Here is a 55,739-nt window from a genome sequence, read left to right as displayed (position 1 = left end):
GAGCGTCTTGCCGACGAGGTCGGCCGGCGTCGTGATGTTGGTCTCCTTCTTGCTCACGATCGCGAAGGGTGGCTTGTTCCAGAGCTGGTAGACCATGACCGGGGCTTCATCCGGGCGGGTCGCGGCATTCTGGATGATGGCGTTGATGTCGCCGAAGCCCGCATCATAGGTGCCCGACATGATGCGGGTCACGGTTGCCGCCGAACCTTCGCCCTGGTCGATGGTCACGTCGAGACCTTCAGCCTCGAAGTAGCCGGCCTCCTTGGCTAGCAGGAAGGCGGCGTCCGATCCTTGCGTCTTCCAGCCCAGCGTGAACTTGATGGCGGTGTCTGCAAGCGCCGCGCTGTTCAGGCAAAGGCCTAGAGCGACGGTGGAGAGAAATGTCTTCAGCATGTTGAGCTCCGATTGTTCGAGGGTCAGGCAGTGGTGGTGATATCGTTGCGGCGGTTCGCCCAGCCGGCGACACGCATTTCGACGAGAGAGAAGGCGGCGTAGAGAAGGACGCCGAGCACCGCGAGGATGAACAACCCCGCAAAGACCAGCGGCACGTCGAAATTGGAGGAGGCCGTCATCATCACGTTGCCGATGCCGCGGTTGGAGGCGACGGTCTCCGACAGGACGGAGCCGACGAAGGCAAAGGTCGCGGCAATTTTCAGCGAGGCGAAGAAGAAGGGCATGGTGCGCGGCAGACCGACATTCCACAGGATGTCCAGCTTGCTGGCGCCCATCGACTTCAGGACGTCCTCGAGTTCCGGTTCGGTGGTGGCAAGGCCCGTCGCGATGTTGACGACGATCGGGAAGAAGCACATCGCCAGCGCCGTCAGGATTGCAGGCACGGAACCGGATCCGAACCAGAGGACGAAGATCGGCACGACGGCGACCTTGGGGATCGAGGAAAAGCCGATCAGCAGGGGATAGGCGGTGTCATAGGCAATCCGCGAGGTGCCGATGCAGGCGCCGATCAGCAGGCCGACCGTGACGCCGAGCAGGAAGCCCACCATCGTCGTCCACAGTGTCTGCAGGATATGCGGCCACAGGACGTCGAAGCGGCCCACCAGCGTCGCCAGGATCTGCGAGGGGCGGGGCAGGACGAGATCGGAGACCTGTAGCGCGATGCAGAGAATTTCCCAGAGGCCGAAGAAGGCGAGGATCAGGAAGGCCGCCCAGAAGCGGCGGCGAATGGCGTAGGACATCTCAGGCCTCCTCGGTGGCGACGTCGGTGCGGGCATCGATGATCAGCTCCCGCAGGCGCTGGTTCAGCGCCGTGAAGTCCGGCTCGAAGGTCATCGGAACCGTACGGGGACGGGCAAAATCGACCGTGCTGTCGTCGATGATCCTGCCGGGGCGGGCACTCATCACGCAGATGCGCGATGCCAGGAAGCCGGCTTCCTTGAGGTCATGCGTCACCAGCAGGACGGTCGGCTTGCGCTTCATCCAGAGCGACTGCATCGTCGCCCAGAGTTCTTCGCGGGTGAACTGGTCGAGCGCGCCGAAGGGTTCGTCGAGCAGGAGAAGGCTCGGGTCATGCACGAGCGCACGGCAGAGGTTGGCGCGCTGCAGCATGCCGCCGGAGAGCTGCCAGGGGTAATGGTTGGCGAAGCGCTCCAGCCCGACGTCGGCCAGAAGGGCGTGCACCCGATCCCGATACTCGGTATTCTTCTTGGAACGGTACTGCGAGCGGAACGGGCGGACGATCTTCAGCGGCAGCATGACATTGCGTTCGATGGTCAGCCACGGCAGAAGGGTCGGGTTCTGGAAGGCCATGCCGATGCGCAGGGCCTTGGCACCGACCTCCTTGCCGCCGACGATCACCGCCCCGCGGCTCGGCTGCAGCAGGCCGCTGGCCAGCTTCAGGATCGTCGACTTGCCGCAGCCGGACGGGCCGACCAGCGCGAGGAACTCGCCCTCGGCAATCTTGAGACTTGTTTCCTGCAGCGCGGCGACCGCCTTTTCCCCGCGACCGAAGGATACGGCCGCCTGGGACAGTTCCACTGCCACGGGATGCCTGTCTCCCGTTTCTGAAAAATCGATCATGCACCTCACCTTGAGCTTTCGTTAGAACTGCATGCAACAGGCATGCCAAGTTCAAGTTGCTGCTGGACTCCCGCAACAACAGCACTTTCGTCGCCGTGGAATGTCCATGCATAAAGTGCATGCAATTTTTATGGGCACTCTGCATTCGGATGGAGCAGCGAGGCGAGTTGAAAAAGCCGCAGGGGTGGATTATCCAGAGCGGCATGAAGGGAACCAGCCATGGCATCTGAGAAGCGTCAGCCGCGGAGCGAGATCGATCGCGTCCAGGGCATCTGCCACGCCCTTCGCAAGGCCATCATCGAGCGCGCTTTGCTGCCGGGGGACCGACTGCCCGAGGATGCGCTGGGTGAGCGCTTCGGCGTCAGCCGGACGATCGCCAGGCATGCGCTGGGCCAGCTGGCGGCGGAAGGTCTGGTGGATCTGAGGCGCAACCGTATTGCCGTCGTGGTGACGCCGTCTTTCGAGGATGCGAGAGACATCTTCGACATCCGCGTCGACCTGGAGCGGCAGGTGGTGCGCCATCTGGCGGGGAAACTCACGGACGCGCAGGTCAAGCAGTTGAAGGCGATCGTCGAGGCGGAGCATGAAGCGCGCCACGGCGCGGAAGGCACGTCCATTCGGTTGGCCACGGAATTCCATGTCCGGCTGGCGGAAATGACCGGCAAGCCCATTCTCGTCCGCTATGTCACGGAGATCTGCTACCGCGCCGGACTATCGCTGTCGGCCTTTGCGCGTCCGCATTCTTCCGATTGTGCGGTCAGCGAGCATCTGGAACTGATCGAGGCCATCCAACAGGGTCCTGCGGAGCGGGCCTGTGCTCTGATGGACCAGCATCTCGAGGCCGTTGCGTCGCGCGCGCTGCTGCAGAGTGCGGGCGCAAGAAGCCGGGATCTGATGAATATCCTGGCCCCTTACGCCGATTGAGCTCGCTCAGGCGCCGGCGTTACTGCCGGGCGCAGGAGGGGTCGAGGATCCACTCGGCGCTATCGTTCCAGACGTCCGTCTCGACGATGAGGCCGTCGCGCACGACGAAGCGGTCCACATAGCGATTGTTGTCGAAGGCCCGGCCATCCGGCCATTCGCCGTAGAGGTATCCGAGGCTGTAGACGATCGTCTCGTTCTCGCCCGGCATCACATCGTAATGCACGATGCGCTTCTTCACCCATTTGTAGCGGGCGGCGTTGAAGCCCGTGGGGCCGCTCGGCGTATCGAACACCCGGTTGCCGGTGAACCTGCAGACAAAGGCCGCATCCACATATTGCGCTGCCCGCACGGGGTCGGGAGCCATGGAGGCGTCCAGGTAATCCTTGACGGCCTGAAGGTCTCGCTGGGCACGGTCGTTCATTTCATATCCCCGTCTGTTGCCAGGATCGGCAATTAATTGCATACAGTTACTCTATTCAATTTCCAGTCCGGCTTCAAGCATGAGTTCAGTTCCTCTCTTTGACATCCTCATCCGGAACGCCACCCTGCAGGGTGATCCGTCCCTGGTGGACATCGGCATCCGCGACGGACGCGTCGCCGAGATCCTTCCGGTCGCGCAGCGGCAGGAAACGAAGGCCCGTGTTGAAGAGGATGCCGGCGGCCGCCTGGTGCTGCCGGGCTTCGTGGATACCCATGTCCACCTCGACAAATCCTGCCTTCTCGCCTGCTGCCGGGGCGGCGGGGGAGGGCTGAAGGGCGCCGTTTCGGCGGTCTCGCGTCTGAAACAGGATTTTACCGAAGAAGACGTCTACCGCCGCGGGGCGCGGACCATCGAAATGGCCATCCTGCAGGGCACGATGCACATGCGCACGCATGTCGAGGTCGATCCCCGCGTCGGCCTGCGCAGCTTTGCGGCCATCCAGCGGCTGAAGCGCGATTATGCCTTCGCCATCGACCTTTCGATCTGCGTCTTTCCGCAGGAGGGCCTCCTCAACGATCCCGGCACCGAGGCGCTGCTGGAGCAGGCGCTGGACGGTGGCGCCGATCTTCTCGGCGGCTGCCCCTATACCGACAGCGACCCGTCGGCCCACATGGAGCGGATCTTCGCGATGGCGCAAAGCCACGACGTCGATCTCGACTTCCACCTGGATTTCGATCTCGATCCCAGCTGGACCCATATGGACGAGATCTGCCGCCTGGCGGAGGCGCAGGGCTGGCAGGGGCGCGTGGCGATCGGACATGTCACCAAGCTCGCCGCCATGGACGAGGATGCCTTCGAGCGGCATGTGACGCGGCTCGCCGCTGCCGGGGTCGCGGTCACGGCCCTGCCATCGACCGATCTCTATCTCAACGGGCGCGACAAGGGGTTCCGTGCCGTGCGCGGTGTAGCGCCCGTCCACCTCCTGGCGGAGCGGGGCGTCACGGCCTCCATCGCAACGAACAACGTGCTGAACCCGTTCACGCCCTACGGCGATTGCTCCCTGCTGCGCATGGCCAATCTCTACGCAAACCTCATGCACCTGGGCCCGGACGGTTTTTCCCAGTGCCTTCGCCTGATCACGCAGGACGCGGCCCGGCTGATGCGGATCGAAGACTATGGCATCGCGCCTGGCCATGCCGCCGATCTCATCGTTCTCGATGCGACCGACGAAGACGAGGCCTTCGGCAGCATCGCGCCCGCCCAGATGGGCTTCAAGAACGGCCGCAAGACGTTCGAGAGACAGGCGCGGATCCTGCGCTGACCCTGCGCGACAGGGTCAGGATTTCGGTGCGTTCAGAAGCCAGCGGGCCGTGTCGGAATCGGTGATCAGCGTGGTGGCCAGCTTGCCCCGCAGCGCTGCCCCCACGACGCGGCGTTTGTGGATTCCGCCCGAGGCGATGATGCGGGTCTTGATCCGGCGATAGCTCTCCAGATCAGGCGATATGACCTGCCTGTTGAGGGGGTGCTCGGTGGGGCTCCCGTTGTCATCCAGATAGTAGCCGAGCAGGTCGCCGACGGCGCCGGAACGGGCCAGATCGTCGATATTCACCGTCGCCGGAAGACCGTAGCGGATCTGCAGGGATTTTCCCGTCAGGTCGCCGACGCTCAGGTAGGAAAGGTCGACGGACGCTGCCGCCTGCAGCAGTTCGTCGAAAACGGACTGTGCGGCGATCTGGTCTCGGGAGGCGGCGCTGTCGGCATAGACGGGGGCCGCAAAATAGTGGCAGCGGGCGTTCAGCACTTCGGCAAAACTGCGCACGATATCGAACGTGTTGATCTCCACGCCCCGGGTCAGGCCTCCCATCATCGAGTAGACCTCCAGATCGGGCATGTGCTTGCGGGTCATCTGATGAACCGTCTCGCGCAGGGTGGTGCCCCAGCCGACGCCGATCGATTTCGGTCGCTGGACCTCCAGGAAACGATCCAGGAAGGCCGCTGCTGCCCGCCCCAGAACGGCGTGCAGCAGTTCCTGGTCGACCGGGGTGGAGACCACCACGGCCTCTTCGAGGTCGAAGGCCTCGCAGAGATCGCTTTCCAGCTGCACGTTCTCCGTCAGGGGCGACGTGAATGTCACCCGGACATGGCCGCAGGCCAGAGCCTCCGCCAGGAGCTCGTTGATCCTGCGTCGCGTCAGGTTCATCCGCACGGCAATCTGGGCCTGTGTGAGCCCTTCCACATGGTAGAGCCAGGCAGCCTTCACCATCAGATCCGTCGCAGCCATCTTCGCACCCTCCCAGATGTCACACTGACGTTACACTTGTAACCTATCCGTTTGTCAACGCTCCTTCTCACAAGAAAGAGCCGACAGCAATGACCTTCGCCCGGCGGCGAGCCGACCCAAGGCGGCAGTGCAGGTAGATGGAAGTGCAGGTACGTCCATGATTACAGGACCGACGATCCCCGAAGGCAAAGGCGCGCTGACAGCCAGTCCACCTCTGGCTGAGAGCATCGTGCAGGGGGCACCGCAGGTCGCGACTTGAACTCACCCCTCGCGGTCTTCGCGACGGGTGTCACCCAAAATTCACGCAGTCATTACGAAACCGACGTTTCGGAAGATCAGGGTACTCGCGCCCAGCTTCTGGCCGTCTATCTGAAAAGAGAGGATCACCATGTTGTCCATTACACGACGTAGCGCTCTCGGCTTGCTCGGAGCAAGCGCCGGCAGTCTTATCCTGCCGCGCATGGCGTTCAGCCAGAGCAAGCGCCCCTCCGTCACCATCGCCGTGCAGAAGATCACCAACAACAACACGCTCGACATCTGGAACGAGCAGTCGAACGTCGGTGAGCGCATCTTCTTCCCGAACTTCTGGGAAGGCCTGATCCAGCGCGACTGGATGGGCAATCAGGGTCCGGTTCCGGGTCTTGCGACCGAATGGAAGCGCATCGATGACAAGACGCTGGAGCTGAAGCTGCGCCAGGGCGTCAAGTTCCACAATGGCGACGAGCTGACCGCCGAAGATGTCGCATTCAGCTTCTCCAAGGAACGCGTCTTTGGAAACACGGAGCCATCCGGCGGCAAGACCATTTTTGAAGACGATCACAAGCCGACGACTGCCAAGGAACTGCCGGCCGCCGTGCCCGGCATCGGCCGCCGCCTGTGGCCTGCGCTGGCCGGTATCGAAGTCGTCGACAAATATACCGTGCGCCTGCACAACGCGACGCCTGATGTGACGCTGGAAGGTCGCCTCTATTCCGGCGGCAGCCAGATTGCCAACCGCAGGGCTTGGGACGAAGCCGCCACCTACAATGACTGGGCGCGCAAGCCGATCACCACCGGCCCCTACATGGTCGGCGACTACAAGCCGGATGTCTCGCTGACGCTGGTTGCCTTCGACGAGTATTGGGGCGGCCGCCCGCCGCTCGAGGAGATCCGCTTCGTGGAAGTTCCCGAAGTGGCTTCGCGCGTCAACGGCCTCCTCTCCGGCGAATACGACTTCGCCTGCGACCTGCCGCCGGACCAGATTGCCGCCATTCAGTCGACGCAGGGCTTCGAAGTCCAGAGCTCGACGATCTGGAACCATCGCGTCTCGGTCTTCAACACGCAGAACGAGATCCTCGCCAATCCGCTGGTCCGCCGCGCCATGACCCATTCGATCGACCGCAAGGCGATCGTCGACGCGCTCTGGGCCGGTCAGACCGTGATCCCGGCCGGCCTGCAGTTCGAATCCTTCAAGGAATCGGACATGTTCATCGAGGGCTGGGCGCCGCCGGAATTCAACCCCGAACTCGCTCGCGACCTGCTGAAGCAGGCAAACTACAAGGGCGACGCCATCCCTTACCGCCTGCTCAACAACTACTATACGAACCAGACGCCGAACGCGCAGATCATGGTCGAGATGTGGAAGCAGGTCGGTCTCAACGTCGAGATCGAAATGAAGGAAAACTGGGGTCAGATCCACGAGCCGGCGGGCGTCAAGGGCGTGCGCGACTGGTCTGCATCCAACACCATCAACGACCCGATCACGCCGCTCGTCGTGCAGTTCGGTCCGAACGGTGAAGTCCAGCAGAAGAAGGACTGGACCAATGCCGAGGTCAACGAGCTCTCCGTGGTCATGGAGACCTCGACCGACCGTGCGCTGCGCAAGAAGGCGATCGCCCGCATGCTGGAAATTTGCGAGCGCGAAGACCCCGTCTACCAGGTCCTGCACCAGAACGCCGTCTTCACTGGCATGAAGTCCTCCCTCAAGTGGAAGGCTGCTCCGGCCTTCGCCATGGACTTCCGCGCCACCAACTGGTCGAGCTGACCATAGCTCGGATGGGGCGGCACCCTTCACGGGTGCCGCCTTTCCTCGAACTGGGCGCTGGATGATCCGGCGCTGCAATGACGAAGGCGTCTGGAGCAATGAAATCCAATTTCGTGGAACTGCGCGACCTCAGGGTGGCGTTTGACGGAGTGCAGGTGTTGCACGGCATCCATCTCGATGTTGCACCTGGCGAGGCAGTCGGCCTGGTCGGTGAATCCGGCTGCGGCAAGTCCGTGACCTGGCTCGCCGCGCTCGGACTGTTGCCGGGCAAGGCCGAGGTCTCGGGATCCGTGCGCGTCTCTGGGCAGGAGATCTGCAATGCCGGTCGCGGTGCGCTCGAGGCGGTGCGGGGCGGCAAGATCGCCATGATCTTCCAAGATCCCTCCAGCTCCCTCAATCCCGTGCTGCGCATCGGTCGGCAGATTGCCGAGGCACTCTTCATCCATCGCGGCCTTAAGGGTGCGGCGGCCAGGACAGAGGCTCTTCGCCTGATGGACCTGGTCGGCATCCCCGATGCCCACCGCCGCTTCGATCATTTCCCGCATGAATTCTCCGGTGGCCAGTGCCAGCGTCTGATGATCGCCATGGCGCTGGCGGGCGAGCCGGACCTGCTGATTGCCGATGAGCCGACGACGGCGCTCGATGCGACGATCCAGGCGCAGATCCTCGATCTGCTCAATCGGCTGCGGGCGGAGACGGGGCTGGCGCTGGTCTTCATCAGCCATGACCTCGGGGCCGTATCGCAGGTCTGCGAGCGGGTCTGCGTGATGTACGCGGGACGCATCGTCGAGCAAGGCACCGTCTCGGAGCTCTTCTCCGAGCCGCGGCATCCCTATACGCGTGGCCTCTTTGACGCCATCCCGATGCTGGACGGGCCACGCAGCCGCATGGTCCCCATTCCGGGGACGGTTCCCAATCCACGCCACCTTCCGGCCGGCTGTTCCTTTTCTCCCCGGTGCGCGAATGCCGTGGAACTCTGCCGGCATGACATGCCGGCGCTTCACCATGACGGCGCCGACCGCGGCCTGGCCTGTCACCGGCCCGTCGGCACGGCTCCCGGCCGCCTGTCTCAGACCCGAATTCTGGAATCGATACAGTGACTGCTCCCATTCTTGAAGCAACCAATCTCGTCCGTGTCTATCCGGGCAGGCGCCGCCTGATCGGCAAGGCGGCACCGGTCCGCGCCGTGGCCGGCGTGACGCTGCGGGTGATGCCGGGCGAGGTGCTGGGCATCGTCGGTGAATCCGGTTCGGGAAAATCGACGCTCGGCCGCATGCTGCTGGGCATCGATCCGGCCGATGGCGGTGAGGTGCGTTTCGACGGAAACCCGATGCCAAGGTTCGGCACCGCCGAATGGCGGGCGCTGCGGGCGAAGATGCAGCTCGTCTATCAGGATCCGCTGGCGGCCCTCGACCGTCGCCTGACGATCGCCCGCCAGATCGGCGAACCGCTCGACATCCATCAGATCGTCCCCCGCGAACACCAGCAGGCACGGATCGATGAACTCATGGATGCCGTCGGTCTGCGCAAGGACCAGGGGGATCGCTATCCGCACGAGCTGTCCGGCGGGCAGCGCCAGCGGGTGGTGATCGCCCGGGCTCTGGCCTCCCGGCCGAAGCTCCTCGTCTGCGACGAGCCGGTATCGGCGCTCGACGTGTCGATCCAGGCGCAGGTGGTCAACATGCTGCGCGACCTTCAGGAGCGCAACAGGATCGCCATGGTGTTCATCAGCCATGACCTGAAGGTGGTGCGCAACATCGCCGACCGGGTGGCGGTGATGTACCTCGGGCGCATCGTCGAGGAGGCGTCGTCCGACGTCGTCTTCAAGGCCCCGCAGCACCCCTACACCAAGGCGCTCGTCTCCAGCGTCCCGGTTCCGGGCAAGACGCTCGAGGGGCGGATGATCCTGCAGGGCGAACCGCCGAACCCGGCAAATCCGCCCTCCGGCTGCGTCTTTCATCCGCGCTGCCCGTTTGCGTTCGATCTCTGCCGAACCGCGGTGCCGACGCTTCGTCACACCGGACCTGACAGAACTGCTGCCTGCCACCTGGTGCCGGGCGATGCAGAACCTGTCGCAGCCTGAGCGAGACCGTCATGTTCGTGTTTTTCCTCACCCGATTGTTGCGTGCCGCGGTGACCATTCTCGCCGTCGTGACCTTCGCCTTCGTCGTCCTGCGAATGTCGGGCGATCCGGCACAGGTCCTCCTCGGGCCCGATGTGCCGCAGGAGGCGGTCGACGCCTTCCGCAAGCGCTGGGGTCTCGATCAGCCGCTCTGGATCCAGTATTTCGCCTATATCCAGTCGATGCTCTCTGGTGATTTCGGGGTCTCGATGCGTGACAGGTCGCCAGCCATCGAACTGGTGATGCAACGCGTGCCGGCCACCCTGCAGCTTACCATTCCGGCCCTTATCCTGAAGCTCGTTATCGGCATACCGGCCGGCGTCTATGCCGCGCTGCACCGGCACAGCTTCGCCGACCGTGGCGTGATCCTGCTTGCCATCCTCGGCTTCACCATTCCCTCCTTCGTGATGGGGCTGCTGCTGGTGCTGATCTTCTCCGTAACGTTCGGCCTCCTGCCGTCCGGCGGGCAGGACACCTGGATGCATGGCATCCTGCCGACGATCACGATGAGCATCGGCGGGATCGGCATCCTGGCGCGCTTCTCGCGCAGCGCCATGATCGAGGTGCTGGGCCAGCCCTATGTCCGCACCGCCTCCGCCAAGGGAGTGACGTGGCCGGACGTCGTCTGGCGGCATGCGCTTCCCAATGCCTCCGTGCCGATCGTCACCATCGTCGGCTTCATGGTCGGCTCGCTGATCGCCGGTGCCGTCGTCGTGGAATCCATCTTCTCCTGGCCGGGGATCGGCCGCCTGCTGGTGGTCTCCGTGGGCAACCGCGATCTGGCGGTGGTGCAGTGCATCCTGCTGGTGATCGCCGTGACCATGGTGGTCTCCAACCTGATCGTCGACCTGCTCTACGGCTGGCTCGACCCGCGCCTTCGCGCGCAAACCGCGCATTGAGGAGAGCAACATGAGCTCGACACCGAGTGTTTCAACGCTGCCGCCGCGCCGCGGTTACTTCGCAGCCATCGCCACGCTTCGCCGGCATGTACCGCTGTCGGTCGGGCTTGGTCTCCTCTGGCTGCTGCTGATGGTGCTGATCGCGATCTTTGCGCCGCTGATCATGCCCTACAACATCACCGCCATGGACCTCAGCAGCCGGCTGGCGGCTCCGGGACATCCGTCCCATTGGCTGGGCACGGATGAACTCGGCCGCGATGTCCTGTCGCGACTGCTCCAGTCGATCCGGGTGTCGCTGGTGATTGCCTTCGGTGCGACCATCATCTCGGCGGTCTTCGGCACGACGCTCGGCTTTGCGGCTGCAAAATTTCGCGGTGCCGTCGAGCATCTGGTGCTGGTGCTCGCCGATTTCCAGGCGGCACTTCCCTTTCTCATCATGTCGCTCGCGGTGCTCGCCTTCTTCGGCTCCTCCATGCTGCTGCTCGTCTGCCTCATGGGTTTCTACGGCTGGGAGCGCTATGCCCGCATCGCCCGGGGACTTGCCATCTCGGCAAGCTCGCAGGGGTATGCGGCGGCGGTCGTCCAGCTCGGAGCGACACCGATGCGCGTCTACGTCCGGCACATCCTGCCGAATGTCGCCTCGACGCTGATCGTTTCCATGACGCTCACCTTCCCGGAAATCATCCTGATGGAAAGCGGCCTGTCCTTCCTCGGCCTTGGCGTTCAGCCGCCGGAATCGAGCCTTGGCAACATGGTCGGCTTCGGGCGCGAGTATCTGACCACGGCGCCCTGGATCATGCTCGCCCCCGCCTTCGTCATCATGGTCACCACCCTGTCCATCTCGCTTGCCGGGGACTGGCTCCGCGACAAGCTCGATCCGACCGTCCGCTGAACCTCTGTAATCAGGATTTGAGACATGACTTTGATCACCGGGCACCGCGGCGCCCGCAACCTCTGGCCCGAAAATTCACCCACCGGGTTCCGTAACGTCCTGGCGCTCGATGTCGACGCCGTCGAATTCGACGTCCATCTCACGGATGCGGGCGAACTGGTGGTCATCCACGACGCCACCCTCGACAGGACCGTTGAGGCCAGTGGCCCGGTGCGGGCGCTGACGCCGGAAGCCCGCGCATCGCACCGTCTGAAGGACAGCGAGGACATCATCCCGACCCTCGGCGAGGTGCTGGCGATCCTGGCTCCCGCGAAGACCAAGGCGCTGCATGTCGAGATCAAGTCCGGGCCGGACGGCAATCCCTATCCCGGCATCGTGGAAAAGGTGGCGGCCGAAGTGGCCCGCGTCGGCCTCGAGGATCGCAGCACTCTGACGTCCTTCGACGTATCGGTGCTGGAAGACTGCCGCCGGCATGCGCCGCAGATCGCCAGGCTCGTGTCCGTCAACGCCGCCTGGGCTGAGAAGCAGGGTGGGCTGAGGACCTTCCTCACGCAGGTCGACAGTCTCGTGGAAACCGTCGCCGTCCATCACGAGCTGATGGATGCGGAATGGGAGCTGATCACCGACATGCTGCCTCTGGACCGCCTCTGTGTCTGGACCCTCAACGACGAGACACTGATCGCAACATGGCTGGATCGGGGCATCGGACACCTGACCACCGACAGCCCGGATATTGCGCTCAGACTGCGGGCGCAACGATCCACGCACGACCTTCATTCCCAACACCTTGGAGACGCACAATGAGCAACATCATCGGAACAGGTTTCAACTGCAATTCCGTCGACGGAGAGCTGGAAAGCCTCGGAACCGACCTTCGCCGCCTCGCCGATCTCGGCCTCGACACGGTGGAGCTCGGCCTGACCAGCGTCGACCTGATCGCCGGCGGCCGCATCATCAAGGAGCGCGCCGAGCGGCTGGTGGCCCTGACCTCGCAGTTCGAACTGCGCTATACGGTACACGGCCTGGTCTCGTCCAACTTCATGGACCCGGCCACCTGCCGCTACCACATCGACGCGGCCAAGGCGCTCGTCGAACTCTGCGACCGGATCGGGTCCCGCATCCTCGTCCAGCACGGCGGCTGCCTGCGCGCCGACCAGATCTTCGACCGCGCTGCCGCAGACACCCGCGAGCGGGAAGCCCTGCTGGAACTCGCCGAATTCGCCCGGCCCTACGGCGTGCGGATCGCGCTGGAGAACATCTTCACCACCGAGCCCGGCCAGTACCGCCAGACGCCGGCCGAGGTTGCCGCAACGGTCAAGGCTCTGAACCACCCGAACGTCGTGGCGCTGATCGACTTCAGCCACGCCTATATCGAATCCACCTATCGCGGCCTCGATTTCCGCGACCAGCTGCGGGCCATGGCACCGGTCACCGGCCATCTGCACGCCCATGATTCCTTCGGCCGGCCGCAGGGCTTCTACAAGGGCTTCCACCCGCAGGAAAACACGGCGATGGGCATCGGCGACCTGCACATGCCGCTCGGCTGGGGCGACATCGACTGGGAAGACATCTTCGCCGAGCTGGAGTTCCTGCCGGAAACCGTGCTGATGATGGAAGTGGGCGCGCGCTACCGCAACGAGCAGCCGGAAAGCCTGGAGCGGGCCCGCAAGCTGATTGCGCTGAACAGCCACCGCACGGCCGTCGCGGCAGAATAGCGATCCGAAGACGACCTCAGGCGGTCGCTGCCGGTCCCGGATCGCAGCGACCGCCTGGGAAAAGCTCTAGTGACTGATCATCCAGGGGCGCGAGGACGGAAAGGTCTTGGCGCCGTCGGCACGGTAGATCGCCTTGGTCGGTTTGCCGTTGCAGCAGGAGCAGCCGGCGCCATGGCCGAGCGACTTCGAGGTCACCGGCTCGTGTGCCGACTTCTCGTTGGTGGCGCGGGCAATCCGCGTCGACGCCTCCATCGATGCGACGAAGGGCATCGACAGGAAGGCGCGGGGCGATGACTGGCCGCACTCCGGGCATTCGCAGGGCTCGCCGGACATGGTCATCGACCGCCTGTGGGTGAAGGGTCCGCAATCAGCGCATTTGTAATCGTAGTTGGGCATTTCGATCTCCGGCGTTTCGTTCAGCGCGGGGCGGAGGCATCCTCCGCCCCGCGGCGTGTCAAAGATCGGGTGCCAGCGGCACGTCGATCTTGCCGTCGAGGAAGATCTTCGGCCCGTCCGCGCCGGGCTTCATGTCGAATTCGAAGATGTCGAGCGGCAGCCAGAGGGTGGCGCAGGCGTTGGGAATGTCGACGACGCCGGAAATATGGCCCTGGACGGGGGCCGTGCCGAGGATGGCATAGGCCTGGGCGCGGGTGTAGCCGAACTTCGTCATGTATTCGATGGCGTTCAGGCAGGCCTGGCGGTAGGCGATGTGCACGTCGAGATAATGCTGCTTGCCGCCTTCGTCGACGGAGATGCCCTCGAAGATCAGGTAGTCGTCGTATTTCGGCGTGATCGGCGACGGCCGGAAGATCGGGTTCTTGATCCCGTATTTGGCCATGCCGTCCTTGATCAGCGTCACCTTGATGTGCAGCCAGCCCGCCATTTCGATGGCGCCGCAGAAGGTGATCTCGCCGTCGCCCTGGCTGAAATGCAGGTCGCCCATCGAGAGCCCGGCGCCATCGACGTAGACGGGGAAATAGATCTTCGAGCCGCGCGACAGGTCCTTGATGTCGCAGTTGCCGCCGTGCTCGCGCGGCGGCACGGTGCGTGCCCCCTCCGCTGCCGCCTTGTCGCGCGCCTCGCCTTTGAGGCTGCCCATGTGGGCGCTCGGTCCGCCGTCCGGCAGCGTCGCCAGGGCTGGCACGCGGCCCGGATCCGTGTCGAACAGCGCCTTCTCGCGCGTATTCCACATCTCCAGCATCTTGTGATCCGGCAGGCAGCCGATCAGGCCGGGGTGGATCAGGCCAGCGTATTTGACGCCCGGCACATGACGCGACGAGGTGAACATGCCGTGGAAGTCCCAGATCGACTTCTGCGCTTCGGGGAAATGCTCCGTCAGGAAGCCACCGCCATTCCTCTTGGAGAAGAAGCCGTTGAAGCCCCAGAGGCTGTTGTCGAAGGCGCCGATGTCGAGGATGTCGACCACCAGCAGGTCGCCCGGTTGCGCGCCCTTCACGCCGATCGGCCCGGAGAGGAAATGCACCTGGCTCAGGTCGACGTCGCGCACGTCCGCTGCATCGTCGTCGTTCTTGATCTGCCCGCCGGTCCAGTCATAGGTCTCGATGCGGAAATCGTCGCCCGGCTCGACCCAGCAGGCCATGGGGATATCGGGATGCCAGCGGTTGTGGACCTTCTCGTTGCTATGGGCGGACTCGCTGAGGTCGACCTTGATGAGCGTCTCGGGCATGCTGTTCTCCTTCCTTGGGATGGTGCGTTGATTGGGGGGGGGCGGTTGCCGGTCAGACGGAGAGGAAGGCCGAGACCTTCTGCTCGTCGATGCCGTCGCGGGGGGATTGGTGGACGATCTGGCCCTTCTCGATCACCAGCACCCGGTCGGCCATGTCGAGCGCGAAACTCAGCACCTGTTCGGAGACCAGGATCGAAAGCCCCATCTCGTCGCGGATGCGGCAGAGGGTGCGGGCCATTTCCTTGATGATCGACGGCTGGATGCCTTCGGTCGGTTCGTCGAGGATCAGCACCTTCGGCCGGGAGGCGAGCGCGCGGGCGATAGCCAGCTGCTGCTGCTGCCCGCCCGAAAGATTGCCGCCGCGGCGGCTCTTCATGTCGAGGAGCACCGGAAACAGCTCGTAGATGTGGTCGGGCACGGCAGTCTCGCCGGTGACGGTGAGCCCGGTCTCGATGTTCTCCTTCACCGTCATGGCCGAGAAGATCATGCGCCCCTGCGGCACATAGGCGAGGCCCGCGGCGACGCGCTGGTAGCTGTCCATCGCCTCGATCGGCGTGCTGCCGATGTGGATCGTGCCCATGGTGGAGGGGACGATGCCGATCAGCGACTTCATCAGCGTCGTCTTGCCCATACCGTTGCGGCCCATGATGGCGACGATCTCGCCAGGAGCGAGCGAGAGGTCGAGGCCATGGATGACCTCGCTCTGGCCATAGGCGACGTGGAGGTTTTCGACTGCGAGCATGGCGGTCTCCTAGTGCCCGAGATAGACTTCGACGACCTTGGGGTCGTGCTTGACGCGGTCCATCGTGCCCTCCGACAGCACCTTGCCCTGATGCAGCACGGTGACGCGGTGGGCGATGTCCTCGACGAACTTCATGTCGTGCTCGATGACGATCACCGACTGGTTGCGGATGATGGTGTTGAGCAGTTCGGCGGTCTTCACCCGCTCGGCGATGCTCATGCCGGCGACCGGCTCGTCGAGCATCAGGAGCTTCGGGCTCTGGATCAGCAGCATGCCGATCTCCAGCCACTGCTTCTGCCCATGGCTGAGGATCGCGGCCTCGGTATCGAGGTGGTCCTTCAGGAAGATCATCTCGGCCACCTCCTCGACCCGGTCGCGGACCTCGGCGTCGCGGCGGAAGAACAGCGCGCCGAAGACATTGCGGCCGCGAGGGAAGGACAGCTCCAGGTTCTCGAAGACCGTCAGGTCCTCGTAGATCGACGGGTTCTGGAACTTGCGGCCCACCCCGGCATGGACGATCTCGTGCTCGCGCATGCCGGTCAGTTCCTGGCCCTTGAAGCGGATCGAGCCCTCCGTCGGCCTGGTGCGGCCGCAGATCAGGTCGAGGACGGTGGTCTTGCCCGCGCCATTGGGGCCGATGATGACGCGGATCTCGTTCTCGTCGACGTAGAAGGAGAGGTCGTTGACGGCCTTGAAGCCGTCGAAGGAGACCGTCAGGCCCTCGACGCTGAGGAGGAAATCGGCGGGTGCGCTCGGATCCATGGTTTGGGCCTTTCACTTGGCGGAGGAGGAAAGGGGCACGCCACCGGCACGCCAGAGGGGGAGGCGCTGTGCAAGCTTGAGAAGTGCCGGTTCGACATGATCGCGGAAGACGCCGGCAAGCCCGTTGGGGAAGGCCATGACGACCGCGATGAACAGCCCGCCCATGGCAAACAGCCAGAGTTCGGGAAAGCTCTCGGAAAACGTGGTCTTGGCGAAGTTGACGAGAAGGGCGCCATAGACGGCGCCGAACAGCGACATGCGTCCGCCGACCGCGCAGAAGATCACCATTTCGATCGAAGGAACGATGCCCACGAAGGAGGGCGACATGAACCCCACCTGCAGGGTGAACATCGCGCCACCGATGGCGGAGAAGGCCGCCGCCAGGCAGAAGATGAAGATCTTGAAGTTGGCGACGTCATAGCCGGAGAAGCGCACGCGGTCCTCGCGGTCGCGCATGGCCACGAGCAGGCGGCCGAATTTGGAGACCCGCACGAACTGGGCCGCGACGAGGCAGGCGATCAGAAGCACGGCGTTGACGAAGTAGAGCACCGTCTTGGCGTCGTCGGTGCGGATGTCCCAGCCCAGCAGCGTCCGCAGGTCGGTGATGCCGTTGACGCCGCCGGTATATCCCTGCTGGCCGATGATGAGGATGGTGAGGATCGCCGCGACGGCCTGGGTGATGATGGCGAAATAGACGCCGCCGACGCGCCGCTTGAACATCGCCGCGCCGATGATGTAGGCGAAGATCGCAGGCACGGCGACGATGGCGACCAGCGTGAAGCTCAGCGAGTGGAACGGCTGCCACCAGAAGGGCAGTTCGGTGATCTGGTTCCAGTCCATGAAGTCCGGAATGCCGGGCGTCGACTGGATCTTGGTGGCCTCGGGCGTCGACGCCTCGAGCTTCAGGAACATGGCCATGCAATAGCCCCCGAGCCCGAAGAAGATGCCCTGGCCGAGGCTCAGGATGCCGCCGAGACCCCAGCACAAGACGAGGCCGATCGCGACGAAGGCATAGGTCAGGTATTTGCCGACCAGGTTCAGGCGGAAGGTGTCGACGCCGATCGGGATGACGACCAGGATGATGGCGGCGAGGATGGCCAGTGCGAGCCATTCGCGGGGTTTGAAAAGCTGGGTGTCGGAGTTCATGGAATGGTCCTCAGCGGCGGATGTTGAGAGTGAACAGGCCTTGCGGGCGCAGCATCAGGATGCCGACGACGGTGAGCAGGGTCAGGACCTTGGCCATGGACCCGCTCATGAAGAATTCCATCGTCGACTGGGCCTGCGAGATGGTGAAGGCGGAGGCGATGGTGCCGATCAGGCTGCCGGCGCCGCCGAAGACGACCACCAGGAAGGTGTCGACGATGTAGAGCTGGCCGGCGGTCGGGCCGGTGGAGCCGATCATCGTAAACGCCGCACCGGCGATGCCGGCGATGCCGCAGCCGAGCCCGAAGGTCAGCCGGTCGACGCGCTTGGTGTTGATGCCGACCGCACCCGCCATCACCCGGTTCTGCAGCACGGCGCGCACCTGCTTGCCGAAGGTGGAGCGCGCCATCATCAGATAGACGCCGAAGGCGATCAGGATCGTCAGCCCCATGACGAAGAGGCCGTTGATCGGGATCTCGATCATGTCGGTAAGCGCCACCGAACCCATCATCCAGTCCGGTAGCGTGACGCCCACCTCGCGTGCGCCGAAGACGGAGCGGTAGACCTGCTGCAGGATCAGCGAGAGGCCCCAGGTGGCGAGAAGCGTGTCGAGCGGGCGCCTGTAGAGATGCCGGATCAGCGCCCATTCGACCAGAACCCCCAGTGAAAAGGAGGCGCAGAAGGCGAGCACCATGGCGGCGAAGAAGTAGACCGGAAACAGCACCGGCACATAGGTCGTCACCAGGTGCGAGCAGAGGTAGGTGACATAGGCCCCGAGGATCATGAACTCGCCGTGGGCCATGTTGATGACGCCCATCTGGCCGAAGATGATGGCCAGGCCGAGCGCCATCAGCACGAAGACCGAGAACAGGCTGAGGCCTGCAAAGCCCTGCATGGCCAGGATCGAAGTGAATTCGCCGAAGGTATAGTCGCCAATCATCGCGGCCTCGCCGGTTCGCTGTCGGGGATAAGAGAAAGGACGCTGCCCGCCCGTGGCGGAGGGGCAGCGCCAGGCGAGGCTTATTGATAGCCTTCGGGGAAGGGATCGGGCTCCATCAGCTCGCTCGTCTCGTAGACCACCTTGTACTGGCCATCGAGCTGGGCATGGCCGACGCGGGCCTTGGACCAGAGGTGATGGTTCTCGTGGATCTTGACGTAGCCCTCGGGGGCCGTGGTGAGTTCGATGCCCGGCGAGGCTGCCTTGATCTTGTCGATGTCGAAGGAGCCGGCCTTCTCGACGGCGGCCTTCCACAGCCAGGGGCCGAGATAGGCCGCCTGGGTGACGTCGCCGATGACGATGTCGTCGCCCCACATCTTCTTGAAGGCTTCGACGAAGGCCTTGTTGTTGTCGTTGTCCAGGCTCTGGAAGTATTTCATCATGGCGTAGGCGCCGGCCATGTTCTCGCCGCCGATGCCGAGGATCTCGTCCTCGGTCACCGAGATCGTCAGGAGCAGCGGCTTTTCCTTGGCAAGATCGATGCCGGCGGCCTTCAGCTGCTTGTAGAAGGCGACGTTGGAGCCGCCGACGACGATGGCGTAGATCACGTCCGGCTTCTTCAGCTTGATCTTGTTGATCACCGAGTTGAACTGGGTGTGACCCAGCGGATAATACTCCTCGCCGACCACTTCGAGCCCGAGCTTTTCGATGTGCTTGCGGGCGATCTTGTTGGAGGTGCGCGGCCAGATATAGTCCGAGCCCAGGAGGTAGAAGGACTTCGCACCCTTCTCCTTCACGACCCAGTCGATGCCGGCAAGAATCTGCTGGGTGGCTTCCTGGCCGGTGTAGATGACGTTCGGGCTTTCCTCGAGACCCTCGTAGAATGTCGGATAGTAGAGCATGCCGTTGTACTGCTCGAAAACCGGCAGCACGGCCTTGCGCGATGCTGAGGTCCAGCAGCCGAAGACGGCCGCCGTCTTGTCCTGGACCAGCAGCTTCTTGGCCTTTTCGGCGAAGGTCGGCCAGTCCGAGGCGCCATCTTCCTGGATGAACTCGATCTTGCGGCCCAGCACGCCGCCCATGGCGTTGATCTGCTCGATCGCCAGCTTCTCGGCCTGCACCGAACCGGTCTCGCTGATCGCCATGGTGCCGGTGACGGAGTGCAGGATGCCGACCTTCACGGTGTCGTCGGTGACGGCGAGCCCCGTCGTGTTGACGGTCGCCGTCGGATAGTCGGCGGCCAGAAGCGGCATGCCGGTGATTGACAGAAGCGGTATGGCGGCGATGCCAGCCAGCAGGGATCTGCGGGTCACGGACATCAGGTTCTTCGACGGATCTTCCTTCATGGCGGAGCCTCTTCTCGCTGGTTTCGAAAGGTGCTGGCTATGTCCAGCCAACTGTCGCGAGTGTCACGGCGTTGCTGCGGCGCAACAATGGAGCGTTTGACGTATTTGCCCCTGAGCATTTTCCCCCTAGCATCAGGACAGATGACGCAAGGAGGGGAGCGAGCAGCTGATTTTGCTCGAAAAAGCCGGCGCAGCTTCCATGGGCTGAAGGGGCGGGCAACCGTGTCCGGGAGCATGCGGAGCCCCCTGGAACATTTCTTGCTTCTGCATTGCAGCAAGGGCGCCGTGTCTCGCGTGACGGGTGTCGCAGTCGATCTTGAGGAGTAGTATTTCGTGACCGCAGCCGAGCGGGTGCCCCGAAATCGCCGGATCTACAACAAGTGGGTCGCCAACCAGACCCTGGAAGACTACGCGCTGCGTTTCACCGCCTACCGGGTCCGGCGTTTTTCCACCGGCCGCATCGCCAATACCGCCATCGGCGCCATCTCCTTCCTGGCGCTGGAAGCGATCGGCGGGTCGATCACGCTGAACTACGGCTTTGCCAATGCGGCGATGGCAATCGGCGTCACCTGCACGATCATCTTCCTCATGGGCGTGCCGATTGCCTATAATGCCGCCAAATACGGGGTCGATATCGATCTTCTCACGCGCGGAGCGGGCTTCGGCTATATCGGATCGACCGTCACCTCGCTGATCTATGCGACCTTCACCTTCATCTTCTTCGCCATCGAGGCCGCCATCGTGGCGACGGCCCTGGAGCTGTGCACCGGGCTGCCGCTCTCCATCGGCTACATCGTCAGCGCGCTGGCGATCATTCCGCTGGTGACCCACGGGGTGACCTTCATCAGCCGCTTCCAGGCCTGGACGCAGCCGTTCTGGATCGTGCTGCAGCTTGCTCCCTTCGTCTTCATCGCCGCGCAGAGCCACGTCTCCGTGCGACAGTGGACCGGCTACACGGGGCTATGGGGACAATCGGACGGCTCTGTCGACATCGTCTATTTCGGCGCCGCGTCCGCGGTGCTGTTTTCGCTGGTGGCGCAGATCGGCGAACAGGTCGACTTCCTGCGCTTTCTGCCGCGCCAGGACCGACAGAACCGGTGGCGGTGGTGGGCAGCCCTGCTGTCGGCAGGCCCCGGCTGGGCCGTCATCGGCGGCCTCAAGATCATGGCGGGCTCGTTTCTCGCCTTCTACGCCTTCCAGCACGGCGTCGACTTCGCCGATGCCGCCGACCCGACGCAGATGTATCTCAGCGTCTTCAGGGAAATGCTGGCGTCGCCGGAGCTGGCGCTCGGGCTCACCGGTGTCTTCGTGATCATTTGCCAAGCCAAGATCAACGTCACCAACAGCTATGCGGGCTCGATTGCCTGGTCGAACTTCTTCTCGCGCCTGACGCACAGCCACCCGGGCCGCGTCGTCTGGCTGGTGTTCAACGTCCTGCTCGGACTGCTGCTGATGGAGTTCGGGGTCTATAAGGCGCTGGAGCAGACGCTCGGGCTCTATTCCATTCTGGCGGTCTCGTGGATGGGCGCCATCGTCGCGGACCTGGTCATCAACAAGCCGCTGGGGCTGTCGCCACGGTCCATCGAATTCAAGCGGGCGCATCTCTACGATATCAACCCAGTCGGCTTCGGCTCCATGTCGATCTCGGCCCTTGCCGGACTGATCGCCTATTTCGGCGTCTTCGGCCCGACGCTTGCGGCAGTCTACATCTACGTCGCGCTGGCCTCCGCCTTCGTGCTTTCGCCGGTCATCGCCTTCGCAACCGGCGGGCGCTACTACATTGCCCGCCAGTCGCCCGCCGACTGGAAGACCGCGCAACGGATCGAGTGCTGCATCTGCGAGCACCACTTCGACAGCGAGGACATGGCACGCTGCCCGATCTATTCGGGGCCGATCTGCTCGCTCTGCTGTTCGCTCGATGCGCGCTGCCTCGACGCCTGCAAGACGGACGCGCGCTTCATGGAGCAGCTGCGCGGCTTCACGGCGACCTTCCTGCCGCATCGTGTCGCGACCTTCCTGGAGAGCCGGCTTGCCCAATATCTGGCGGTGCTGACGGTGGTCACCGCGCTGATCGGCCTCGTCTTCTGGCTGATCTACTTCCAGAGCAGCCTCGACCGAACCCTGCCGGCCGCGCAGATCGCCACCGTCTTGTGGAAGCTGTTCATCATCGTCTTCATCATTGCCGGCATCATCGTCTGGCTGTTCGTGCTCGCCCAGGAAAGCCGCAAGTTCGCGGAAGACGAGGCGCGCAAGCACACGCGGCTGCTGATGGACGAGATCCAGGCGCACGAGGAGACGGACCGTCTGCTGCAGAAGGCCAAGGAGGTGGCCGAGCAGGCGAATGTCGCCAAGAGCAAATATGTGGTGGGCCTCAGCCACGAGCTGCGCACGCCGCTCAGCGCCATCCTCGGCTATGCGCAGCTGCTGGAACGGCAGAAGGGGCTGCCGGTCTACATCCACAATGCGGCACGCACGATCAAGCGCAGCGGCGAGCATCTGGCCGACATGATCGAAGGGCTCCTCGACATCTCCAAGATCGAGGCGGGTCGGCTGGAGATCTTCCGGCACAAGATCGCGCTCCGGCCCTTCCTCGACCAGATCGTCGACATGCTGACGCTGCAGGCGCAGGCCAAGGGGATCGACTTCGAGTTCCACGCCAGCTCGTCGATGCCGGACTATGTCGTCACCGACGAGAAGCGGCTGCGGCAGGTGCTGATCAACCTCCTGTCGAACGCGATCAAGTTCACCGACCACGGCAAGGTCAGCCTGACGGTCACCTACCGCGGGCAGGTGGCGACCTTCGAGATCGAGGACACCGGCGTCGGCATCGGCGCGGCAGACATCGAGCGGGTGTTCCTGCCGTTCGAACGGGCCGAGCAGGCGATGGACGCAAACCGCCCGCCGGGCACCGGATTGGGCCTGACCATTACCAAGCTCCTGGTCGAGATCATGGGCGGCGAACTCACGGTGCACAGCACTGCCGGCGTCGGCAGCTATTTCGGCGTCCGGCTGCATCTTTCCGCCGCCGTCGGTCCGGAAGACGCGCCCGCCGCCGTTTCCCGCATCAGCGGCTACGAGGGGCCGCGCCGGACTGTGCTGGTGGCCGACGACGACGGCAACCAGCGTGCGCTTCTCGAGGATGTGCTGCGGCCGCTGGGCTTCACCGTCATCACGGCGGCCGACGGACGGGCCTGTCTTTCGGCCCTGTCGCTCTACCGACCGGACATTCTCGTCCTCGACATCGCCATGCCCGGCATCTCCGGCTGGGACGTGGCGCGACAGGTGCGCCGGCGGATCGGCCGGCAGCTTCCGATCATCATGCTGTCGGCGGATGCGGGCAACGAGCGGACCCGGCCGGAGCATGCGGATCTTTTCGACGCCTATCTCATCAAGCCCTTCAGCTTCGACGAACTGTTCGACTGGTTTGCGACGCTGATGTCGGTGACATGGGTGCATGAAGGGGAAGGGGCGGTCGAGGTGGAGATGCAGCGAGGCTTTTCCGCCGGCGAACTGCCGGACCGCAGCAAGCTGAAGCAGCTACGGACATTGGGTGAAACAGGCTTCGTCCGCTCGATCGAAGCGATGCTGAACGACATCGAGAGCTCATCGCCGTCAACGGCCCGGTTCTGCGGCCACATGCGGCTTCTCGTCACGAACTACCGTCTTCGTGACTTCCTGGCCGTCATCGAGGAGGTGAAAAATGCCTGACCTTCCGGAGAGCAGTCGCGTCCTTGTGGTCGACGATTCGCCCGATGCCCTGTTCATGCTGTCCGACGCCCTGACGCTGGAAGGGATGGACGTGCTGACCTGCAACAGCGGCCGGCAGGCGATCTCGATGGCCAACAGCAATTCGCCCGACATCGTGCTGATGGACGCGGTCATGCCGGGGCTCGACGGGTTCGAGACCTGCCAGATCCTGAAGTCGGAACGCGGCTTCGAGGATATTCCGATCATCTTCATGACCGGCTTCAATGAGAGCGAGCATGTCATGCGCGCGCTTGCGGCCGGCGGCGTGGATTTCGTCAGCAAACCGATCGAACTGAACGAGCTGTTCGCGCGGATGCGCGTCCACCTCGGCAATGCACGCCGGGCGCGCTCGGCGCGGCGCGCGCTGGATTCCACGGGGCGCTGGATCGTCTCCTGCGACCGACGCGGCCGGATCCTGTGGTCGACGCAGCAGGCAGCCGACCTCCTGCAGCGCGCCGGCATCCGCTCGGACCAGGGCGCCTATCTGCCCTGGGACCTGGTGGAATGGCTTGGACAGGTGGTGGACACCGCACCCTCTGCCCCTCTGGGCGGGGCGTTCCGCTGCTCCCGCAATGGCCAGGACCTGGAGCTTCGCCTGCTGTCGGACGACGGCGGCGAGGAGGTCCTGCTGCGCCTCGTCGATCGGCATCGGGGCACCGACGAGGAGCAGCTCGCCAAGGCCTTCGGGCTGACGCTGCGGGAGGCGGAAGTGCTGTTGTGGATTGCCCACGGCAAGGCCAACAAGGAGATTGCCGACATCCTCAAGATGTCGCCGCGAACGGTCAACAAGCACCTGGAGCAGATCTTCAACAAGCTGATGGTGGAAAAACGGACCTCGGCCGCGACCATGGCCGTCAAGGTGCTCTGGCGCGACGGGTGACTGTGCATGCCGCGCGAAGATGGCGCGCGCGCTCATGCCCGGATGAACAGCGCTCCCACCAGCGCGATGACCGCGATCGATTGCAGAATGAACATGGGCCACTCGGATGCCATGGCGTCCTCCTTTGCCCGTTCCAAGTCACGGTAGAGCAGGCCGTTCCTTCACGCCTTCGTGTGTCGCGGCACGGAAACGAGCCCGGCACTTCAGCCGGCTCTCCATAGGCGTCAGCGGACGACGAGACGGAGGCTTAATGGGTGTTCTCGAGCATCTCGCGCTTGCGAAGATCCTCGATGGCCATGACCGCCTCTTCGGCGGACCAGCCGGCGCGGACTGCGGCCTCGATGATCCGGGCCTCGCATTCGAGGGCCAGCCGGTTGTAGACCGGCTCGATCGCCTCCTGGATGGTCAGGATGTGATCCTCTGGCTTGACGTGGATATGCGCCGACATTGCCATGTTGCTCTCCATTGACGAGGGATTAAGTCCGAATCCGCTGCGACGGTTTTTGTTCCGGCTGACATGACATATTTGTTACGGGAGCGGCGGGTGGCGATCCTCCCCCGCCGCTCCCGTGTATCAGTTGCGGCCGGCCTGGATCTGGTCGAAGATACCGCCGTTGGAGAAGTGCTCGGCCTGCGTCTTCTCCCAGCCGCCGAAGATCGGGTCGTCGATCGTCACCAGCGTGATGTCGGGCAGATGCTGCAGGAGGTCCGGCGGCACGGCCGCGGGATTGGCCGGGCGGAAGAAGTGCCTGGCGATCAGCCTCTGCGCCTCGTCGGAATAGAGGTGCTGCAGATAGGCCTCGGCGGCCTGGCGCGTGCCCCGCTTGTCGACATTGGCGTCGACGACGGCGACCGGCGGTTCGGCGCGGATCGAGAACGGCGGCACGACGATGTCGAAGTTCTCCGGACCCATCTCCTTCAGCGCCAGATAGGCCTCGTTCTCCCAGGCCAGCAGCACGTCGCCCATCCCGCGCTCGCTAAACGTCGTGGTGGCGCCGCGCGCGCCGGTGTCCATAACCACCACATGGGTGAAGAGGTCGGCCATATAGGCCTTGATCCTCTCCTGGTCGCCACCGAAGGCGTGGTTGGCGAAGGCCCAGGCGGCCAGGTAGTTCCAGCGGGCGCCGCCCGACGTCTTCGGATTCGGCGTGACGATCTCGACGCCGTCCTTCACCAGGTCGTTCCAGTCGTGGATCCCCTTCGGATTGCCCTTGCGCACCAGGAAGACGATGGTCGAGGTATAGGGCGCGGAATTGTGCGGGAACCTGCCGCGCCAGTCCGGCGAGATCCTGCCGCTGTGCTTGGCGATCGCATCGATGTCGCTGCCGAGCGCCAGCGTCACCACATCGGCATCGAGCCCCTCGATGACGCCGCGTGCCTGCCGGCCGGAACCGCCGTGCGACTGCTCGATCGTGATGGTTTCGCCGGTCTGCTTCTGCCAGTGCTCGGCAAAGAGAGCATTGTACTCCTCGTAGAATTCGCGCGTCGGATCGTAGGAGACATTGAGCAGGGTGGTCTGTGCCTGAGCCGGGCCGAACAGGCCGGCGGTAAGCGAAAGGCCAAGGGCGAGGGCGCCCAATCCAAGGCTGAAGTTGAACATGCTGACTTCCCTCCGTGGTTTACCCGACTAACACTACCGATTAAGTAGTCTTTGACAACGGGGAACTGGAAGAAAGCAAAAACCTTGGGTCGTGGTGTCAGAGGGTGGTTTACTGTCGCCGAGGCATCGTCCGGCAAGCAACGCACGGATCAAGCGGCTGGATCAGGAGAGGAAGCATCCGCCGGCAGGCGCCAAAGAAAGCGTCACTACGCCGTCAGAAGTTCCCGCGACTTCGCGGTATCGTCCAGGGCATCGGCAATCGTGGTGCTGAACAGCACGTCGCGGGTGGCGTCGGCGACGCGGGCGAAGACATGGCGGATCTCGCAGAGCTGCTCGCCGTCGCAGTCCTCGCATTTGCGGTAGGCGGTCACCGACAGGCAGGGGAGCGGCGCGATCGGGCCGTCGATCAGCCGCAGCACGTCGCCGTAGGTGATGGTATCGGCCGGCTTCAGGAGCAGGTATCCGCCCTGCTTGCCGCGCCGGCTGGCGACGATGCCGGCCCGCTTCAGGTCGAGCAGGATCTGCTCCAGGAACTTCTTCGGGATGCACTGCTGCGCGGCAATCTCCGAGATCATCATCGACGAGCCGTCGCCCGACTGGGCCAGAGCCGTCAGCGCCCTCAATGCGTATCTCGCCTTCTGGGAAATCATTGCGCAACCACATATGCCGGCCGCACGGCCGGTTTCGGCGGCGCGGTTTGATACTGCCCTTCGGCTTAGCGGAAACCATGTGGGATTTCAAACACTGGCGCGGCCTGTCCCGGGTTGCGGCCTCCGGTACGGCAGCTTTTCTCCGCCGACGAAGCTTTGGAGAGAGATTTGCTCATCATCCGTCCCTGGTGAAACCGCTGTTTCTGTGCAGGGCCGTCGCAAGCTTCCATAATCGGGCAAAGATGATGGAAAGACCCACATGACGATCCACGATCTCTCCGGCCTGCGCCCGGCCGAACTCGCTGCCACCCTCGACGCCCGTTTCGAGACCCTGGATCTCGCCAGCCGGTTGAGGCTTGCGGCGGGAATCGGCCGTGCGGTCTTCACCTCCAGCCTCGGGATCGAGGACCAGGTCATCACCGCGGCCATCGGCATGGAGGAGCGGCTCGACATAGAGGTGGCGACGCTGGAGACGGGCCGGCTGTTTGCCGAGACCCTGGCGCTGATCGATGAGACGGAGGAGCGCTTCGGCATCGAGATTCGCCGGCACCGTCCGCAGGAGGCCGATGTCGCCGGCTACGTCGCGCAATACGGCCTCAACGGTTTCTACGAGAGCGTCGAGGCCCGCCACGCCTGCTGTCATGTCCGCAAGGTCGCGCCGCTCGCCAGGGCCCTGGATGGGGCGACGGTCTGGGTCACCGGCCTTCGCCGAAGCCAGTCCGGCAACCGCGCCGCAACGCCCTTCGTCGAGTACGACGCCGAGCGCGGCCTCTTCAAGGTCAACCCGCTTGCCGACTGGTCGCTCGACGAGATCGCAGCCTATGTCGAGAAGCACACCGTCCCCACCAATCCGCTGCACGCCAGAGGCTATCCCTCGATCGGCTGCGAGCCCTGCACCCGTGCCATCAAGCCCGGAGAGCCGGAACGGGCCGGGCGCTGGTGGTGGGAAAACGACGAAAAGCGCGAATGCGGCCTGCATGTCCCCGAGGCGGCAGCCTCGTCCCTCACTTCCAGTTCCCTTTAGCCGGTTGACCCTTGTCCGCCCCGGAGAATCCCTGATGACCGATGTTATCCACGCAGCAGAGCAGAGGCCTGCTTCGTCGACCAAACCGCCGCTCGATCCGCACCTGAAGGCGCTCGAAAACGAGGCGATCCATATCTTCCGCGAGGTTGCGGCCGAATTCGAGCGTCCGGTGATGCTCTATTCGATCGGCAAGGATTCTTCCGTCCTGCTGCATCTGGCGCGCAAGGCCTTCCATCCGGGCCGCGTGCCGTTTCCCTTGCTGCACGTCGATACCGGCTGGAAGTTCAAGGAGATGATCCGCTTCCGCGACGAGATTGCCCGGAAGTATGAGCTCGACCTCGTCGTCCACACCAATGCCCGCGGCAAGGCGGAAAACGTCACGCCCTTCACCCATGGTTCGGCGCTCTACACCGACATCATGAAGACCGAGGCGCTGCGCCAGGCGCTCGATGCCGGCCGCTACGACGCCGCCTTCGGCGGTGCCCGCCGCGACGAGGAGGCAAGCCGCGCTAAGGAGAGGATCTATTCCTTCCGCACGCCCGACCACCGCTGGGACCCGCGCAACCAGCGCCCGGAACTCTGGAACGTCTATAACGGCATGGTCCGCAAGGGCGAGAGCGTGCGCGCCTTCCCGCTCTCCAACTGGACCGAGGTGGACATCTGGCGCTACATCCAGGCGGAGGACATTCCCCTGGTGCCGCTCTATTTCGCCGCCGAACGCCCCTTCGTCGAGCGCGACGGCATGATGATCCATGCCGAGGATCCGCGCCTCGAGCGCCTGCCCGGCGAGACTGTGCAGCACGATTTCATCCGCTTCCGCACGCTCGGCTGCTTCCCGCTCACCGGGGCGATCCGTTCGCGGGCCACGACGCTCGACGAGGTGATCGCCGAACTCGAGATTGCCACTGTCTCCGAACGTCAGGGACGCGCCATCGACCGCGACCAGTCCGGCTCGATGGAGAAGAAGAAACGCGAAGGGTATTTCTGAGATGACCGCATCCGCCACCGCCGCCGCCGTCCATCCCGCCGCAGATGCCGTTGCGGTCACGCGCGACCTGCGCCCGTTGCGTCTCATCACCTGCGGCTCGGTCGACGACGGCAAGTCGACGCTGATCGGCCGCCTGCTGTGGGACACCAAGGCCGTCAAGGAAGACCAGGCCGCGACGCTGCGGCGCGACAGCGGCCAGCAGAACGATCTCGGCCTGCCCGATTTCGCGCTGCTGCTCGATGGCCTGCAGGCCGAGCGAGAGCAGGGCATCACCATCGATGTCGCCTACCGCTATTTCGCCACCGACCGGCGCTCCTTCATCGTTGCCGATACGCCCGGCCACGAGCAGTACACCCGCAACATGGCGACCGGTGCTTCGACCGCCGATCTCGCCGTGCTGCTCGTCGACGCCCGCACCGGCCTCCTCGAACAGACCCGCCGCCATGCCACGATCGCCTCGCTGATGGGCATCAAGCAGTTCGTGCTGGCGGTCAACAAGTTCGATCTCGTCGGCTACGACCAGGCGATCTTCGATGCCATCTCGCATGACTTCCGGGAGCTGGCCCTGTCGCTCGGCGTGCGCCAGATCACCGCCATCCCGATGTCGGCCCTGAAGGGCGAGAACGTCGTCTATCCGGCAGGCGCCGTCATGCCCTGGTACGATGGCCCGACGCTCGTCGAGACGCTGGAGCTCGCCACCGTCCGTTCCGCCCAGGCCGGCGGCTTCCGTCTGCCGGTGCAGCGCGTCTCGCGGCCGGGCGAAAGCTTCCGCGGCTATCAGGGCACGGTCGCCGGCGGTTCGGTGAAGCCCGGCGATTCCGTCGTCATCCTGCCGTCCGGCATGATCGCCAACGTCAAGCAGATCGTCACCTTCGACCTCGTCCGCAATGCGGCCGTCGCCGGCGACGCAATCACCCTGGTCCTCGACCGTCAGGTGGACGTCTCGCGCGGCGACATGATCGTCTCGCTCGACGCCCAGCCGATGACCGGACTGGAGTTCGAGGCGCAGATCGTGGCGTTGCAGCCGGACGGGATCGAGCCCGGCAAGCGCTACTGGCTGAAGAGCGGCAGCCGCCGCCAGCGTGTCTCGGTCAAGCCGCTCTCCCAGCTGGAGCTGTCCAGCGGCTCGTGGCGCTCTCACGCGGACCTGCTGGCAATGAATGCCATCGGCAAGGTGCGGCTCTCCTTCGACGAACCGGCGATCTTCGACACCTACGACCAGAACCGCTCCACCGGCGCCTTCATCCTGATCGATCCCGACACCCACAACACGATCGCAGGCGGCATGATTGCCGCCAAGCGCAGCGGCGGGATCGGCATTCGCTATGAGGGGGAGCGCGTCGTGCTGTCGCTGCCGGCGGACCTTGCGGACCAGATCATGGCGAGCGAGCTTTTCGCGAACCGCCGCGACGAGGCGGACGTCCGGCGGATGACCTCGGCACAGGCAACCGAGCTGTTCCAGAACGCCGCAAGCGACATCTGATCCGGGAGGCTTGCGCGGCGGCTCTAGGCGAGCTGCCGCGTCGTCTGCCGTTCGATGAGGGCGAACCCGAGGTCGATGGGTGCCTCGGGCGTGGCTTCCCCGTTTACTGCGCGGATCAGCATGTCGACGGCGCGATATCCCATGTCGAAGCGCGGCACCCTGACGGTGGTCAGCGCCGGCTGGGTATAGGCGGCAAACCCCAGGTCGTTGTAGCCGCAGATGCCGAAGTCCGGCACCGAGAGGCCGAGCCGCTGCGCCTCGAACAGGGCCCCCAGCGCCAGGTCGTCGTTCTGGCAGAAGACGCAGTCGGCATCCGGCGCCTGCGCCTTCAGCTGCTGCAGGAGCTGGCAGCCCAGCGCAATGCCCGTCGGATCGTCCGCCGACACCACGAGAGCGGGGTCCAGAAGGCCCGCCTCGCGCATCGCCAGGCTGTAGCCCTCGTGCTTGCGTTCCGCCCGCACGTCCCGGCTGCCGCCGATCATGCCGATGCGCCGGTAGCCGCAGGCGATCAGGTGCCGGATCGCCGTGGCGGTGGCTTCGCAATGGTTGATGCCGACGGCCAGCCCGCTCGGGGTGAGGTGAAGGTCGACGATCTGCACCACGGGGCAGGGCGCCGACTTCAGGAGCTCCAGCACGCCGTCGCGCGCCTGCAGTCCCGACAAGAGGATGCCCGCCGGATTTTGCGACAGGAACAGCCGGATCTGCCGACACTCCTCCTGCGGGTCGTTGCGGCAGTTGGCGTATTGGATGCGCAATCCGGAATCGCGCACGCGCTCCTCGATGCCGCGCATGATGCTGAGATGGGCGTGGTTGGTCAGCGCCGGCGCCAGCACGCCGATCACGCCGCTTTGCCGGCTGGCGAGCGCGCGCGCCGCAAGGTCCGGCACATAGCCCATCTGCTCGACCTGTTGCAGGATGCGCTCGCGCAGCGGCTCGGAGACCTTGTCCGGCTCCCGCAGGGCGCGCGACACGGTGATCGAGCTGATCCCGAGGCTGTCTGCCACGTCCGTCAATGTCACTCGGTCTGATCGCGTTCGATGCGGCATGCAACTCCTCAACAAGCCTGTGTCGGTAAACATGGTCCTCTATCCCCCGCGTTGCCGGAAGGGAGAAATTAAGGCCTCCCCATCTGTAGGCAAGAGGTCGGCCACCGCTTTCAAGCCGGCCGTGAGAGCGGCGGCCGGATAGACCTCGCATTCCTGTCACGAACGGGCCATCACTAAACGGTGAGGCCCTCTGGCGCGAATCGCCACGCTCTACATGTGTGTGGGACAGCCAACCCGAGGAGAACGACATGACGCACCTGCTCCTGCCGCGACTGTTTGCCGGCATCGCCATTTCCATCGCCGCAGCCGGCACCGCGGTCGCCCATCATGGATTTTCATGGGCAGAGGCCGAACAGATCGAGCTGAACGGCACCATCACTGCCATCTCGTTTGCCCCGCCGCATCCCTCCATGGAAGTCCAGGCCGAGGACGGCGTCTGGACGGTCGAACTCAGCAATCCCGGCAAGACCCAGCGCTCCGGCTTCGTCGAGGGCGTGGCCAATGTCGGCGATGCCGTCACCCTGATCGGCAATCGCTCGCAGGATCCGGAGGAGCTGCGCATGAAGGCGGTCCGGGTCATGGTCGGCACCAAGACCTACGACATCTATCCCGAGCGCATCGAGACCAACTGAGGCAGCGCCCTTGGAATGGCTCGCGCCACTTGCAGAAACCGGGGTGGCGCGGGCGTTGATTGCCGCGCCGACGCTCTACCTGCTGGTGAACGCCGCGCACATCATGGGGATCGGCGTGCTCTACGGATCCATCCTGGCGCTCGACCTGCGCATCCTCGGGCTGAACCGCTCCGTGCCCCTCCACGTCATCGCCGGCTTCCTCTCCCGCATGGCAGCCGCGGGTGCGGGCCTGGCGATCCTCACCGGTCTTTGCCTGGTCTCGGTGCGGCCCGTGGAATACGCCGGGAATGCAGCCTTTCTGGCCAAGCTTGCGCTGGTGGCGGTCGGGTTGGCGCATGCGCTCGTCCTGCATCGCGGCATCGGCTGGCGCCGGGCGACGACCGATGGCCATGCCTCGGCTGCCCTGCGACTTTCGGCGCTCGCCTCGATCATCATCTGGACAAGCGCGATCGCTGCCGGCCGCTGGATCGGCTTTCTCTAGCGCGTAGAGCTTTCGCCCGTCTGCGGACGGTCGTCTGCGCCGCGCCGCGCGCGGATCGCCTGCGCGATGAAGGGCCGCGACAGCCCGTGATAGAGCGGCACCGGCGCGATCATCCGCGAGGTGATGTAGCCCAGCATGGAGGCGGCCATGATCGGGATCACCGCCTCGTGGTTGCCGGTCATCTCGATGATGATGACGAAGGCCGTCATCGGCGCCTGCACGACACCGGCGAAATAGCCGGCCATGCCGAGCATGGCCGACAGCGCGACGCTGGCGCCGAACAGGGTGCCGAGCGTGCCGCCGAAGCCGACTCCGACCGCCAGCGACGGCGCGAAGATGCCGCCGGGAATGCCGGAGATCATCGACAGGAAGGTGCTGGCGAGCTTCTCCAGGAAGAACAGCGGCGACAGCATCTCGCCCTCCAGCATCGACCGCGCCTGGTCGTAGCCGGTGCCGAAGGTCTGGCCGCCCGAGACGATGCCGATGACGGCAACCGCCAGGCCGCAGCCTCCGGCCAGCATGATCATCTTCTTCAGCGGCGCCGGCTGCGCCCAGCGGCGGATACGGCGCGAGAGCGTCAGCGCCCCGTGGCTGAAGCTGGCGCCGAGCGCCCCGCCGCCAACGCCGCAGAGCACCACCATCAGCCAGTCGAGCCTTGTTGCGACCGCCAGCGAATTCTCGCCGAAATAGGTATAGCTGCCGACGAGCCCCAGCGCCGCGAGACCCGACAGCACCACGGCCGTCAGCACCAGCCCGTTGGCGCGCGATTCATAGGTGCGGCTCATCTCCTCGATGGCAAAGACGATGCCGGCCAGCGGCGTGTTGAAGGCGGCGGCAATGCCCGCGGCGGAACCGGCGAGGATCAGCCCCTCCTGCGCCATGCCGCCGAACCGGCCGGCCGCCAGCATGATCGAGGCGCCGACCTGAACCGTCGGACCCTCGCGGCCGATGGAGGCGCCGGAGAAGAGGCCGATCACCGTCAGCGCGATCTTGCCTGCCGCAAGCTTCAGCGACAGCAGCGCCGACCGGCTCTGCTCGTCGCGCAGGTGCCGTGCCGCGATCGCCTGCGGGATGCCGCTTCCCTGCGCATTGGGGAAGAAGGTTATCGCCAGCCAGGTGCAGAGGACGAATCCCGCGGGCGTCAGGAGAAGTGGCAGCAGGAAGCTGTAGGCGCCGGAGGAGGTCGCCGTCTTGAACAGCATCTGCGCCGCGTCCGCCGCCCAGGCGAAGGCAACGCTGACGATGCCGATCGCAATGGCTCCGATCCAGAACACCACCCGCGGCTTCCACACCCGCCAGGAGCCGCGCATCACGCGGGACCGACGGAGCATCTTCGACTTGCGGTAGGAAAAGGGCATGGTCACTGACTGCTGCGGAAAGGGGAGGGCCCGTTATTTGCGCCTGGGTCCGGCATTGCAAGGCCGCCTTCCCGCAAAAGCGGCCCTTTCCTCTGCAAATGCCTCCGGCAACGGGACGTCCGGCTGTCGCTACCGGTCGCTGACCGCCGCGCGGGGATTGACCCATGGTTCCTGGTTGGAACGGGGCAGGGGCTGGCGGCCGAGGATGTGGTCGGCGGCCTTCTCCCCCGTCATGATCGTCGGTCCGTTCAGGTTGCCATAGGTGATGTGCGGGAAGATGGAGCTGTCGGCGACCCTCAGACCGTCGATGCCGATCACCCGGCATTCCGGATCCACGACCGCCATCGGATCGTCGCGATCGCCCATCCGGCAGGTGCCGCAGGGGTGATAGGCGCTTTCCAGATGCTCGCGCAGGAAGGCGTCGATCGCTTCGTCCGACTGCACGGACTCGCCCGGCTGGATCTCCGGCCCGCGATAGGGGGCAAAGGCCTCCTGACCGAAGATCTCGCGGGTCAGCCGCACGCAGTGGCGGAACTTCTCCCAGTCCTCCGCATGGCTCATGTAGTTGAAGCGGATCACCGGATCGTCCTTCGGATCGGGCGAGCGCAGCGTCACGCTGCCGCGCGATTGCGACAGGTTGAAGCCCACATGCGCCTGGAAGCCGTGGCTCTTGGCCGCCGCCTTGCCGTCGTAGGAGATCGCCACCGGCAGGAAGTGGTACTGGATGTCCGGCTGTTTCAGCCCCGGCGCCGAGCGCAGGAAGGCGCAGGCCTCGAACTGGTTGGAGGCACCGAGCCCCGACTTCGACAGGAGCCACTGCGCGCCCGCCACGCCCTGCCAGAACCACGGCAGCCAGGAGTAGAGCGACACCGGCTTCTTCGATACCTGCTGGAAGTAGAACTCCATATGGTCCTGCAGGTTGGCGCCGACGCCCGGCCGGTCGAGCTTCACGTCGATCCCCATCTCCTGCAGGTGCTGCGCCGGGCCGATGCCCGACTGCATCAGGAGCTTCGGCGAGTTGAAGGAGGAGGCGGCAATGATCACCTCGCGATTGGCCTTGACGATCTCTTTGCGCCCGCCCTGCACGATCTCGACGCCGGTGGCCCGGCCGTTTTCGATGATGATCCTTTCGGCGAGCCCGTAGACCAGTTGCACGTTCTTGCGCTTCAGCGCCGGGCGCAGATAGGCGTTGGCGGCCGACCAGCGGCGCCCGAGATGGATCGTCTGCTCCATCAGGCCGAAGCCTTCCTGCTTGGAGCCGTTGTAGTCGTCGGTCAGCTCGAAACCGGCCTCCTTGCCGGCCTCGATGAAGGCGTGGAAGAGCGGATTGACGAAGGGACCACGCCGGACATGCAGCGGTCCATCCTTGCCGCGCCAGCCGTCCTCGCCGCCATGGCTATGCTCCATCCGCTTGAAATAGGGCAGCACGTCCGCATAGGACCAGCCGCGGGCGCCGAGCTCCTCCCAGCGGTTGAAGTCCTCCGCATGGCCGCGCACGTAGACGAGGCCGTTGATCGACGAGGATCCGCCCAGCACCTTGCCGCGCGGCGCGGTGATGCGCCGGTTGTTAAGATGCGGCTCGGGCTCGGACAGATAGCCCCAGTTGTAGCGCTTCATGCTCATCGGCCAGGCGAGCGCCGCCGGCATCTGGATGAACGGCCCGAAGTCCGATCCGCCCGCCTCGATGACGATCACCGAATGCTTGCCGTCCTCCGACAGCCGATAGGCCATGGCCGAACCCGCCGACCCTGAACCGATGATGACGAAATCTGCCTGATGCATGTTCTCTACCCCGTTCAAAAAGCCCCTCCCAAACCCTCCCCACAAGGGGGAGGGGCTAACCAGCCGCGCCGTTCTGCCCGTTCCTGCGACCCTGCCTGATGGCACCCGGCGGGAGGCGCGCTCGGGCCGAATCCCTCCCCCTTGTGGGGAGGGGTTGGGGAGGGGGCTTTATCCAAAACGCCTCAATACGGCGCCTCCACCGGCCCCATCGCCACATAGACCGTCTTCAGCTCCGTATAATGCTCCAGCGCCGCGGCCGAATTCTCGCGCCCGAAGCCGGATTGCTTCGAGCCGCCGAAGGGGATTTCGACCGGGCAGAGGTTGTAGGTGTTGATCCACAGCGTGCCGGCCTGCAGCCGGTCGACCACCCGGTGGGCGCGGCTGAGATCCGCGGTGAAGACACCGCCCGAGAGGCCGAATTCGGTGGCATTGGCGCGGTCGATCACCTCGGCCTCGTCGTCGAAATCGAGCACGCACATCACCGGCCCGAAGATCTCCTCGCGCGCGATCGTCATGCCGTCGGTGACGTCGGCAAACACCGTCGGCTGCACGTAGCAGCCCTCGCCTGAGACGTCGTTGGGAATGCCGCCGCCGGTGACGAGCGTTGCGCCCTCCGCCTTGCCCTTCTCGATGTAGGAGAGCACCTTCTCGCGCTGGCCGCGCGAGACCAGCGGTCCCATCTGGGTCGCCTCGTCCATCGGGTCACCGATGACGATCGTCTCGGTGCGCGCCTTCAGGCGGGTGAGGAACTCTTGCTTGATCCGCTTCTGCACGAAGACGCGCGTGCCGTTGGAGCAGACCTGGCCGGTCGAATAGAAGTTGCCGAGCATGGCGCCGCCGACCGCGCTGTCGATGTCGGCATCGTCGAAGACGATCAGCGGCGACTTGCCGCCGAGCTCCATCGTCACATGCTTGAGCTGGCCGGCGGCCGCCGCTGCCACCTTGCGGCCCGTCGGCACCGATCCGGTCAGCGACACCTTCGCGACATCCGGATGCTCGACCAGCAACGGCCCGGTCTCGCGGTCGCCCTGGATGACGTTGAAGACGCCCTTCGGCGCACCGGCCTCGATCAGGATCTCGGCGATCTTCAGCGCCCCGAGCGGCGTCATTTCCGAGGGCTTGAAGACCATGGCATTGCCGGCCGCCAGCGCCGGTGCGGCCTTCCAGCAGCAGATCTGCTGCGGGTAGTTCCAGGCGCCGATGCCGACGCAGACGCCGAGCGGCACGCGCTTGGTATAGGCCCAGTCACCGCCGAGCGGGATATGCGAACCGTTCAGCGCGGTCGCCGCGATGCCGCCAAAGAATTCCAGGCTGTCGGCGCCGGAGGTCGGATCGGCGACGATTGTTTCCTGGATCGGCTTGCCGGTGTCGAGCGTTTCGAGTTCCGAAAGCTCCCGGTTGCGCGCGCGCATGATGTCGGCTGCGCGTTTCAGGATGCGGCCGCGCGCCGTCGGGCTCATCGCCGCCCATTCCGTCTGGGCGCGCTTGGCCGAAGCGACGGCCTTGTCGACGATGGCGGGCGTTGCGGCATGCAGCCTGGCGATCACCTCGCCGGTTGCCGGGTAGACGCTGTCGATCACGGTGCCGGCGGTGTCTTCCATATACTCGCCGTCGATGAAGTGGCTGGCTTTCGGCTGGGCGCGCATGGTCATTCTCCTTGGCGGTGGCAATGGGTGGTGTCGGCCGTGCTCATGGGCCGGCATCCCGCAGGAACGGGCGAAGCTGCAGGTCGAGATAGTCTTCGGTCAGCGTGATCGAGGCCGTGCTGCTGCTCGGCCCGGCCCGCAGGCTCTGGCGGATGTAGAGCCCGTCGATCATCGCCGCGACGCCCTCGGCGATGCGCGCCGCATTGTCCGGCGGGCAGAGGCGGCCGAGGCTGTCGAGCAGATTGGAGCGCAACCGCCGTGCATAGATGACCAGCAGCCGGCGCACCTCTTCCGAGCGTTGCGCCTCGACATAGAAGGCAAGCCAGGCCGCAACCGTCTCCGGCGCAAACTGGTCCGGGTGGAAGCAGACGCGAATGATCGCCGACAGCCGCTCGCGCGGTGTCTCGAGGTTTTCCATTGCCGCCACGGCATCCGCCCGCAGCCGGTTCAGAAGACTGCGGATGCTCGCCACCAGGAGCTGCTGCTTGCTGCCGAAGTAATGATGCGCAAGCGCCGGCGAGACGCCGGCCTCGCGAGCGATATCCGACATCGTCACGTCGAGCGAACCGCGCTGGCCGATCGTCCGCAGGGTTGCATCCACCAACGCCTTGCGGCGCAAAGGCTCCATCCCGATCCGGGGCATGTCGGTGATCTCCGTTTCGGCAAGGATAGATTTGATTGAGCCGTCAATCAATAAAAAACTGACGGCACCCTCCAACGCGCGTTGATGTGGCGCAAGGTCCACCCGGATTTTCATGATAGGGTATCGGGATCGATATCGAAGTCTAGGAGATGCTGGTCATGGCACTTGGAATGGGAACCCCGCATGCGGAACAGGTGAGGGGCAAATGGGGCTGGTTCCTCGCGCTCGGCATCCTGATGCTGATCTTCGGCTTTTTCGCCTTTCTCAATCTCTTCCTGGCGACCGTCGCATCCGTCTTCTATATCGGCGCGATGATGGTCGTCGGCGGCGCCTTCCAGTTCGTCCACGCCTTTCAGGTCAAGGGCTGGAGCGAAGCGGTCTTTTGGGGCTTGAGCGGCCTGCTCTATACCCTCGCCGGCATCCTGGCCTTCTGGAACCCGGCGCTGACCGCTGCCATCCTCACCCTGTTCATGGCGATCGCCTTGCTGGTTGCCGGCGCGGTGCGCACCTGGATCGGCATCCGGATGCGGCCGATGCGGGGATCCGGCTGGGTGATCTTCGGCGGCGTCATCACCATGCTCGCCGGCCTCGTCATCGCCATCGGCTGGCCGGTGAACAGCCTCTGGATCCTCGGCCTGTTCCTTGCCATCGACCTGACGATGCAGGGTTGGGCGATGATCGCGGTGGCGCTTGCGGCCCGGCGCTGAAGCCCGACACGGTAGCGTCCTGTAAATTTCATGCAAATGTCATATTCGGGCAACGGAATGTTGACGATATGAGGTGAGGCTCCGCGCATGTTTTAGGCTGTTGCGTATCGGAGTACTTCATGAGTTCGGCCTCCCTCATCGAGCCCGCCGTTTTCCGGCGTTATGCGGGAGACCAGTTGCTCACGCTCTCCAAGCTGGTGCTGGAGACCGCGTTCCAGCCCATCGTCGAAGTCGCGACGGGCACGGTGTTCGGCTACGAGACCCTGATGCGCGGCTATGACCGCATCGGCTTTTCCGATCCGCTCGAACTTCTGGATCAGGCGGCCGAAGCGGGCCAGCTGCTGGCGCTGGAACAGATGATGGCCGGCCGGTCGCTTGCCAAATTCGCAACCGTCCCGGATTTTTCCTCGGTGACGCTTTTCCTCAATCTCGACGTCCGGCTGATCAAGGATGGAGATTTGATCATTGAGCGGCTGGTCCAGCACCTGGGCAAGTTGAGCATCCCACCGTCGTCCGTCTGCTTCGAACTCTCCGAGCGCTTCGACAACACCAGCGTCCCCGAATTCGCCGCGCTGATAACGAAGCTGCGCAAGGCCGGGTTCAAGCTGGCGATTGACGACTTCGGCGTCGGCCACGGCGAGATGAAGCTGCTCTGCGACTACCAGGTCGACTACCTGAAGATCGACCGCCACTTCATCGACGACATGGACAAGAGCCCGCGCAAGCGCCACCTCGTCAAGAACATCGTCCACATCGCCCATGTGCTCGGCACCCGCGTCATCGCCGAGGGCATCGAGACGGAGGCCGAGCTGATGGCCTGCCGCGAATATGGTGTCGATCTCGTGCAGGGCTATTTCATCGCCCGGCCGACGACCATCCTCAACGAGCTGCAGCCGGCATTTCCGCATCTGGCGGAGATCGGCCGCGTCCGCCGGTCCAGCCAGTCGCTCGACGAGATCCTCATCCGCAAGCAGATCGAGAACCTGCCAGCGGTCTACGAGCACGAGAGCATCGACACCGTCTTCGAACTCTTCCGGCGTAACCCGCGCCAGGCCTTCTTCCCCGTCCTCAACGCCAACGGCGAACCGCGCGGCGTCATCAACGAGTACCACCTGAAGGAATACATCTATCAGCCCTTCGGTCGCGATCTTCTGAAGAACAAGGTCTACGAGCGGACGATCTCGCATTTCGTCGACATGGCGCCGATCATCGGTCTCGATGCCGATGCAGAGGAGCTGATGAGCCTGTTTGCCAGCATGGACAACAGTGACTGCATCATCCTGACGGAGAACATGCGTTACGCCGGCGTCGTCTCCGCCGCCTCGCTGATCAAGGTCATCAGCGAGAAGCAGCTGAAGATCGCCCAGGACCAGAACCCGCTGACCAGCCTGCCGGGCAACCGCGCCATCAGCGACTTCATCCAGGAATCCGGACGCGACGACGACGATCCGCGGTTCTTTTGCTACTGCGACTTCGACCACTTCAAGCCGTTCAACGATCACTACGGCTTTCACGTCGGCGACCATGCGATCTCGCTGTTTGCGGCCCTGCTGCGCCGCTATTTCTTCTCCGACGATCATTTTCTGGGCCACGTCGGCGGCGACGATTTCTTCATCGGCGTGCGCGACTGGACCCGCGAGGAACTAACGGAAATTCTCGAGCGGCTGCTGAGCGATTTCCACGACGATGTCGTGACGCTCTATTCGCAGGAGGAGCGGGAAGCCGGCCGGATCAAGGGTCACGACCGCACCGGCGTCGAGCGCTTCTTTCCGCTGCTGCGCTGCTCGATCGGTGTCCTGGAGCTTCCCAGGGGGCTCCTGCTCGATGACGGCGCCCGCATTGCCAGCAGCATCGCGGCCGTCAAGGCGCAGGCCAAGGACGCATCCACCGGCCTCGTCTTTTCGGTTTTCGGCGAGACAAATTGACACCGGGACGGGCGCCTGCCTTTCCAGCGCCGTCAGCTCGTCCTAAGTCTCCTTCTTGAAACAGCAGGAGACCCCCATGCCACTTCCCCAAGAGATGCGCTACGTCGACGTGCCAGGCTTCGGAGGGCCGGAGGTAATGCGGATGGCGACCGGCCCGGCGCCGCTGCCCCGTCCCGGCGAGGTGATCGTCAAGGTCGAGGCGGCCGGCATCAACCGCCCGGACGTCGCGCAGCGCAGCGGCAAATATCCGCCCCCGAAGGACGCAAGCCCGATCCTTGGCCTGGAAGTCGCCGGAACGGTCGTGGCACTGGGCGAAGGTGTCACCGATTTTGCGATCGGCGCACAGATCTGCGGTCTCGCCAATGGCGGTGGCTATGCCGGATATTGCGCGCTGCCGGCAGGCCAGGCGCTGCCCTTCCCGAAAGGCTATGACGCGGTCCGCGCCGCTGCCCTGCCGGAAACCTTCTTCACCGTCTGGGCCAACCTCTTCCAGATGGCCGGCCTGACGGAAGGCGAGAGCGTCCTGATCCACGGCGGCTCGAGCGGCATCGGCACCACCGCCATCCAGCTGGCGAAGGCCTTTGGTGCGGAGGTCTATGCCACCGCCGGGTCGGCTGAAAAATGCGAGGCCTGCGAAAGGCTCGGCGCCCGTCGCGGCATCAACTATCGCGATGAGGATTTCGTCGAGGTCATCAAGACGGAGACCGGCGGCAAGGGGGTCGACGTGATCCTCGACATGATCGGTGCCTCCTATTTTGACAGGAACCTCGCCGCGCTGGGACGCGACGGTTGCCTCTCCATCATCGCCTTCCTTGGCGGCGCGGTCGCCGAGAGTGCCAACCTGTCGCCGATCATGGTCAAGCGCCTGACCGTCACCGGATCGACCATGCGACCGCGCACGGCCGAGGAGAAGCGGGCGATCCGCGACGAGCTGCGCGATCAGGTCTGGCCGCTCCTGGAAAAGGGGGACGTTGCACCGGTGATCCATACGGTGCTGCCCTTCGATCAGGTGGTCGAGGCGCACCGGTTGATGGAGACGAGCAGCCATATCGGCAAGATCGTGCTGGACCTGCGCTGAGGTGAATCACGCTCCGGCACGCGAATGCTAAGCGATGCCGGACGGACTGCAATTCACATAAATTCGGCATCCGTTACATTACGTGGCTTGCATACTCTGAACGGCGCACCTAAATTCTGATCATCGTCAACGTAATGAAAGGAAGGTGATCCAATGTCGAGTGAGATTTCGGTCTGCGTTTCGAACTTTGGTAAGGTATCGGTTTTGGCGAGGCAGCCCTCGGCTTAAACGCATCTTCCTTCGGACGCTACAAGCGTCCGGGTTCGTTGAACGGACCAGATTCACGGAAAGGGTCGCCTCGCGCGACCCTTTTTCGTTTTCGGCTCCCTGTTTCGAGGACCTCATCACGGTCCTATGCATCTGATGCATGGCGGGCCTGTTTTCTGGGCACTTTTAGTGCTTCGGCCATCCCCCTATATACCGGACATCGAAGCAAGGAAGAGCGCCACTGTCTGGCCGCTGGGCTTCGAAAACCCACGAAAGGGGGAACTGCCATGAACATCGCACGTAAATTCAACAACTGGCGCAAGTATCGTCAGACCGTCACCGAACTGGGCCGTATGACCCAGCGTGAACTGAACGACCTCGGTATCGCAAAGAGTGATATCCACCGCGTTGCACGCGAAAACGCCGGCTTCTGATCAAGTCTCCGGTACTTTGGGAAACGCCCGCCTCGTCGCGGGCGTTTTGCATTTGTGGCGCTTGCGCCCCTAGAGCCCGATCCGCCCGAGCGCCGGCACCTTGATGCCGGGGTTGGCAAGATCGAGGCCGGCCACCAGTCCGAGAAAATGCACCTCGATGCCGCTGCGCGCGCCCGCCGAGAAGCCGAAGAGCCCGCGCAGCGTCACATGCAGGTCGCGCCCGTCGGCATCCAGGTGGACGAATTCGCCGTGGGGAAGATAGTCGCGGCCCACCGCATGCGGCGGCAGGACAGCGCCGATTTCGGGCACGGTCCGCAGCACATAGGCCACGAAGGTATTGGAGTTCGGACCAGGGAAGATCGTGTAGCCGCCGGGCTCCGCATAGGGGTAGGCGGCAATGGCGCCCTCCACCTTGGGGATCAGCAGCTCCGCCTCGACGCCGGTGATTGCCGCGACCAACTGCGGTGTGTTGGAATACCAGAAGGCGTCTGCCGGCCGGTGGTTGCGCCGGATCGGCGATCCCCATCCCACCTTGTCGTAGCGCGTATAGCTGTCGGCGCCCTTGTCCTTGGTGACGATCCAGGCATGGCTGGCCACAGCACCCTTCATGCCGCCCGTGGCCGCCGAGAAGACGTAAATGGCGGCCTCCTCGTTTTCGCCCGGCTGCGGCAGGATCTGCGCCGAGGACCAGCGCGCCTCGCTCCAGCGGGCCGGCCTGTCCTGGATCGCCCACCAGCCCGCCGTGGCGAAGGTCGGCAGCAGGTAGATGACAAAGATCACCACCAGCAGGCGTTTCAGATATTTCATGCGGGACCTCGTGCAAAACCTGTTGCTGTCGGCTATGAGCGATTGAAACCGGCAAATCTTGGACCCACCAATGCAAAATCCCGTTACCGTCGAAGTTACCCGTGGCAGCCTTGTCGAAAGCCGGCACCGCGGTCTGGGGATCGTCGTCGACGGCAACGGCAAGAGCCTCTTCTCCTTCGGCGACGTCGACGCGGGCATTTTTCCCCGGTCGGCCTGCAAGGCCATGCAGGCGCTGCCGCTGGTGGAAAGCGGGGCAGCCGACGCCTACGGCTTCGGCGACAAGGAACTGGCGATCTCCTGCGCGTCCCATTCCGGCGAGGACGAGCATGTGGTGCTTGCCGCCTCTATGCTCGAGCGCGCCGGCCGTGATGCCTCCGCGCTGGAATGCGGCTCGCACTGGTCGTCCGACCAGAAGACGCTGATCCACCAGGCGCGCACCCTCGACAGGCCGAGCGCGCTGCACAACAACTGCTCCGGCAAGCATTCCGGCTTCGTCTGCACCTGCAGCCATGTCGGCTATGAGGTCGAGGGCTATGTGAACTACGACCATCCGCTGCAGGCCGATCTGCGCGCCACCATGGAAAGCCTGACCGGCGCGACGCTGGCGCAGGACAATTGCGGCATCGACGGCTGCTCGATCCCCACCTATGCCGTGCCGCTGCGCGGCCTCGCCCACGGGTTTGCCAAGATGGTGACGGGGCAGGGGCTCGAACCGGTGCGCGCCAAGGCCTCGCGGCGCCTGATGGACGCCTGCATGGCCGAGCCCTTCTACGTCGCCGGCACCAAGCGCGCCTGCACGAAGCTGATGCAGGTGGCACCGGGCAAGATCTTCGCCAAGACCGGCGCCGAGGGCGTCTTCATCGCCGCTCTCCCCGAGCAGGGCATCGCCATGGCGGTCAAATGCGAGGACGGCACGACGCGGGCCGCCGAATCCATGATCTTCGCGCTGATCGCCCGCTATTTCGACAAGGACGGCGAGACCCACGCCACGCTGATGCAGATGGCCAACCACCAGATGACGAACTGGAACGGCATGCATGTCGGCGACGTGCGCGTCACCGATGCGCTGTTTGCCTGAGCTCCTGTCGGGACGCCGGCCCCGGGCTTAGAATTGTCAATTCCGCTTGGAGCGACGGCAGCGCTCCGAACAGAATTTGACATCGTTCCAGCTCATGGCCCACTTGCGTCGCCATGCAAACGGCAAGCCGCAGGATGCACATGGCTTCGTGGGCAAGTTCGCTTTCTTGATCATCTTCGACACGGATGGATGTTCCGTTGAGTGGCAGAAGTGGAATTCGGTTCCGGCTGGGGAGTAGCCCCTAGAGGCTTTCCCCGATCCGCGCCGTGCCGGTCTGGCCGTTGTCGCGGATCCACGTCAGGCGACCTTCGCCGGCGCGGTAAAGCTCGAAGCACAGCGTCGCGCCCTTGTACCAGTTGCGGAACTGCTGGCAGAGCCGGTCGCCCGCGATCCACCATTTGCCCTCATCCCTCGGTCGCACCAGGCGGCCGATACCAAGCGCCTCGCCATTGCCGTCGACCACGCCGGACGGGCGGTAATTCAGCGGAAACTCGCCGCCGATCGGCGCGGCCAGGTAGATGCGTCGCCCTATGATCGACTGACGGATCTCTTCCGCAGTGATCCGCTCGCCCTCCGCACGCGCGGGAGGGGGAGCAAGCGCGGCGAGCGCGATGGCAGCACACAGCAGGGCGCGACAACGCAACATTCTGGTCCTCCGGGCACGGTTTCCACTTGATACGCGCCGCCATTGGCGACAGATCACTGTGGGCCACGCTCCGTGCCGCCGCGCCGATGTCATCAACCGGAGGACCGCATGTACACGCTCTATTTCTCGCCGAACGCCTGCTCGCTCGCCAGCCACATCGCGCTGGCCGAATCCGGTCTGCCCTATCAGCTGCGGCGCCTCCAGTTTGCCGAGAACGAGCAGCGGTCTCCCGAATACCTGAAGCACAACCCCAACGGCCGGGTGCCGGCGCTGGTGACCGACAAGGGGACGCTGATCGAAAGCCCCGCCATCCTGGCCTTCATCGCCCAAGCGGCACCCGAGGCGAAGCTTGCGCCGCTCGAGGATCCCTTCGCCTTCGCGCGCATGCAGGGCTTCAACAGCTTCATCGCCTCCACCGTCCACGTCGCCTATGCCCACCGCCGCCGTGGCTATCGCTGGGCGGAAAGGCAGGAATCGCTCGACGACATGGCCGCCCGGATGCCGCAGAACATGCGCGACAGCTTCGCGATCATCGAGAACGACCTCTTCGCCGGACCCTGGGTGCTGGGCGAGGATTATTCCGTCGCCGACGCCTACCTGTTCACCATGTCCGACTGGCTCGGCGGCGCGGGGGTCGATATCAACGACTTTCCGAAGGTCGCCGACCACTATCGCCGCACGCGCCAGCGCCCCGCCGTCCAACGCGCCCTGGAAACGGAAAAGGAAGCTGCCGCCGCCTGAGCCTTGCGGGTCAGGCGCAGCGGGCCAGCTCCGGTGTGTCTTCGGCGGCGGCCGTCCGCTCCGGCCGTGGCAGCGGCAGGTCGGCAAGCTGCCGCGCGGTCATGGCTGCGACCTGCGGATGCCCCAACGGATCGTCCCGGAGAATGGATGGTCCGTCCGGTGCTCGCAGCCAGTGAAGTGCGGTAGAGAATATCTGAAGCGGCTGCATGGCCGGTACCTCGCAAGTGAGCGTTGACTTGCGAGGTAAGGATGCCGCCGCGAGGCGGTTCTTTCAATTGAGTTCTTCAGACGGCCGGTATAGAAAATCTGCATGAGGAACCTGAACACGCTGCATCTGAACGGACTGCGCGCGCTCGAGGCGGTGGGCCGCCTCGGCTCCCTGCAGGCCGCCGCGGACGAGATGGGCGTCACCATCGGCGCCGTCAGCCAGCAGGTCATCAAGGCGGAGGCGCAACTGGGACGGCCGATCTTCCAGCGGCTGCCGAAGGGCATGGTGCCGATAGCCGCCGCCCGCCCGCTGCTGACGCGGCTGACGGAAGGATTTCAGTCCCTTTCGCAGGCCGTAACGCTGGGCCGCCAGACCGACGAGACCCTGCTGACCATCTCCGTCGCACCGGTCTTTGCCGCCCGCTTCCTCGTCCATCGCCTCGACCGCTTCTCGCGCAGGCATCCCGATATCCGGCTGCGGATCGATGCGACGACGGCACTGGCCGATCTCGGCGCAGGCGATGTCGATCTCGGCATCCGGGTGGGCCGTGGCAGTTGGCCGGGCGTCGATGCGGAGCTGCTGATGATGCAGCGGGTCTTTCCCGTGGTCGCCCCCGCGCTGGCGGAGACGCTGCGGGAGCCGGCCGACATCCTGAAACTGCCGGCCATCATCGACGGTCCGGCCATGTTCTCCTGGGACGTCTGGCTGAAGGAAGCCGGTCTGGCCGGCGCCGAAATGGCCACCCGCCATGTCTTCAACGACGCCTCGCTCTGCCTCGACGCGACGATGGCCGGGCAGGGCGTCATGCTCGCATGGCAGACGCTCGCGGGTTTTGCCCTGGAACAGGGCCGGCTGGTGAAGCCGTTTCAGCTCGAGGCGCCGACGGGCATGGGGCACTACCTCGTCACCCGCTCCGGCAGCCGGCCCCCCGCCAAGGTGCGGGCGTTCCGGGACTGGCTGCGCGAAGAGATGCTCACGGTGGACCGTGTCAGGCCGGTTCCTGAAGCCGTCGCTCCCACATCGCCTTGAAGGCTGCGCGTGCCTGACAGGCTTCCAGCCAGGCCTTCAGCGCCGGGCGGGCATCGAACAGGGGCGCGTAACCCTGCGCATAGCGGACGATCTCGGCCACCATGATGTCGGCTGCGGTAAAGCGGCCGCCGACCATGTGGGCGTTCTCCTGCAGGTGCTTCTCGAGCACGTCCAGCGGCCGCTCCAGGCTTTTCGCCAGCGCAGCCACGGCCGCCTTGCCTTCTTCCGAGCCGGCCTTGTCGCTGCCGAGCAGCTTCTGCATGTCCAGCGCCGGCGTCTCGATGCTCGTTGCGGCAAACAGCGCCCACTGCGCCATCTGCGAGTCCTCGGCGATATCGCGCGGTCCAAGCTCTCCGCCGTACTTCTTGGCGAGATAGAGGGTGATCGCCAGCGACTCATGCAGCACCAGGCCCTCGTCGTCCATGGAGGGGATCGACCCCATCGGATTGATGGCCAGGAATTCGGCAGACTGGGTGCTGAGTGCTGCACCGTCGCCCTGCGCCTGCGGCAGGCGATAGGCCTGGATAACCGGCACCTGGGTGTAGTTCAGGCCGATTTCTTCCGCCAGCCAGAGCGGCCGCGTCGCGCGCGAGCGATAGACACCATAGATCGTCAGCATCGGGATCCTCCGTGGAAATGCAGGCGCAGGCTAAGGGCCGGCGGGCCGAAACGGAAGATCATTCGCCGTTGCCTGTCGATGAATTGTTTCGATGGATCAGGCGACCCGGTTGCCGGCGATGGTGAGATGAGCGAACCTTTCGTCCCCTGAGGCAAGCTCGCCGGTCGCCGCATCGTGCCAGCGGAAGCCGATGACGGCGCCCTCGGCCATGCCCTCGAAGATATTGCCGCTGATCAGCGCGCTGCCGGCACCCTCGGCGACCGAGACGGCACAGCCGATCTTCGCCGCCCGCACGACGTTGCCTGTCGCGGCGACATTGCGCAGATAGGGTCCCCAGCCGATGAGCATCGCAAAGCGCGGCACGTTCTCGATGACATTGCCGGAGACGACGGTGTCGGCCTCGACGCCGATGCCGATCCCGAAACCGACGCTGTCGTGTTCGTAGGGACCGGTCAGGGAGATGTTGCGGATGATGTTGTTGGCGACGATCGCCAGCCGCCCGCCCTCGTTGAAATTGGCGATGTTGATGCCGTTTGCAGCACCATCCACCAGGTTGCCGGTGACGATCGCGCCCTCGAAGCCGAATTCGGAATAGATCGCCGTCTCGCCGGAGCGCAGGCACTGGTTGTCGGCAATCTGGATGTCGGAGGAGGAATTGGCGCGGATAGCGGTGAAGGCGCTGTCGGAGATGTGGTTGCCGGAAACGATGACGCTGTCGGCGCGGTAGAGGTTGATGGCATTGCCGTATTGCCCGGTGCCGCCATAGGTCGAGCCGGTGCGGGTGATGCGGTTGCCGGTGACGATCGAGCCGTCCTCGCCCTTCTGGCGCCGGTGGATCAAGAGCCCGCCGTTGCCGCAATCGGACACGATGTTGTCCTTGACCGCAAGCCCCGTGCTGTCGATCGCATAGAGACCGTATTCGCCGATCTCCGAGATCCGGCAGTTCGTGATCCGTCCGCCGCAGCGTTCCATCTGCAGCGCCGTCTTGGCATTGCCCTTCAGGGTGCAGTTGTCGATCGTCAGGTCGAAGACGTCGCGCAGGTTGAGCATGGCCGGCACATCCTCGGGCAGGGGAAGTCCGGCGCCGTTGAAGATGATGTTCGACAGCTCGATCCGGTTCGCCGCCCCCGCATCGATAAAGGCGCCGCCGCCGGAATAGGCGATCTCGGTGGCGCCGGCGATGCCGGTGAGGCGGGTCCTGTCGGGCAGCGTCAGGTTCGAGACCTCGTAGCGGCCGGGCGGCAGGAAAACCCACTGGTCGCCGCGCACGGCTTGCGCGATCAGCTCGGCAAGCTGCCGCGTCTGGTCCTCGCCCGGAGTTGGCGAGAGCCCCGCGGCGCCGGCGTCGATGGAGCCGCGCAGGTCCGTCATCGACAGCGCCGGTGCAGACCAGGCGGCTTGCCCGCTGCAGAGGCCGGCCCCGGCCGTTGCGGCCAATGTCGCCACGAAGCTGCGCCTGCTGATCATGCTGTCCATCCCGCTGTCCCGCTCGGATTACATGCTATCGCATAAATTGAACGCCCTCGCACTTATCTGTTCAATGGGTGTATTTTACCTCATTCTATTAAAGAACATTAAGGGGTTGCCCCGCATTGTCTTTCCTCCGATCGGTCCCGATGGACGATCCGCGATTTTTGAGGAGAGACATTGGATGGAAAGTCCCATGTCGAATGCCGTGCATCCGCAGCCCGCTGCGGACTCGCTCGAGCAGTTGTGCAGCCGTCTCCTGAGGATCTCGACAGTCGGGGACATCCATGATGCGCTGCTCGTCATCAACGAGCTGAACGCCCACTCGCTGATCGACCAGTTCCCCGAGCAGATCTACATCAAGGACCGGCGCAGCCGTTTCGTGCTCGCCAATGCCAGCACCGCGCGCTCCCACAATCTCGCCAGCGCGACCAACCTCCTTGGCAAGACCGACTTCGACTTCTTCGAGCAGGATGCGGCCGAAGCGCTGTTTCTGGCGGAACAACTGGTGATGTCGTCGGGCGGGCCGATGGTGGACCTGGAGCACCTGATGGATTTCGGCGGCAGGCTGCGCTGGATGCAATCGACAAAGACGCCGCTGCGCGACCCGGATGGACGAATCGTCGGACTGATCGGCATCTCGCGCGACATCACCGAGCGAAAGCGCCAGGACGATTTGCGCCGTGGGCATGCCCGCCTGCTCGACATGGTCGCCCGCAGCCGACCGCTGGATCAGGTCCTCCATGCCCTGGTTGCCCTGGTCGAGGAAGAGCTGGACGATCTGACGGCGGCCGTCCTCCTTCTGGAGGAGGGATCGGAACGTCTTCGCTACGCCGCCGCCCTGGGGTTGCCTGAAGCCTATCGGGCGGAGATCGACGGCGTCGACATCGGGCCTCGGGCCGGCGCCTGCGGTACGGCCGCATGGCGTCGCGAGCCGGTCATCTGCAGCGACGTGCTGAATGATCCGCTGTGGGAGAATGTCAGGCATCTGCCGCTTCAGTTCGGCTTCCGGTCGTGCTGGTCGACACCCATCCTGTCTGCGGAAAACATCGTGCTCGGCACCTTCGCGCTCTATTCGAATGCGGTGCGGGAGCCGACGCAGATGGAGCAGGAAGTGATGGCCATGGCGACCGACATCGCCGGCATCGCCATCGAGCGGACGCGGGCCGAGGTCCGGATCCATCACATGGCGCACCACGACCCGCTGACGGGACTGCCCAACCGCACGCTGTTCTGGGCCCAGTTCGGCCGCGCCATCGCCGAGGCGCGGCGGGAAGCGCGCCGGATCACGGTCACCTATATCGACCTCGACAATTTCAAGCAGATCAACGACACGCTCGGCCATGCCGCGGGCGACGACGTGCTGAGGGCGCTTGCCCTGCGCCTGTCGCACTGTATCCGGCCCAGCGACCTGCTGGTGCGGCTCGGCGGCGACGAATTCGCCATCGTCTTCAGCAATCCCGGACATGAGCAGCAGGGCAGCATGATTGCAAGGCTTGAGGAATTGCGCGCCGCCATTTCCCGGCCCTTCGTCCTGGAAGGAGAGGTGATCGAGGTGACCTGCAGCATGGGTGTCGCCTTCTTCCCCGACGACGGCGACACGCCGGAAGCGCTTCTCGCCAAGGCCGACAATGCCATGTACGTGGCCAAGGGCGGCGGTCGCGACCGCCTGAAGGTCTGGCAGCAGGCCTGACGGCAGGCAGGGACAGGGGCGGGGGCGCTAGCCTTTCGCCGTGGCAGCCTCGAAGCCGGTCGTGAACCGCTCGAACAGTCCTGCAAACATAGTGACTTCCTCCTCAGTCCAGCCCGACAGGACCTCTGCCACCAGCGCCTGTTTCACCGCCCGCACCTCGCGCAGAAGCGTATCGCCGAGCGGCGTGCGCTTGACGATCGAGCGGCGTGCATCGGCCTGCGAGACCGCCCGCTCCAGAATGCCCCGCGACACGAGTTCGGCAACCATCCGGCTGCCGCGCGACGGGTCCATCCGCATCGTGTCGGCAATCGCGCCGACGGTGACCTCTGCGCCCTCTTCGCCAAGGATCCGCATCGCTTCCAGCACGTCCAGGTGAGACACGTCCAGACCGGGCGTGACCTTGGCGATCGCCATCCGGCCGATCGTCCGCTTGCGGATGACGAGCCGCATCCGGGTCAGCGTCTGGTCGATATTCTGCAGGCCGTCGGGCGGAACGGCCCGGGCGGTGGATGGTGCATTCACGGCATGGCTCCTCACATTCCTCCCTTTCATCCTGCCAGAAGCCGGTGATTCAGACAAGTATTTGCGATTGACATATATATGCTAAACGCACATAAATCCAGAAATTCTCAAGGCCACCCCAGGAACCGCCCCATGGATATGACCGCCCAGCCTGTGCGCCCGCTCATCGAAGACCACCGGCAGCGGCTCGTCGTCTTCTGGTTCCTGATGGCGGCGCTCTTCATGGCGACGCTGGACAACCAGGTGGTTTCCACCGCGCTGCCGACGATCGTCGGCGAGTTCGGGGCGCTGGACCGTTTCGCCTGGGTGGGCTCCGCCTACCTCCTGGCGATGAGCGCCGTCATGCCCGTCTACGGCAAGCTCGGCGATCTCTTCGGCCGAAAGTTCGTGATGCTGGCCGCCATCGCTATCTTCGTTGTCGGCTCGCTGCTCTGCGGTGTCGCCTGGTCGATGGACTCGCTGATCGCGGCCCGCGTCTTCCAGGGAATGGGCGGCGGCGGCATCATGGTCTCCATTTTCTCCATCAACGCCGACCTCTTCGAGCCGCGCGAGCGGGCCCGCTACCAGAGCTATTCGAGCCTGATGCTGATGGCCTCGGGCAGCATCGGCCCGACGCTGGGCGGCACGCTGAGCGATCTCTTCGGCTGGCGTTCGATCTTCCTGATCAACCTGCCGATCGGCATCGTCATCCTCGCCGGTCTCGTCCTCCTGCTGCCGCACCGCCGGCCGACCCGACAGCCGAAGATCGATTACCTCGGCGCGCTGCTGCTGGCCGGCTTCACCGCCTCCGTCGTGCTGTTTGCCGACGGCGTTCAGATTTTCGGCGCGCTCACCGCCTGGCAGAATCTGGCGGTCGCCTTCTTCGGGCTCCTCTGCATCGGCCTGTTCGTCGTCGTGGAAGGGCGCGTCGCCGAGCCGATCATGCCGCTGCGCCTGTTCCGCGATCCGACCTTTCCGCTGTTCATCGTGATTGCGCTGACCAGCGGCGGCGTCGGCATCGGGCTCGTCAACTATCTCGCGCTCTTCCTGCAGACGACGACCGGTCTGTCGCCGAGCGTTGCCGGCCTCTTCTTCATCTGCGTGACCGGCGGCATCGTCTGCGGATCGCTCTCCGCCGGGCGGCTGATCGCCCGCTATGGCCGCTACAAGCCCTTCGTGCTGATCGGCGTGACGCTGAACATCCTGGCGCTTCTGCTGATGTCTCGGCTCGAGGCCGGAACGCCGCTGATCCTCGTCGGCCTGTTGCTGACCCTGCAGGGGCTTGGGATCGGTTTCGGTCAGCAGGCACCGGTGATCGCCGTCCAGAACAGCGCCCCGCAGGCCGACGTCGGTGCGGCAACCGGCGCCGTCACCCTGAGCCGCATGGGCGGCGCGGCAATCGCCATCTCCATCTACGGCGCCATCATCGGCTCCTACCTCGGCAATCTCACCCTGAACCTGCCGGGCGTCGCAAGCCTCGCAGAGCTGACGCCGAAGCTTCTCGCAACCCTGCCGCCCGACGTGCAGCACGAGATCGGCATGATCTATGCCGGTGCCTTCAGCACGCTGTTTTCCGCCGCCGCCTTCCTTTGCGTCATCGGCCTTGTCGCTGCGCTGATGCTGAAGAACGTGCGTCTGCCGCTCGCCGTCGCCGCGAAAGCCTGATCCGGGAATTTTCCTGCCCGGCCGTGCCGGATATCTTCTATCCGCTCCCGGGCGCCCTATCTTGAGGACATGAAACCAGAGGCGCTGCTTCATCCCACCCCGGCCGGGCTCTTCTGCCCCATCGGCCGTTTCCACGTCGATCCGGTCCGGCCCGTCGAGCGGGCGCTGATCACCCATGGCCATTCCGACCACGCCCGCGCCGGCCACGGCAAGGTGCTGGCGACGCGCCAGACGCTCGACATCATGCGCATCCGCTACGGCGAGGATTTCTGCGGCGCCGAGCAGGCGGTCGGCTTCGGCGAGAGCGTCGACATCGATGGCGTCAGCGCCTGTTTCCATCCGGCCGGCCATGTCCTGGGCTCGGCGCAGATCCTCATCCAGAAGGACGGCCTGCGCATCAACGTCTCGGGCGACTACAAGCGCGGCGTCGACCCGACCTGCGCCTCCTTCGTGCCCGTCCCCTGCGACGTCTTCATCACCGAGGCGACCTTCGGCCTGCCGGTCTTCCATCACCCCGATCCGAAGGCCGAAATCGGCAAGCTGCTGACCTCGCTGAAACAGTTCCCGGAGCGCAGTCACCTGGTCGGCGCCTATGCGCTCGGCAAGGCGCAGCGAGTCATCCGCCTGATCCGCGACTGCGGCTACGACGAGCCGATCTATATCCACGGCGCGCTGGCGAAACTCTGCGACTACTATCAGGGGCAGGGCATCGCATTGGGCGATATCCGCCCGGCGACGATCGAGAAGAGCACGCCGGACCTCTTCAAGGGCGCCGTCGTCGTCGGCCCGCCGTCTGCCTTCCAGGACCGCTGGGCGCGCCGCTTCAACGAACCGCTGATCTCATTCGCCTCCGGCTGGATGATGGTGCGCCAGCGCGCCAAGCAGGGCGGCGTCGAACTGCCGCTGGTCATCTCCGACCACTGCGACTGGCCGGAACTGCTGGAGACCATCCGCGAGGTGTCCCCGTCGGAAGTCTGGGTCACCCATGGCCGCGAGGAGGCGCTGGTGCGCTGGTGCGAACTCCAGGGCCTTCCGGCCCGCCCGCTGCATCTGGTGGGCTATGAGGACGAGGGGGATTGATGGTGTTCGACGCAGTGGTCAGGGGTAAGGCCCCTCCCCAACCCCTCGCCACAAGGGGGAGGGGCTTTGGTGCCCCGCTCGGCCGTGCTGGTCCGCTTGATGCTGTCGCTTCGGCCAAGGGCGGTATGATGCGGTTGCCGCAAGTCCTCTCCCCCCTTGTGGGGGAGATGCCCGGGAGGGCAGAGGGGGTCTTGGTCTTGCTCGCGGTGCACCCATGAAAGCCTTCTCCGACCTCCTCGACCGCCTCGTCCTCACCCCCTCGCGCAACGGCAAGCTGAAGCTGCTCGCCGACTATTTTCGCGACACCCCCGATCCGGACCGCGGCTACGGGCTTGCGGCACTCGCCGGCACGCTCGACCTCAGGAGCGTCAAGCCGGCGCTGCTGCGCGAGCTGGTGCTGGAGCGGCTGGATCCGGTGCTGTTCCAGTATTCCTATGATTACGTCGGCGATCTCGCCGAAACCATCGCGCTCGTCTGGGACGGCGGCGAGAAGGATGACACGACGGATGAGGAGCAGCCGCGGCTCTCCGACGTCGTGACGATGATGAATTCGCTCGGCCGCACCGAGGTCCGGGCTGCCGTCCGCAATCTCCTCGACCATCTCGATCCCCCCGGCCGTTTCGCCTTCCTGAAGCTTGCCACCGGCGCGCTCCGCATCGGCGTCTCGGCGCGGCTCGCCAAGCAGGCGCTGTCGGACATGAGCGGCACCGGCGAGCACGGCCGCGACGTCACCGAGATCGAGACGCTCTGGCACGGCCTCGCGCCGCCCTATGAGCCGCTGTTTGCCTGGCTGGAGGGCAGGGCGGAGAAGCCGGTGCTGGCAACGCCCGCCATCTTCCATTCCGTCATGCTCGCCAATCCGGTCGAAAGCGGCGATCTGGAAAAGCTTGACCCGGCCGATTACGCGGCGGAATGGAAATGGGACGGCATCCGCGTGCAGATGTCGAGCTACGGCGGCACGAGAAAACTCTATTCCCGCTCCGGCGACGACATCACCGGCGCCTTTCCGGACGTGGTGGGGGCCATCGATTTCGAGGGGGTGGTCGACGGCGAACTGCTGGTCGGCGGCACCCGGCGTTCCAACAACCCGACCCGCACCTTCTCCGATCTCCAGCAGCGCCTGAACCGCAAAACGGTCACAAGCCGGATGCTGGACGACTACCCGGCCTTCGTGCGCGCCTACGACTTCCTCTTCGAAGGCGATCAGGACATCCGCGCCAAAACCTTTCTGGAGCGCCGCGAGCGTCTGGGCACGTTGATTGAAAAGGCGCCGCATGGCCGCTTCGACCTCTCCGATCTCGTGCCCTTCTCCGACTGGAAGGAGCTCGACCGGTTGCGCATAGAGCCGCCCGATCCGGTCATTGAAGGCGTGATGATCAAGCGCCGCGACAGCCCTTACCAGGCCGGCCGCCTGAAGGGGCCCTGGTTCAAGTGGAAGCGTGATCCCTACAATATCGACGCCGTGATGCTCTATGCCCAGCGCGGTCACGGCAAGCGCTCCAGCTATTATTCCGATTTCACCTTCGGGGTGTGGACAGAGACGCCGGACGGCGACCAGCTGGTGCCGGTCGGCAAGGCCTATTTCGGCTTCACCGATGCCGAGCTCGAGGTGCTCGACAAATTCGTGCGCGACAACACCGTGGAGCGCTTCGGTCCGGTGCGGGCCGTTCGCGCCGAACCGGATTTCGGCTTCGTGCTGGAGGTCGCTTTCGAGGGCATCAACCGCTCGAGCCGCCACAAGTCCGGCGTGGCCATGCGCTTCCCGCGCATCGCCCGGCTGCGCGCCGACAAGCTGCCGCGCGATGCCGACCGGCTCTCGACGCTGACGGCGATGATCGAGGCAGCCTCGCCAAGCACCTGAGGTTCAAGCAATTCCAGTGAAAGTGGGAACCGGTTTCGCGTCCGGAATGGTGTCAAACAATAAGGTATTAACGCAAAAGGCCGGGAGCGTTTCCGCTCCCGGCCC

The 55,739-nt window shown here is 64.7% G+C and carries 54 protein-coding genes (1 of these 54 running past the window's edge); 27 read left to right on the top strand and 27 right to left on the bottom strand.

All coding sequences use genetic code 11. The features are described 5' to 3' along the window. The 3 genes in view from EO99_RS0102415 to EO99_RS0102405 are tightly spaced (at most 23 nt apart) and all read right to left on the bottom strand, a layout consistent with a single transcriptional unit that may run on beyond the window. Positions 1–393, bottom strand: partial view of an ABC transporter substrate-binding protein gene (locus EO99_RS0102415; RefSeq protein WP_029617052.1) — the beginning only. Its footprint begins 630 nt before the window's first position; the window shows 393 of its 1,023 coding nt (coding positions 1–393); the start codon lies at positions 391–393; the stop codon falls past the left edge of the window. Between the two features lie 23 nt (positions 394–416). Then, complete coding sequence (locus tag EO99_RS0102410; protein WP_029617051.1) at positions 417–1,193, bottom strand: ABC transporter permease; 777 nt, start codon at positions 1,191–1,193, stop codon at positions 417–419. Position 1,194: 1 nt separating this feature from the next. Further along, a complete protein-coding gene (locus EO99_RS0102405) occupies positions 1,195–2,034 on the bottom strand; it encodes an ABC transporter ATP-binding protein (protein ID WP_029617050.1) in 840 nt (279 codons plus the stop codon). Between the two features lie 219 nt (positions 2,035–2,253). On the opposite strand from EO99_RS0102405, the gene EO99_RS0102395 reads away from it, so the two are divergent. Further along, positions 2,254–2,958 carry a GntR family transcriptional regulator gene (locus tag EO99_RS0102395; RefSeq protein ID WP_029617049.1) on the top strand — a complete coding sequence of 235 codons (705 nt, stop codon included), beginning with the start codon at positions 2,254–2,256 and terminating at the stop codon, positions 2,956–2,958. A gap of 19 nt (positions 2,959–2,977) precedes the next feature. Here EO99_RS0102395 and EO99_RS0102390 read toward each other — a convergent pair whose 3' ends face one another. After that, positions 2,978–3,379: a nuclear transport factor 2-like protein gene (locus EO99_RS0102390; RefSeq protein WP_029617048.1), complete on the bottom strand. Its 402-nt coding sequence runs from the start codon at positions 3,377–3,379 to the stop codon at positions 2,978–2,980. Between the two features lie 79 nt (positions 3,380–3,458). Between EO99_RS0102390 and EO99_RS0102385 the strand changes: the two genes are divergently transcribed. Further along, on the top strand, positions 3,459–4,700 hold the full coding sequence (locus tag EO99_RS0102385) for an amidohydrolase family protein (protein WP_029617047.1): 1,242 nt from the start codon (positions 3,459–3,461) through the stop codon (positions 4,698–4,700). A gap of 15 nt (positions 4,701–4,715) precedes the next feature. Here EO99_RS0102385 and EO99_RS0102380 read toward each other — a convergent pair whose 3' ends face one another. After that, positions 4,716–5,660: a sugar-binding transcriptional regulator gene (locus EO99_RS0102380; protein ID WP_029617046.1), complete on the bottom strand. Its 945-nt coding sequence runs from the start codon at positions 5,658–5,660 to the stop codon at positions 4,716–4,718. Positions 5,661–6,048: 388 nt separating this feature from the next. Between EO99_RS0102380 and EO99_RS0102370 the strand changes: the two genes are divergently transcribed. From EO99_RS0102370 to EO99_RS0102340, 7 genes are all read left to right on the top strand, one after another. Then, a complete protein-coding gene (locus EO99_RS0102370; RefSeq protein ID WP_029617045.1) occupies positions 6,049–7,683 on the top strand; it encodes an ABC transporter substrate-binding protein in 1,635 nt (544 codons plus the stop codon). Positions 7,684–7,781: 98 nt separating this feature from the next. Beyond that, a complete protein-coding gene (locus EO99_RS0102365) occupies positions 7,782–8,783 on the top strand; it encodes an ABC transporter ATP-binding protein (RefSeq protein WP_037110907.1) in 1,002 nt (333 codons plus the stop codon). After that, entirely contained in the window at positions 8,780–9,766 is a 987-nt protein-coding gene (locus tag EO99_RS0102360; protein ID WP_029617043.1) for an ABC transporter ATP-binding protein, read from the top strand. Before EO99_RS0102365 ends, EO99_RS0102360 begins: the two co-directional genes overlap by 4 nt. Positions 9,767–9,777: 11 nt before the next feature. Further along, complete coding sequence (locus EO99_RS0102355; RefSeq protein WP_029617042.1) at positions 9,778–10,704, top strand: ABC transporter permease; 927 nt, start codon at positions 9,778–9,780, stop codon at positions 10,702–10,704. Positions 10,705–10,714: 10 nt separating this feature from the next. Further along, on the top strand, positions 10,715–11,596 hold the full coding sequence (locus EO99_RS0102350) for an ABC transporter permease (protein WP_051679672.1): 882 nt from the start codon (positions 10,715–10,717) through the stop codon (positions 11,594–11,596). A gap of 24 nt (positions 11,597–11,620) precedes the next feature. After that, positions 11,621–12,400, top strand: coding sequence for a glycerophosphodiester phosphodiesterase family protein (locus EO99_RS0102345; RefSeq protein ID WP_051679671.1), 780 nt, complete (start codon positions 11,621–11,623; stop codon positions 12,398–12,400). After that, positions 12,397–13,311, top strand: a complete 915-nt coding sequence (locus EO99_RS0102340; protein WP_029617039.1) for a TIM barrel protein — start codon at positions 12,397–12,399, stop codon at positions 13,309–13,311. The genes EO99_RS0102345 and EO99_RS0102340 overlap by 4 nt, the downstream gene beginning before the upstream one ends. A 66-nt stretch (positions 13,312–13,377) precedes the next feature. Here the strand turns inward: EO99_RS0102340 and EO99_RS0102335 are convergent, their stop codons facing one another. From EO99_RS0102335 to urtA, 7 genes are all read right to left on the bottom strand, one after another. Beyond that, the gene (locus EO99_RS0102335) at positions 13,378–13,707 is read right to left on the bottom strand and encodes an FmdB family zinc ribbon protein (protein WP_029617038.1); all 330 of its coding nucleotides are present in this window, start codon (positions 13,705–13,707) and stop codon (positions 13,378–13,380) included. Positions 13,708–13,765: 58 nt separating this feature from the next. Then, positions 13,766–14,998 (bottom strand): formamidase, encoded by a 1,233-nt coding sequence (gene fmdA, locus EO99_RS0102330; protein ID WP_029617037.1) that lies wholly within the window; start codon positions 14,996–14,998, stop codon positions 13,766–13,768. A 52-nt stretch (positions 14,999–15,050) separates the two neighbouring features. Next, a complete protein-coding gene (gene urtE / locus EO99_RS0102325; protein ID WP_029617036.1) occupies positions 15,051–15,740 on the bottom strand; it encodes an urea ABC transporter ATP-binding subunit UrtE in 690 nt (229 codons plus the stop codon). 9 nt (positions 15,741–15,749) lie between these two features. Beyond that, positions 15,750–16,502 (bottom strand): urea ABC transporter ATP-binding protein UrtD, encoded by a 753-nt coding sequence (gene urtD, locus EO99_RS0102320; RefSeq protein ID WP_029617035.1) that lies wholly within the window; start codon positions 16,500–16,502, stop codon positions 15,750–15,752. 12 nt (positions 16,503–16,514) lie between these two features. After that, complete coding sequence (urtC, locus tag EO99_RS0102315) at positions 16,515–17,648, bottom strand: urea ABC transporter permease subunit UrtC (protein ID WP_051679670.1); 1,134 nt, start codon at positions 17,646–17,648, stop codon at positions 16,515–16,517. Positions 17,649–17,658: 10 nt separating this feature from the next. Next, positions 17,659–18,585, bottom strand: coding sequence for an urea ABC transporter permease subunit UrtB (gene urtB, locus EO99_RS0102310; RefSeq protein WP_029617033.1), 927 nt, complete (start codon positions 18,583–18,585; stop codon positions 17,659–17,661). Positions 18,586–18,665: 80 nt separating this feature from the next. Beyond that, complete coding sequence (urtA, locus tag EO99_RS0102305) at positions 18,666–19,928, bottom strand: urea ABC transporter substrate-binding protein (RefSeq protein WP_029617032.1); 1,263 nt, start codon at positions 19,926–19,928, stop codon at positions 18,666–18,668. A 333-nt stretch (positions 19,929–20,261) separates the two neighbouring features. On the opposite strand from urtA, the gene EO99_RS0102300 reads away from it, so the two are divergent. After that, positions 20,262–23,636, top strand: coding sequence for an ATP-binding protein (locus EO99_RS0102300; RefSeq protein ID WP_029617031.1), 3,375 nt, complete (start codon positions 20,262–20,264; stop codon positions 23,634–23,636). Then, the gene (locus EO99_RS0102295) at positions 23,629–24,555 is read left to right on the top strand and encodes a response regulator transcription factor (RefSeq protein WP_029617030.1); all 927 of its coding nucleotides are present in this window, start codon (positions 23,629–23,631) and stop codon (positions 24,553–24,555) included. Before EO99_RS0102300 ends, EO99_RS0102295 begins: the two co-directional genes overlap by 8 nt. A gap of 247 nt (positions 24,556–24,802) precedes the next feature. On the opposite strand, the gene EO99_RS0102285 is transcribed toward EO99_RS0102295, so the two are convergent. The 3 genes from EO99_RS0102285 to EO99_RS0102275 form a co-directional block, all read right to left on the bottom strand. Continuing rightward, positions 24,803–25,009 (bottom strand): hypothetical protein, encoded by a 207-nt coding sequence (locus EO99_RS0102285; protein WP_029617029.1) that lies wholly within the window; start codon positions 25,007–25,009, stop codon positions 24,803–24,805. 120 nt (positions 25,010–25,129) lie between these two features. Next, on the bottom strand, positions 25,130–26,155 hold the full coding sequence (locus EO99_RS0102280) for a sulfate ABC transporter substrate-binding protein (RefSeq protein ID WP_029617028.1): 1,026 nt from the start codon (positions 26,153–26,155) through the stop codon (positions 25,130–25,132). Between the two features lie 206 nt (positions 26,156–26,361). Then, a complete protein-coding gene (locus tag EO99_RS0102275; RefSeq protein WP_029617027.1) occupies positions 26,362–26,805 on the bottom strand; it encodes an RrF2 family transcriptional regulator in 444 nt (147 codons plus the stop codon). A gap of 259 nt (positions 26,806–27,064) precedes the next feature. Between EO99_RS0102275 and EO99_RS0102270 the strand changes: the two genes are divergently transcribed. From EO99_RS0102270 to cysN, 3 genes are read left to right on the top strand one after another with little or no spacing between them, the layout of a single operon-like run. Then, positions 27,065–27,829, top strand: coding sequence for a phosphoadenylyl-sulfate reductase (locus EO99_RS0102270; RefSeq protein ID WP_029617026.1), 765 nt, complete (start codon positions 27,065–27,067; stop codon positions 27,827–27,829). A gap of 34 nt (positions 27,830–27,863) precedes the next feature. Next, the gene (gene cysD / locus EO99_RS0102265) at positions 27,864–28,817 is read left to right on the top strand and encodes a sulfate adenylyltransferase subunit CysD (RefSeq protein WP_051679669.1); all 954 of its coding nucleotides are present in this window, start codon (positions 27,864–27,866) and stop codon (positions 28,815–28,817) included. A 1-nt stretch (position 28,818) separates the two neighbouring features. After that, positions 28,819–30,300 carry a sulfate adenylyltransferase subunit CysN gene (gene cysN, locus EO99_RS0102260; protein ID WP_029617024.1) on the top strand — a complete coding sequence of 494 codons (1,482 nt, stop codon included), beginning with the start codon at positions 28,819–28,821 and terminating at the stop codon, positions 30,298–30,300. 23 nt (positions 30,301–30,323) lie between these two features. Here the strand turns inward: cysN and EO99_RS0102255 are convergent, their stop codons facing one another. Then, the gene (locus tag EO99_RS0102255; RefSeq protein WP_051679668.1) at positions 30,324–31,319 is read right to left on the bottom strand and encodes a LacI family DNA-binding transcriptional regulator; all 996 of its coding nucleotides are present in this window, start codon (positions 31,317–31,319) and stop codon (positions 30,324–30,326) included. A 275-nt stretch (positions 31,320–31,594) separates the two neighbouring features. Here EO99_RS0102255 and EO99_RS0102250 point away from each other — a divergent pair, with 275 nt between their 5' ends. Next, positions 31,595–31,978, top strand: a complete 384-nt coding sequence (locus EO99_RS0102250; RefSeq protein WP_029617022.1) for a DUF6152 family protein — start codon at positions 31,595–31,597, stop codon at positions 31,976–31,978. A 10-nt stretch (positions 31,979–31,988) separates the two neighbouring features. Beyond that, positions 31,989–32,459 (top strand): DUF6644 family protein, encoded by a 471-nt coding sequence (locus tag EO99_RS0102245; RefSeq protein ID WP_029617021.1) that lies wholly within the window; start codon positions 31,989–31,991, stop codon positions 32,457–32,459. On the opposite strand, the gene EO99_RS0102240 is transcribed toward EO99_RS0102245, so the two are convergent. From EO99_RS0102240 to betI, 4 genes are all read right to left on the bottom strand, one after another. Continuing rightward, positions 32,456–33,817 carry a chloride channel protein gene (locus EO99_RS0102240; RefSeq protein WP_029617020.1) on the bottom strand — a complete coding sequence of 454 codons (1,362 nt, stop codon included), beginning with the start codon at positions 33,815–33,817 and terminating at the stop codon, positions 32,456–32,458. The two genes, EO99_RS0102245 and EO99_RS0102240, sit on opposite strands and share 4 nt — an antisense overlap. 129 nt (positions 33,818–33,946) lie before the next feature. After that, on the bottom strand, positions 33,947–35,599 hold the full coding sequence (gene betA, locus EO99_RS0102235) for a choline dehydrogenase (RefSeq protein WP_029617019.1): 1,653 nt from the start codon (positions 35,597–35,599) through the stop codon (positions 33,947–33,949). A gap of 182 nt (positions 35,600–35,781) precedes the next feature. Next, entirely contained in the window at positions 35,782–37,245 is a 1,464-nt protein-coding gene (betB, locus tag EO99_RS0102230; protein WP_029617018.1) for a betaine-aldehyde dehydrogenase, read from the bottom strand. A 43-nt stretch (positions 37,246–37,288) separates the two neighbouring features. Further along, complete coding sequence (gene betI / locus EO99_RS0102225) at positions 37,289–37,888, bottom strand: transcriptional regulator BetI (protein ID WP_029617017.1); 600 nt, start codon at positions 37,886–37,888, stop codon at positions 37,289–37,291. A 158-nt stretch (positions 37,889–38,046) separates the two neighbouring features. Between betI and EO99_RS0102220 the strand changes: the two genes are divergently transcribed. From EO99_RS0102220 to EO99_RS26555, 4 genes are all read left to right on the top strand, one after another. Further along, positions 38,047–38,595: an HdeD family acid-resistance protein gene (locus EO99_RS0102220; protein ID WP_051679667.1), complete on the top strand. Its 549-nt coding sequence runs from the start codon at positions 38,047–38,049 to the stop codon at positions 38,593–38,595. 119 nt (positions 38,596–38,714) lie between these two features. After that, entirely contained in the window at positions 38,715–40,520 is a 1,806-nt protein-coding gene (locus EO99_RS0102215) for a bifunctional diguanylate cyclase/phosphodiesterase (RefSeq protein WP_029617015.1), read from the top strand. A gap of 76 nt (positions 40,521–40,596) precedes the next feature. Further along, on the top strand, positions 40,597–41,598 hold the full coding sequence (locus EO99_RS0102210) for an NAD(P)H-quinone oxidoreductase (protein WP_029617014.1): 1,002 nt from the start codon (positions 40,597–40,599) through the stop codon (positions 41,596–41,598). A gap of 494 nt (positions 41,599–42,092) precedes the next feature. Beyond that, positions 42,093–42,239, top strand: coding sequence for a DUF1127 domain-containing protein (locus EO99_RS26555; RefSeq protein WP_069733974.1), 147 nt, complete (start codon positions 42,093–42,095; stop codon positions 42,237–42,239). Positions 42,240–42,308: 69 nt separating this feature from the next. Here EO99_RS26555 and EO99_RS0102200 read toward each other — a convergent pair whose 3' ends face one another. Next, the gene (locus EO99_RS0102200) at positions 42,309–43,046 is read right to left on the bottom strand and encodes a DUF3750 domain-containing protein (protein WP_029617013.1); all 738 of its coding nucleotides are present in this window, start codon (positions 43,044–43,046) and stop codon (positions 42,309–42,311) included. A 70-nt stretch (positions 43,047–43,116) separates the two neighbouring features. On the opposite strand from EO99_RS0102200, the gene EO99_RS0102195 reads away from it, so the two are divergent. Next, a complete protein-coding gene (locus EO99_RS0102195) occupies positions 43,117–44,124 on the top strand; it encodes an asparaginase (protein WP_029617012.1) in 1,008 nt (335 codons plus the stop codon). A 36-nt stretch (positions 44,125–44,160) separates the two neighbouring features. On the opposite strand, the gene EO99_RS26550 is transcribed toward EO99_RS0102195, so the two are convergent. Next, positions 44,161–44,298: a DUF2256 domain-containing protein gene (locus tag EO99_RS26550; protein WP_156034617.1), complete on the bottom strand. Its 138-nt coding sequence runs from the start codon at positions 44,296–44,298 to the stop codon at positions 44,161–44,163. A 67-nt stretch (positions 44,299–44,365) separates the two neighbouring features. Then, a complete protein-coding gene (locus EO99_RS0102185) occupies positions 44,366–44,770 on the bottom strand; it encodes a hypothetical protein (protein ID WP_051679666.1) in 405 nt (134 codons plus the stop codon). Between the two features lie 108 nt (positions 44,771–44,878). Here EO99_RS0102185 and EO99_RS0102180 point away from each other — a divergent pair, with 108 nt between their 5' ends. Then, positions 44,879–45,511: a glutathione S-transferase family protein gene (locus tag EO99_RS0102180; protein WP_029617010.1), complete on the top strand. Its 633-nt coding sequence runs from the start codon at positions 44,879–44,881 to the stop codon at positions 45,509–45,511. A gap of 10 nt (positions 45,512–45,521) precedes the next feature. On the opposite strand, the gene EO99_RS27285 is transcribed toward EO99_RS0102180, so the two are convergent. Beyond that, on the bottom strand, positions 45,522–45,719 hold the full coding sequence (locus tag EO99_RS27285; protein ID WP_156034599.1) for a hypothetical protein: 198 nt from the start codon (positions 45,717–45,719) through the stop codon (positions 45,522–45,524). Between the two features lie 102 nt (positions 45,720–45,821). Here EO99_RS27285 and EO99_RS0102170 point away from each other — a divergent pair, with 102 nt between their 5' ends. Beyond that, positions 45,822–46,748 (top strand): LysR substrate-binding domain-containing protein, encoded by a 927-nt coding sequence (locus EO99_RS0102170; protein WP_029617009.1) that lies wholly within the window; start codon positions 45,822–45,824, stop codon positions 46,746–46,748. On the opposite strand, the gene EO99_RS0102165 is transcribed toward EO99_RS0102170, so the two are convergent. Then, entirely contained in the window at positions 46,708–47,367 is a 660-nt protein-coding gene (locus EO99_RS0102165) for a glutathione S-transferase family protein (RefSeq protein ID WP_029617008.1), read from the bottom strand. The two genes, EO99_RS0102170 and EO99_RS0102165, sit on opposite strands and share 41 nt — an antisense overlap. A 96-nt stretch (positions 47,368–47,463) precedes the next feature. Further along, positions 47,464–48,834 (bottom strand): TIGR03808 family TAT-translocated repetitive protein, encoded by a 1,371-nt coding sequence (locus EO99_RS0102160; RefSeq protein WP_029617007.1) that lies wholly within the window; start codon positions 48,832–48,834, stop codon positions 47,464–47,466. 184 nt (positions 48,835–49,018) lie between these two features. On the opposite strand from EO99_RS0102160, the gene EO99_RS0102155 reads away from it, so the two are divergent. Then, entirely contained in the window at positions 49,019–50,527 is a 1,509-nt protein-coding gene (locus EO99_RS0102155; protein ID WP_051679665.1) for a diguanylate cyclase domain-containing protein, read from the top strand. A 27-nt stretch (positions 50,528–50,554) separates the two neighbouring features. Here the strand turns inward: EO99_RS0102155 and EO99_RS0102150 are convergent, their stop codons facing one another. Next, positions 50,555–51,049: a MarR family winged helix-turn-helix transcriptional regulator gene (locus tag EO99_RS0102150; RefSeq protein ID WP_029617005.1), complete on the bottom strand. Its 495-nt coding sequence runs from the start codon at positions 51,047–51,049 to the stop codon at positions 50,555–50,557. Between the two features lie 132 nt (positions 51,050–51,181). Here EO99_RS0102150 and EO99_RS0102145 point away from each other — a divergent pair, with 132 nt between their 5' ends. The 3 genes from EO99_RS0102145 to EO99_RS0102130 all read left to right on the top strand — a co-directional run bounded on the left by EO99_RS0102145 (position 51,182) and on the right by EO99_RS0102130 (position 55,634). After that, a complete protein-coding gene (locus tag EO99_RS0102145) occupies positions 51,182–52,693 on the top strand; it encodes an MDR family MFS transporter (protein WP_029617004.1) in 1,512 nt (503 codons plus the stop codon). A gap of 69 nt (positions 52,694–52,762) precedes the next feature. After that, complete coding sequence (locus EO99_RS0102140; protein WP_029617003.1) at positions 52,763–53,773, top strand: ligase-associated DNA damage response exonuclease; 1,011 nt, start codon at positions 52,763–52,765, stop codon at positions 53,771–53,773. Between the two features lie 214 nt (positions 53,774–53,987). Then, entirely contained in the window at positions 53,988–55,634 is a 1,647-nt protein-coding gene (locus EO99_RS0102130; protein ID WP_029617001.1) for a cisplatin damage response ATP-dependent DNA ligase, read from the top strand. Positions 55,635–55,739 lie beyond the last annotated feature (105 nt).

The organism is Pseudorhizobium marinum (assembly GCF_000705355.1).
Classification (GTDB): domain Bacteria; phylum Pseudomonadota; class Alphaproteobacteria; order Rhizobiales; family Rhizobiaceae; genus Neorhizobium; species Neorhizobium pelagicum.
This window is presented reverse-complemented; position numbering and strand designations above follow the sequence as displayed.

Excerpts from the sequence above, each read along its gene's own strand:
- EO99_RS0102410 (WP_029617051.1), bottom strand. The coding sequence starts at position 1,193 with ATGTCCTACGCCATTCGCCGCCGCTTCTGGGCGGCCTTCCTGATCCTC.
- EO99_RS0102405 (WP_029617050.1), bottom strand. The coding sequence starts at position 2,034 with ATGATCGATTTTTCAGAAACGGGAGACAGGCATCCCGTGGCAGTGGAA.
- EO99_RS0102395 (WP_029617049.1), top strand. The coding sequence starts at position 2,254 with ATGGCATCTGAGAAGCGTCAGCCGCGGAGCGAGATCGATCGCGTCCAG.
- EO99_RS0102390 (WP_029617048.1), bottom strand. The coding sequence starts at position 3,379 with ATGAACGACCGTGCCCAGCGAGACCTTCAGGCCGTCAAGGATTACCTG.
- EO99_RS0102385 (WP_029617047.1), top strand. The coding sequence starts at position 3,459 with ATGAGTTCAGTTCCTCTCTTTGACATCCTCATCCGGAACGCCACCCTG.
- EO99_RS0102380 (WP_029617046.1), bottom strand. The coding sequence starts at position 5,660 with ATGGCTGCGACGGATCTGATGGTGAAGGCTGCCTGGCTCTACCATGTG.
- EO99_RS0102370 (WP_029617045.1), top strand. The coding sequence starts at position 6,049 with ATGTTGTCCATTACACGACGTAGCGCTCTCGGCTTGCTCGGAGCAAGC.
- EO99_RS0102365 (WP_037110907.1), top strand. The coding sequence starts at position 7,782 with ATGAAATCCAATTTCGTGGAACTGCGCGACCTCAGGGTGGCGTTTGAC.
- EO99_RS0102355 (WP_029617042.1), top strand. The coding sequence starts at position 9,778 with ATGTTCGTGTTTTTCCTCACCCGATTGTTGCGTGCCGCGGTGACCATT.
- EO99_RS0102350 (WP_051679672.1), top strand. The coding sequence starts at position 10,715 with ATGAGCTCGACACCGAGTGTTTCAACGCTGCCGCCGCGCCGCGGTTAC.
- EO99_RS0102345 (WP_051679671.1), top strand. The coding sequence starts at position 11,621 with ATGACTTTGATCACCGGGCACCGCGGCGCCCGCAACCTCTGGCCCGAA.
- EO99_RS0102340 (WP_029617039.1), top strand. The coding sequence starts at position 12,397 with ATGAGCAACATCATCGGAACAGGTTTCAACTGCAATTCCGTCGACGGA.
- EO99_RS0102335 (WP_029617038.1), bottom strand. The coding sequence starts at position 13,707 with ATGCCCAACTACGATTACAAATGCGCTGATTGCGGACCCTTCACCCAC.
- fmdA (WP_029617037.1), bottom strand. The coding sequence starts at position 14,998 with ATGCCCGAGACGCTCATCAAGGTCGACCTCAGCGAGTCCGCCCATAGC.
- urtE (WP_029617036.1), bottom strand. The coding sequence starts at position 15,740 with ATGCTCGCAGTCGAAAACCTCCACGTCGCCTATGGCCAGAGCGAGGTC.
- urtD (WP_029617035.1), bottom strand. The coding sequence starts at position 16,502 with ATGGATCCGAGCGCACCCGCCGATTTCCTCCTCAGCGTCGAGGGCCTG.
- urtC (WP_051679670.1), bottom strand. The coding sequence starts at position 17,648 with ATGAACTCCGACACCCAGCTTTTCAAACCCCGCGAATGGCTCGCACTG.
- urtB (WP_029617033.1), bottom strand. The coding sequence starts at position 18,585 with ATGATTGGCGACTATACCTTCGGCGAATTCACTTCGATCCTGGCCATG.
- urtA (WP_029617032.1), bottom strand. The coding sequence starts at position 19,928 with ATGAAGGAAGATCCGTCGAAGAACCTGATGTCCGTGACCCGCAGATCC.
- EO99_RS0102295 (WP_029617030.1), top strand. The coding sequence starts at position 23,629 with ATGCCTGACCTTCCGGAGAGCAGTCGCGTCCTTGTGGTCGACGATTCG.
- EO99_RS0102285 (WP_029617029.1), bottom strand. The coding sequence starts at position 25,009 with ATGGCAATGTCGGCGCATATCCACGTCAAGCCAGAGGATCACATCCTG.
- EO99_RS0102280 (WP_029617028.1), bottom strand. The coding sequence starts at position 26,155 with ATGTTCAACTTCAGCCTTGGATTGGGCGCCCTCGCCCTTGGCCTTTCG.
- EO99_RS0102275 (WP_029617027.1), bottom strand. The coding sequence starts at position 26,805 with ATGATTTCCCAGAAGGCGAGATACGCATTGAGGGCGCTGACGGCTCTG.
- EO99_RS0102270 (WP_029617026.1), top strand. The coding sequence starts at position 27,065 with ATGACGATCCACGATCTCTCCGGCCTGCGCCCGGCCGAACTCGCTGCC.
- cysD (WP_051679669.1), top strand. The coding sequence starts at position 27,864 with ATGACCGATGTTATCCACGCAGCAGAGCAGAGGCCTGCTTCGTCGACC.
- cysN (WP_029617024.1), top strand. The coding sequence starts at position 28,819 with ATGACCGCATCCGCCACCGCCGCCGCCGTCCATCCCGCCGCAGATGCC.
- EO99_RS0102250 (WP_029617022.1), top strand. The coding sequence starts at position 31,595 with ATGACGCACCTGCTCCTGCCGCGACTGTTTGCCGGCATCGCCATTTCC.
- EO99_RS0102240 (WP_029617020.1), bottom strand. The coding sequence starts at position 33,817 with ATGCCCTTTTCCTACCGCAAGTCGAAGATGCTCCGTCGGTCCCGCGTG.
- betA (WP_029617019.1), bottom strand. The coding sequence starts at position 35,599 with ATGCATCAGGCAGATTTCGTCATCATCGGTTCAGGGTCGGCGGGTTCG.
- betB (WP_029617018.1), bottom strand. The coding sequence starts at position 37,245 with ATGCGCGCCCAGCCGAAAGCCAGCCACTTCATCGACGGCGAGTATATG.
- betI (WP_029617017.1), bottom strand. The coding sequence starts at position 37,888 with ATGCCCCGGATCGGGATGGAGCCTTTGCGCCGCAAGGCGTTGGTGGAT.
- EO99_RS0102220 (WP_051679667.1), top strand. The coding sequence starts at position 38,047 with ATGGCACTTGGAATGGGAACCCCGCATGCGGAACAGGTGAGGGGCAAA.
- EO99_RS0102215 (WP_029617015.1), top strand. The coding sequence starts at position 38,715 with ATGAGTTCGGCCTCCCTCATCGAGCCCGCCGTTTTCCGGCGTTATGCG.
- EO99_RS0102210 (WP_029617014.1), top strand. The coding sequence starts at position 40,597 with ATGCCACTTCCCCAAGAGATGCGCTACGTCGACGTGCCAGGCTTCGGA.
- EO99_RS26555 (WP_069733974.1), top strand. The coding sequence starts at position 42,093 with ATGAACATCGCACGTAAATTCAACAACTGGCGCAAGTATCGTCAGACC.
- EO99_RS0102200 (WP_029617013.1), bottom strand. The coding sequence starts at position 43,046 with ATGAAATATCTGAAACGCCTGCTGGTGGTGATCTTTGTCATCTACCTG.
- EO99_RS0102195 (WP_029617012.1), top strand. The coding sequence starts at position 43,117 with ATGCAAAATCCCGTTACCGTCGAAGTTACCCGTGGCAGCCTTGTCGAA.
- EO99_RS26550 (WP_156034617.1), bottom strand. The coding sequence starts at position 44,298 with ATGATCAAGAAAGCGAACTTGCCCACGAAGCCATGTGCATCCTGCGGC.
- EO99_RS0102185 (WP_051679666.1), bottom strand. The coding sequence starts at position 44,770 with ATGTTGCGTTGTCGCGCCCTGCTGTGTGCTGCCATCGCGCTCGCCGCG.
- EO99_RS0102180 (WP_029617010.1), top strand. The coding sequence starts at position 44,879 with ATGTACACGCTCTATTTCTCGCCGAACGCCTGCTCGCTCGCCAGCCAC.
- EO99_RS27285 (WP_156034599.1), bottom strand. The coding sequence starts at position 45,719 with ATGCAGCCGCTTCAGATATTCTCTACCGCACTTCACTGGCTGCGAGCA.
- EO99_RS0102170 (WP_029617009.1), top strand. The coding sequence starts at position 45,822 with ATGAGGAACCTGAACACGCTGCATCTGAACGGACTGCGCGCGCTCGAG.
- EO99_RS0102165 (WP_029617008.1), bottom strand. The coding sequence starts at position 47,367 with ATGCTGACGATCTATGGTGTCTATCGCTCGCGCGCGACGCGGCCGCTC.
- EO99_RS0102160 (WP_029617007.1), bottom strand. The coding sequence starts at position 48,834 with ATGATCAGCAGGCGCAGCTTCGTGGCGACATTGGCCGCAACGGCCGGG.
- EO99_RS0102155 (WP_051679665.1), top strand. The coding sequence starts at position 49,019 with ATGGAAAGTCCCATGTCGAATGCCGTGCATCCGCAGCCCGCTGCGGAC.
- EO99_RS0102145 (WP_029617004.1), top strand. The coding sequence starts at position 51,182 with ATGGATATGACCGCCCAGCCTGTGCGCCCGCTCATCGAAGACCACCGG.
- EO99_RS0102140 (WP_029617003.1), top strand. The coding sequence starts at position 52,763 with ATGAAACCAGAGGCGCTGCTTCATCCCACCCCGGCCGGGCTCTTCTGC.
- EO99_RS0102130 (WP_029617001.1), top strand. The coding sequence starts at position 53,988 with ATGAAAGCCTTCTCCGACCTCCTCGACCGCCTCGTCCTCACCCCCTCG.